Source organism: Nocardioides sp. 503, from assembly GCF_004522095.1.
In the GTDB taxonomy this organism is placed as follows: domain Bacteria; phylum Actinomycetota; class Actinomycetes; order Propionibacteriales; family Nocardioidaceae; genus Nocardioides.
Window position 1 is genome coordinate 1 of the sequence record NZ_SPUI01000011.1, and the last position, 55811, is coordinate 55811.

The 55811-nt window shown below is 73.6% G+C and carries 51 protein-coding genes and 1 pseudogene (1 of these 52 running past the window's edge); 18 read left to right on the forward strand and 34 right to left on the reverse strand.

The annotated features are described in order from the left end of the window. The 6 genes and pseudogenes from E4622_RS21350 to E4622_RS21375 form a co-directional block, all read right to left on the reverse strand. Positions 1 to 257, reverse strand: a pseudogene (locus E4622_RS21350) (alanine dehydrogenase); the annotation flags it as partial. A gap of 57 nt (positions 258 to 314) precedes the next feature. Then, positions 315 to 1265 carry a 3-hydroxyacyl-CoA dehydrogenase gene (locus tag E4622_RS21355; RefSeq protein ID WP_209022038.1) on the reverse strand — a complete coding sequence of 317 codons (951 nt, stop codon included), beginning with the start codon at positions 1263 to 1265 and terminating at the stop codon, positions 315 to 317. Then, positions 1262 to 2794, reverse strand: coding sequence for an aminomethyl-transferring glycine dehydrogenase subunit GcvPB (gene gcvPB, locus E4622_RS21360; RefSeq protein ID WP_134742256.1), 1533 nt, complete (start codon positions 2792 to 2794; stop codon positions 1262 to 1264). The genes E4622_RS21355 and gcvPB overlap by 4 nt, the downstream gene beginning before the upstream one ends. Next, the gene (gcvPA, locus tag E4622_RS21365; protein ID WP_209022039.1) at positions 2791 to 4173 is read right to left on the reverse strand and encodes an aminomethyl-transferring glycine dehydrogenase subunit GcvPA; all 1383 of its coding nucleotides are present in this window, start codon (positions 4171 to 4173) and stop codon (positions 2791 to 2793) included. Before gcvPA ends, gcvPB begins: the two co-directional genes overlap by 4 nt. 25 nt (positions 4174 to 4198) lie before the next feature. Beyond that, positions 4199 to 5296, reverse strand: a complete 1098-nt coding sequence (locus E4622_RS21370) for an NAD(+)/NADH kinase (RefSeq protein ID WP_209022040.1) — start codon at positions 5294 to 5296, stop codon at positions 4199 to 4201. After that, positions 5293 to 6672, reverse strand: coding sequence for an aminotransferase (locus tag E4622_RS21375; protein ID WP_134742257.1), 1380 nt, complete (start codon positions 6670 to 6672; stop codon positions 5293 to 5295). The genes E4622_RS21370 and E4622_RS21375 overlap by 4 nt, the downstream gene beginning before the upstream one ends. 164 nt (positions 6673 to 6836) lie before the next feature. On the opposite strand from E4622_RS21375, the gene E4622_RS21380 reads away from it, so the two are divergent. After that, positions 6837 to 8267 (forward strand): NAD-dependent succinate-semialdehyde dehydrogenase, encoded by a 1431-nt coding sequence (locus E4622_RS21380; RefSeq protein ID WP_348537020.1) that lies wholly within the window; start codon positions 6837 to 6839, stop codon positions 8265 to 8267. A 13-nt stretch (positions 8268 to 8280) separates the two neighbouring features. Here E4622_RS21380 and E4622_RS21385 read toward each other — a convergent pair whose 3' ends face one another. The 8 genes from E4622_RS21385 to E4622_RS21420 all read right to left on the reverse strand — a co-directional run bounded on the left by E4622_RS21385 (position 8281) and on the right by E4622_RS21420 (position 15796). Further along, positions 8281 to 8607, reverse strand: coding sequence for a (2Fe-2S)-binding protein (locus tag E4622_RS21385; protein WP_245156143.1), 327 nt, complete (start codon positions 8605 to 8607; stop codon positions 8281 to 8283). Next, positions 8604 to 9542, reverse strand: coding sequence for a dihydrodipicolinate synthase family protein (locus tag E4622_RS21390; RefSeq protein ID WP_134742259.1), 939 nt, complete (start codon positions 9540 to 9542; stop codon positions 8604 to 8606). The genes E4622_RS21385 and E4622_RS21390 overlap by 4 nt, the downstream gene beginning before the upstream one ends. 76 nt (positions 9543 to 9618) lie before the next feature. Next, the gene (locus E4622_RS21395) at positions 9619 to 10821 is read right to left on the reverse strand and encodes an FAD-dependent oxidoreductase (protein WP_134742260.1); all 1203 of its coding nucleotides are present in this window, start codon (positions 10819 to 10821) and stop codon (positions 9619 to 9621) included. Further along, positions 10818 to 12287 carry an FAD-dependent oxidoreductase gene (locus E4622_RS21400; RefSeq protein ID WP_134742261.1) on the reverse strand — a complete coding sequence of 490 codons (1470 nt, stop codon included), beginning with the start codon at positions 12285 to 12287 and terminating at the stop codon, positions 10818 to 10820. Before E4622_RS21400 ends, E4622_RS21395 begins: the two co-directional genes overlap by 4 nt. A 3-nt stretch (positions 12288 to 12290) precedes the next feature. Continuing rightward, positions 12291 to 13142 (reverse strand): transporter substrate-binding domain-containing protein, encoded by an 852-nt coding sequence (locus E4622_RS21405; protein ID WP_134742262.1) that lies wholly within the window; start codon positions 13140 to 13142, stop codon positions 12291 to 12293. A gap of 99 nt (positions 13143 to 13241) precedes the next feature. Further along, positions 13242 to 13979 (reverse strand): amino acid ABC transporter permease, encoded by a 738-nt coding sequence (locus tag E4622_RS21410; RefSeq protein ID WP_134742263.1) that lies wholly within the window; start codon positions 13977 to 13979, stop codon positions 13242 to 13244. Further along, on the reverse strand, positions 13980 to 14834 hold the full coding sequence (locus E4622_RS21415; RefSeq protein WP_134742264.1) for an amino acid ABC transporter ATP-binding protein: 855 nt from the start codon (positions 14832 to 14834) through the stop codon (positions 13980 to 13982). It abuts the gene before it with no gap. Then, entirely contained in the window at positions 14831 to 15796 is a 966-nt protein-coding gene (locus tag E4622_RS21420; protein WP_134742265.1) for a VOC family protein, read from the reverse strand. Before E4622_RS21420 ends, E4622_RS21415 begins: the two co-directional genes overlap by 4 nt. Before the next feature lie 144 nt (positions 15797 to 15940). Here E4622_RS21420 and E4622_RS21425 point away from each other — a divergent pair, with 144 nt between their 5' ends. From E4622_RS21425 to E4622_RS21445, 5 genes are all read left to right on the forward strand, one after another. After that, complete coding sequence (locus E4622_RS21425) at positions 15941 to 16816, forward strand: TIGR03619 family F420-dependent LLM class oxidoreductase (RefSeq protein ID WP_167736190.1); 876 nt, start codon at positions 15941 to 15943, stop codon at positions 16814 to 16816. Beyond that, positions 16813 to 17568, forward strand: coding sequence for an SDR family oxidoreductase (locus E4622_RS21430; protein ID WP_134742267.1), 756 nt, complete (start codon positions 16813 to 16815; stop codon positions 17566 to 17568). Before E4622_RS21425 ends, E4622_RS21430 begins: the two co-directional genes overlap by 4 nt. Then, positions 17565 to 18329, forward strand: coding sequence for an SDR family oxidoreductase (locus E4622_RS21435; protein WP_134742268.1), 765 nt, complete (start codon positions 17565 to 17567; stop codon positions 18327 to 18329). The genes E4622_RS21430 and E4622_RS21435 overlap by 4 nt, the downstream gene beginning before the upstream one ends. Before the next feature lie 63 nt (positions 18330 to 18392). Further along, the gene (locus E4622_RS21440) at positions 18393 to 19190 is read left to right on the forward strand and encodes an IclR family transcriptional regulator C-terminal domain-containing protein (protein ID WP_134742269.1); all 798 of its coding nucleotides are present in this window, start codon (positions 18393 to 18395) and stop codon (positions 19188 to 19190) included. An 87-nt stretch (positions 19191 to 19277) separates the two neighbouring features. Beyond that, entirely contained in the window at positions 19278 to 20282 is a 1005-nt protein-coding gene (locus E4622_RS21445; protein ID WP_134742270.1) for a DMT family transporter, read from the forward strand. Between the two features lie 115 nt (positions 20283 to 20397). On the opposite strand, the gene E4622_RS23390 is transcribed toward E4622_RS21445, so the two are convergent. Next, positions 20398 to 20643 (reverse strand): addiction module protein, encoded by a 246-nt coding sequence (locus E4622_RS23390; RefSeq protein WP_134742271.1) that lies wholly within the window; start codon positions 20641 to 20643, stop codon positions 20398 to 20400. Between the two features lie 68 nt (positions 20644 to 20711). Continuing rightward, the gene (locus tag E4622_RS21455; protein WP_134742272.1) at positions 20712 to 21629 is read right to left on the reverse strand and encodes a 1,4-dihydroxy-2-naphthoyl-CoA synthase; all 918 of its coding nucleotides are present in this window, start codon (positions 21627 to 21629) and stop codon (positions 20712 to 20714) included. 243 nt (positions 21630 to 21872) lie between these two features. Here E4622_RS21455 and E4622_RS21460 point away from each other — a divergent pair, with 243 nt between their 5' ends. After that, entirely contained in the window at positions 21873 to 22319 is a 447-nt protein-coding gene (locus E4622_RS21460) for a nitroreductase family deazaflavin-dependent oxidoreductase (RefSeq protein WP_134742273.1), read from the forward strand. A gap of 179 nt (positions 22320 to 22498) precedes the next feature. Here the strand turns inward: E4622_RS21460 and E4622_RS21465 are convergent, their stop codons facing one another. Genes E4622_RS21465 through recC form a run of 4 tightly spaced genes read right to left on the reverse strand, consistent with a single transcriptional unit; the run spans position 22499 to position 31588 of the window. Further along, on the reverse strand, positions 22499 to 23110 hold the full coding sequence (locus tag E4622_RS21465) for an ACT domain-containing protein (protein ID WP_134742274.1): 612 nt from the start codon (positions 23108 to 23110) through the stop codon (positions 22499 to 22501). Between the two features lie 44 nt (positions 23111 to 23154). Next, entirely contained in the window at positions 23155 to 24915 is a 1761-nt protein-coding gene (gene recD / locus E4622_RS21470; RefSeq protein ID WP_134742275.1) for an exodeoxyribonuclease V subunit alpha, read from the reverse strand. Beyond that, a complete protein-coding gene (locus E4622_RS21475; protein WP_134742276.1) occupies positions 24912 to 28253 on the reverse strand; it encodes a UvrD-helicase domain-containing protein in 3342 nt (1113 codons plus the stop codon). The genes recD and E4622_RS21475 overlap by 4 nt, the downstream gene beginning before the upstream one ends. Further along, positions 28253 to 31588: an exodeoxyribonuclease V subunit gamma gene (recC, locus tag E4622_RS21480; protein ID WP_134742277.1), complete on the reverse strand. Its 3336-nt coding sequence runs from the start codon at positions 31586 to 31588 to the stop codon at positions 28253 to 28255. Before recC ends, E4622_RS21475 begins: the two co-directional genes overlap by 1 nt. Positions 31589 to 31785: 197 nt before the next feature. Between recC and E4622_RS21485 the strand changes: the two genes are divergently transcribed. Next, complete coding sequence (locus tag E4622_RS21485; RefSeq protein ID WP_134742278.1) at positions 31786 to 34113, forward strand: arylsulfatase; 2328 nt, start codon at positions 31786 to 31788, stop codon at positions 34111 to 34113. Between the two features lie 167 nt (positions 34114 to 34280). After that, positions 34281 to 35039: an SUMF1/EgtB/PvdO family nonheme iron enzyme gene (locus E4622_RS21490; RefSeq protein ID WP_245156152.1), complete on the forward strand. Its 759-nt coding sequence runs from the start codon at positions 34281 to 34283 to the stop codon at positions 35037 to 35039. A 13-nt stretch (positions 35040 to 35052) separates the two neighbouring features. Here the strand turns inward: E4622_RS21490 and E4622_RS21495 are convergent, their stop codons facing one another. The 3 genes from E4622_RS21495 to E4622_RS21505 all read right to left on the reverse strand — a co-directional run bounded on the left by E4622_RS21495 (position 35053) and on the right by E4622_RS21505 (position 38321). Then, positions 35053 to 35553: an Hsp20/alpha crystallin family protein gene (locus tag E4622_RS21495; RefSeq protein ID WP_134742280.1), complete on the reverse strand. Its 501-nt coding sequence runs from the start codon at positions 35551 to 35553 to the stop codon at positions 35053 to 35055. Next, positions 35550 to 37145 (reverse strand): BCCT family transporter, encoded by a 1596-nt coding sequence (locus E4622_RS21500; RefSeq protein ID WP_167736191.1) that lies wholly within the window; start codon positions 37143 to 37145, stop codon positions 35550 to 35552. Before E4622_RS21500 ends, E4622_RS21495 begins: the two co-directional genes overlap by 4 nt. 135 nt (positions 37146 to 37280) lie before the next feature. Continuing rightward, positions 37281 to 38321, reverse strand: a complete 1041-nt coding sequence (locus E4622_RS21505; protein WP_134742282.1) for an NAD(P)-dependent alcohol dehydrogenase — start codon at positions 38319 to 38321, stop codon at positions 37281 to 37283. A 95-nt stretch (positions 38322 to 38416) separates the two neighbouring features. Here E4622_RS21505 and E4622_RS21510 point away from each other — a divergent pair, with 95 nt between their 5' ends. Beyond that, positions 38417 to 39022, forward strand: a complete 606-nt coding sequence (locus E4622_RS21510; protein WP_134742283.1) for a TetR family transcriptional regulator — start codon at positions 38417 to 38419, stop codon at positions 39020 to 39022. A 25-nt stretch (positions 39023 to 39047) separates the two neighbouring features. Here E4622_RS21510 and E4622_RS21515 read toward each other — a convergent pair whose 3' ends face one another. Further along, on the reverse strand, positions 39048 to 39479 hold the full coding sequence (locus E4622_RS21515; RefSeq protein WP_134742284.1) for a PPOX class F420-dependent oxidoreductase: 432 nt from the start codon (positions 39477 to 39479) through the stop codon (positions 39048 to 39050). Between the two features lie 59 nt (positions 39480 to 39538). Here E4622_RS21515 and E4622_RS21520 point away from each other — a divergent pair, with 59 nt between their 5' ends. From E4622_RS21520 to E4622_RS21535, 4 genes are all read left to right on the forward strand, one after another. Continuing rightward, complete coding sequence (locus tag E4622_RS21520; protein WP_134742285.1) at positions 39539 to 40021, forward strand: hypothetical protein; 483 nt, start codon at positions 39539 to 39541, stop codon at positions 40019 to 40021. A gap of 90 nt (positions 40022 to 40111) precedes the next feature. Further along, positions 40112 to 40948 carry a sigma-70 family RNA polymerase sigma factor gene (locus E4622_RS21525; protein WP_134742286.1) on the forward strand — a complete coding sequence of 279 codons (837 nt, stop codon included), beginning with the start codon at positions 40112 to 40114 and terminating at the stop codon, positions 40946 to 40948. Positions 40949 to 41009: 61 nt separating this feature from the next. After that, positions 41010 to 41246, forward strand: a complete 237-nt coding sequence (locus E4622_RS21530; RefSeq protein ID WP_134742287.1) for a DUF1059 domain-containing protein — start codon at positions 41010 to 41012, stop codon at positions 41244 to 41246. Positions 41247 to 41297: 51 nt separating this feature from the next. Continuing rightward, complete coding sequence (locus tag E4622_RS21535) at positions 41298 to 42218, forward strand: NAD(P)-dependent oxidoreductase (RefSeq protein WP_134742288.1); 921 nt, start codon at positions 41298 to 41300, stop codon at positions 42216 to 42218. On the opposite strand, the gene E4622_RS21540 is transcribed toward E4622_RS21535, so the two are convergent. From E4622_RS21540 to E4622_RS21550, 3 genes are read right to left on the reverse strand one after another with little or no spacing between them, the layout of a single operon-like run. Continuing rightward, the gene (locus E4622_RS21540; RefSeq protein ID WP_134742289.1) at positions 42215 to 43186 is read right to left on the reverse strand and encodes a pyridoxal-phosphate dependent enzyme; all 972 of its coding nucleotides are present in this window, start codon (positions 43184 to 43186) and stop codon (positions 42215 to 42217) included. The two genes, E4622_RS21535 and E4622_RS21540, sit on opposite strands and share 4 nt — an antisense overlap. A 25-nt stretch (positions 43187 to 43211) precedes the next feature. Then, positions 43212 to 44033 carry an ABC transporter permease gene (locus E4622_RS21545; protein WP_134742290.1) on the reverse strand — a complete coding sequence of 274 codons (822 nt, stop codon included), beginning with the start codon at positions 44031 to 44033 and terminating at the stop codon, positions 43212 to 43214. After that, the gene (locus tag E4622_RS21550; protein ID WP_134742291.1) at positions 44030 to 44986 is read right to left on the reverse strand and encodes an ATP-binding cassette domain-containing protein; all 957 of its coding nucleotides are present in this window, start codon (positions 44984 to 44986) and stop codon (positions 44030 to 44032) included. Before E4622_RS21550 ends, E4622_RS21545 begins: the two co-directional genes overlap by 4 nt. 206 nt (positions 44987 to 45192) lie before the next feature. Between E4622_RS21550 and E4622_RS21555 the strand changes: the two genes are divergently transcribed. From E4622_RS21555 to E4622_RS21565, 3 genes are read left to right on the forward strand one after another with little or no spacing between them, the layout of a single operon-like run. Further along, complete coding sequence (locus E4622_RS21555; RefSeq protein ID WP_134742292.1) at positions 45193 to 45681, forward strand: cupin domain-containing protein; 489 nt, start codon at positions 45193 to 45195, stop codon at positions 45679 to 45681. Between the two features lie 52 nt (positions 45682 to 45733). After that, on the forward strand, positions 45734 to 46345 hold the full coding sequence (locus E4622_RS21560; protein ID WP_134742293.1) for a sulfite oxidase-like oxidoreductase: 612 nt from the start codon (positions 45734 to 45736) through the stop codon (positions 46343 to 46345). Further along, the gene (locus tag E4622_RS21565) at positions 46342 to 47058 is read left to right on the forward strand and encodes an FAD-binding oxidoreductase (RefSeq protein WP_245156144.1); all 717 of its coding nucleotides are present in this window, start codon (positions 46342 to 46344) and stop codon (positions 47056 to 47058) included. The genes E4622_RS21560 and E4622_RS21565 overlap by 4 nt, the downstream gene beginning before the upstream one ends. Here the strand turns inward: E4622_RS21565 and E4622_RS21570 are convergent. The 5 genes from E4622_RS21570 to E4622_RS21590 all read right to left on the reverse strand — a co-directional run bounded on the left by E4622_RS21570 (position 47048) and on the right by E4622_RS21590 (position 51146). Next, entirely contained in the window at positions 47048 to 48049 is a 1002-nt protein-coding gene (locus tag E4622_RS21570; RefSeq protein WP_134742295.1) for an alpha/beta hydrolase, read from the reverse strand. The genes E4622_RS21565 and E4622_RS21570 overlap by 11 nt on opposite strands. 45 nt (positions 48050 to 48094) lie before the next feature. Continuing rightward, positions 48095 to 48583 carry a PGPGW domain-containing protein gene (locus tag E4622_RS21575; protein ID WP_134742296.1) on the reverse strand — a complete coding sequence of 163 codons (489 nt, stop codon included), beginning with the start codon at positions 48581 to 48583 and terminating at the stop codon, positions 48095 to 48097. 55 nt (positions 48584 to 48638) lie between these two features. After that, positions 48639 to 49148, reverse strand: a complete 510-nt coding sequence (locus E4622_RS21580) for a nuclear transport factor 2 family protein (RefSeq protein WP_209022041.1) — start codon at positions 49146 to 49148, stop codon at positions 48639 to 48641. 32 nt (positions 49149 to 49180) lie between these two features. Beyond that, a complete protein-coding gene (locus E4622_RS21585; RefSeq protein ID WP_134742297.1) occupies positions 49181 to 50218 on the reverse strand; it encodes a TerC family protein in 1038 nt (345 codons plus the stop codon). A 178-nt stretch (positions 50219 to 50396) separates the two neighbouring features. Further along, positions 50397 to 51146 carry a lytic transglycosylase domain-containing protein gene (locus E4622_RS21590; RefSeq protein ID WP_209022042.1) on the reverse strand — a complete coding sequence of 250 codons (750 nt, stop codon included), beginning with the start codon at positions 51144 to 51146 and terminating at the stop codon, positions 50397 to 50399. 74 nt (positions 51147 to 51220) lie between these two features. Between E4622_RS21590 and E4622_RS21595 the strand changes: the two genes are divergently transcribed. Then, on the forward strand, positions 51221 to 52783 hold the full coding sequence (locus E4622_RS21595; RefSeq protein WP_134742299.1) for an adenylate/guanylate cyclase domain-containing protein: 1563 nt from the start codon (positions 51221 to 51223) through the stop codon (positions 52781 to 52783). On the opposite strand, the gene E4622_RS21600 is transcribed toward E4622_RS21595, so the two are convergent. Both E4622_RS21600 and E4622_RS21605 read right to left on the reverse strand, forming a co-directional pair. Further along, positions 52768 to 53751 carry an aldo/keto reductase gene (locus E4622_RS21600; RefSeq protein WP_134742300.1) on the reverse strand — a complete coding sequence of 328 codons (984 nt, stop codon included), beginning with the start codon at positions 53749 to 53751 and terminating at the stop codon, positions 52768 to 52770. The two genes, E4622_RS21595 and E4622_RS21600, sit on opposite strands and share 16 nt — an antisense overlap. 140 nt (positions 53752 to 53891) lie before the next feature. Continuing rightward, positions 53892 to 55811 carry the 3' portion of a response regulator gene (locus E4622_RS21605; protein ID WP_245156153.1) on the reverse strand. It continues 1269 nt past the right edge of the window, so 1920 of the gene's 3189 nt are visible here — the last part of the coding sequence; its start codon lies off the right edge, out of view; the stop codon is at positions 53892 to 53894.

A 55811-nucleotide genomic window follows, 5' to 3' on the forward strand; every position in this document is an offset into this window, starting at 1 on the left:
TGATACTCCTCCGCCACCGGCTCCTTGACCTTCAGCACCAGGTCGATCGACCCGTCGGTGCCCCACGCGGCATCCGCGTCCGCCACGATCACGGCCCCCGCCGCGACGTACTCCTCATCCGTGATCGAGGAACCCACCCCCGCACCGGCCTGGACGAACACCTCGTGACCATGAGCGGTCAGCTCGTGCACCCCCACCGGCGTGATCGCCACCCGGTACTCGTGGTTCTTGACTTCCTTCGGGACGCCGATCTTCATGCGGGAGCTCCTTGGTGCTCGAGGGGTGAGGGAGAGGTACGAAACGCAGACATCGGGTCAGTCGTCGGCCAGGTCGGGGCCGGCGGCGGTGAGGCGCATGAGCGCGCGGTCGCGGCGCAGGACGTGGGCGTCCCAGGCGTCGGGCGGCAGCTGCTCGTGGACGGACGCGGCGACGCGCTCCACCAGCTCGGGCTCCCACTCCTGGACGTCGCCGTGCTCCGCGCCCATGCGCAGGTAGGCCGGTCCCATGAGGCCCGCGTGGCGGACGAGGCCGCCGCGAGTGTTGAGCTCGGCGGTCGCGAAGGGCCCGACGACCGACCACCGCCGACCGAGGCCGTGGCTGACGACGCGGTCGACGTCGGCGGCGGAGGCGACGCCGTCGCGCACGAGGCGGTACGCCTCGCGCAGCAGCGCACCCTGGAGGCGGTTGAAGACGAAGCCCTCGACCTCGTGGTGGACCCGGACGGGCACCATCCCGGCCGACAGCAGCAGGTCGTGGGTGCGGTCGACGGTCTCCGGCGACGTGAAGTCCGCCGGCACCAGCTCGGCCACAGGCACGAGGTAGGGAGGGTTGCCGGGGTGCACCACGAGGCAGCGCGCGCGGCCGGGGAGGTCGGCGGCGAACCGCGACACCGGCATCATCGAGGACGACGAGGCGAGCACCACGTCGGGAGCCGCCAAGGCGTCGAGCTCGGCGAAGAGCCGGCGCTTGACGTCCTCGGACTCGACCACGCACTCCTGCACGTGCACCGCACCGGCCACGGCCTCGGCCAGCGAGTCGCTGGTCGAGACCCGCGCCTGCAGCCCGGCCGGGTCGTCGAGCAGCCCGTGCTCGGCGAGCTCGTCCGCGCGGGCGCGGACCTCGCCGGCGACGGCCTCGCGGCGCGCCGCGTCGACGTCGTACAGGGTCACCGGGCGACCGGCTCGCGCGAAGACGATCGCCCACGCCACCCCGATGCTGCCGGCACCGACGACCGCCACCGGCTCGCGGCCGGTGGCGGCGCTCACGCCAGGCCGTTCTTGCGCCGGTAGGCGCGCCAGGTGGTGGCCCAGCGCTCCGGGTCGTCCAGCGTCGAGCCGTCGAGCTGGCCGACCACCTGCTGGTGCGGGGCGGTGCGCACGAGCTCGGGGTCGGTGCGCCCCTCCTCGAGCACGTGCGCGAGCACGTCGATCCAGTAGTCGATGTCCTCCAGCGACCAGGTCTCGCCGGCCTCGGGCGTGAACGGCTCGGGGACGATCCACGGCTCGTGGCTCAGCCAGAAGGCGTCGATGCCGAAGTCGGTCATCCGGTTCTGGACGTTGACGGCCGAGATGCCGGTCTCGGCGGTGTACTCCTCCAGGCTGAACCGGGTCATCTCCAGCCGGTGCTTCGTGAGCCGCGCGAGGGACTTGGTGACGCCGGGGAGCGCGAGCAGCCGGCGCTCCATGTAGTTGTTGGCCAGCACCGAGAGGTCGGCGGCCTCCTTGATCCCGTCGCCGCCCATGGCCAGGAGCCAGGAGTAGGCCTTGACCACCTGGTTGACGTTGCCGAGGTACTCGCGCACGCGGCCGACGCCGCCGGGGTTCTCGCGTCGCACGAAGCCGTCGGGGGTCGACTCGACCAGCGGCCCCGGCAGGTACGGCGCCAGCGCGTCGGTGCAGCCGTAGGCCCCGACCGCGGGGCCGCCGCCGCCCTTGGGCACCCCGAAGGTCTTGTGCAGCATGAACATGCACGCGTCGAAGCCGAGCTCGGCGGCGCGCAGCCGGCCCATGACGCCGTTGAAGTTGGCGTGGTCGTAGAAGCAGAGGCCACCGACCTCGTGGACCGCGTCGACCCACTCCTTGATGTGGGGGTTGTAGATCCCCATGTCGTCGGGGTTGTTGATCATCAGCGCGGCCGTGCGCTCCGACAGGACCGAGCGCAGCGCCTCGACCGACGGGTACCCGTCGTCCTCGAGCGGCAGCGTGATCACGTTGAAGCCGGCCGCGGCGGCCGTCGCCGGGTTGCAGGGGTGCGCCTGCGACGTCGTGATGATGTCGCGACGGGTGCCCAGCTCGCCGCGGTCCGCGAAGTAGGCGCGGGTCACGGTGGCGTGGGTGTAGGCCGCCGCCGCGCCGCCGCCCGGCTGGAAGACGAAGCGGTCCATGCCGGACAGCCCGCGCAGCATCAGGTCGAAGCGGTGCACGATCTCCAGGAGGCCCTGGATCGAGCTGTCGTCCTGGTCCGGGTGGATCTCGGCGACGCCGTCGCGGGCGGTCAGCTGCTCGTTGACCCGGGGGTTGTACTTCATGGTGCAGGTGCCGAACAGGCTGATCCCGACCATCCCCATCGTCTCCTGCGACAGGTGCAGGTAGTGGCGCAGCACGTCCGGCTCCGCCACCTCCGGCAGCTCCGGTGCCGCGGCACGCAGCACCGCGGCCGGCAGGGCGGCGGAGGGGTCCAGCTCCTCGATCGGGTCGGGCAGGACGTTGCCGCGCCGGCCCGGCGCGGTCATCTCCATGATCAGCGGCTCGTCCCACACGGGCGCGTGGTACCTGCGCAGCTTGCTCCCACTCATGCCAGCACCTCTCGCAGCGCGGTCGTCAGGGTCTCGATGTCGTCGGCGGTGTGGATCTCGGTCACGCAGTAGAGCGCGCTCTCGCCGAGGTCCGGGAAGTCGGCGGAGAGGTCCTTGCCGCCGAACACGTGGCGGGCCCGCAGGCCCTCGTTGATCTCGGCGACGGTGCGGCCGGTGCCGCCGAAGTCGACGACGAACTCCTTGAAGAACCCGTCCGGCCAGCGCACGGAGACCCCCTCGAGCTCGCCGATCCGCCGGGCGGCGTACCGCGCGTTGGCCAGGATGGTGCGGCCGACCTCCGCGAAGCCCTCGGGCCCGAGCAGCGCCATGTAGACGGCGTTGGCGACCGTCCACAGGTAGACCGAGTTGCCGGTCCAGTCGTTGCCCTCCTCGCGCGAGCCGTAGGAGGACTGGTGGAACAGGCTCATGCCGAAGGACCGCTCGCCGTGGACCGTCTCGGCGATGCTGACCTGCAGCGTCGGGTACTCCCGCGCGTAGCGCTCTTCGTCGCGGGTCGCGATGAAGCCGCCGACGCCGCCGCCGGCGTGCAGGTGGACGCCGAGCGGCTGCGTGGAGCCGACGACGATGTCGGCTCCGAGGTCCCCGGGGGCGGCCAGCAGGCCGAGGGAGATCGGGTCCACGCCGAGGACGGTCTCCGTGCCGTTGGCCCGGCAGGCGGCGGCGATGTCGGCCGTGGCCGTCTCCACCACGCCGAGGTGGTTGGGCGTCTCCAGGTAGACCGCCGCGGTGTCCGCACTCAGGCCCAGGGCCGCGACGTCGACCGTCCCGGTCGTGACGTCGAAGTCCACGAGCCGCACCGTGATCGGGTCGTTGCCCTCGGGCAGGCCGCAGTAGGTCCGGATGACCGCGAGCCGCTCCGGCGAGATCGAGGCCGGTACGACGACCTCGGACCGGCCCGTCATCCGGGCCGCCATGCGCAGGGCGTTGCCGGCGGCCGCGCCCCAGCTGTAGACGGGCAGCCCGACGAACTCCATGCCCAGCAGCTCGCCGAGCATGGACGCGTACTCGAACCACGCCTGGTTGCGGCCGAGGTCGGAGGAGGGCGTCCCCCAGACGGGGGTGAGGAACTCGCTGCGGCCGGCGATCTCGTCGACCACGGCGGGCACGTGGTGCTGCCACAGCCCGGCCCCGAGGAAGCTGAGGTTGGCGACGCAGTCGTCGTTGCTGTCGATGAGCGAGCGCACGTGGCGGCGCAGGGTCGCCTCGGACCTGATGCCGTCGGCCAGGCCGTTGGGCGTCCGGGCGAGGTGGTCCTCGGGGATCTGCTCGAAGAGCTCGTCGACGTCCGCCACCCCCACGACGGCCAGCATCCTGGCCTTCGCCTCGTCGGTGGAGTTGGGCATGTAGGGATGGGCCATGATCAGGATCCTCTCGTCGCGTGGCTCATGCCACGACCCTCAGGACGGTGCTGCGGGCGCGGCCGGTCCGCACCCGTCGGTAGCCGACCAGGTGGGCTGCCAGGTCGGCGTCGTCGATGTCGATGTGGAGCACGGGCTCGGCGAGCGCGGCGACCTTCGCCGGTACGGCGAGCACGTCGAGATGCTCGAGGCCGACGGCGCGCAGCACCGCCGGTGACAGCTGCTGGTTGCCCCGGCCGAGCAGGAAGCCCTGGCCGCCCACGACCCCCAGCACCAGACGGGCGCGCGGGTGCTGCGCCAGGAGAACGAGCAGCTCGGCCTCGCTCGCGTCCCTGGCCAGCAGGCACCCGTCGAGCACGGCGTCGACGCCGAGCGCGCTGGCGGGCAGCCCGAGGGCGGCGTTGACGGCCGCGACCGTGGTCCCCGGCCCGAGCAGGTAGAGGCAGCCCGGCCGCGACTCGGCGGCCACCTCGCGACCCAGGGCCGCGGCGTCGTCGGCGCCGCCGGCGCTCGCGCCCTTGGGGTGCTGGACGCCCGCGGGCACCGCGGGCACCCGCACGGTGCCGAAGAGCCGTACGTCGCCGGCCGCGTCGCGGTCGACGACCTCGGCGTTCCGCGTGGGGAACCGGCCGGGCTCGGCGAGGTAGCGCGCGGCGGCGACGGCCGCCCCCTCCGGGGTGGTCCCGAAGACGCCGGAGTGCATCTTGACGCCGGCGGGGACCCCGAGGACCGGGACCTCGCCGGCGGCGTCCGCCACGACCCGGGCGGTGCCGTCACCGCCGACGAAGAGCACCAGACGCACGCCCGCGGCCACCATCGCCGCGACGGCGCTGCGGGTGTCGTCCGCGTCGGAGTCGCCGACCGGGGCCGGCAGCGTGCGGACCTCCCAGCCGACGCCGGCCAGGTGGTCGGCGCCCATCTGGCCGCCGGCCGCGACGACGCTCAGCCGGGGGGCGAGCTCGTGCAGCCGGGCGACCGCGCGCGCCGCCCGGGCCGGGGCCACGGGCACCGCGCCACGCTCCCGGGCCAGCGCCAGGGAGTCGTCGTCGGTGCCGTGCAGGCCGACCGCCCCGCCCATGCCGGCGACGGGGTTGACGACCAGCCCGAGGGCCGCCTGGGTCACGCCAGACCGAGCTCTCGGCAGACATCGTCCAGGGCCTGGCGGCAGCCCGCCACCATCTGGTCGATCTCGTCCTCCGTCACGACGAACGGCGGCGAGAAGGAGATCGTGTCGGAGTTGGGCAGCGCCCGCGTGATGACGCCGAGCTCGCGCGCCCGGCGCACCAGGGCGCCGGCCACCTTGCCGCGCGGCTCGAAGCGGCGCAGCGGCTCGAGCGACTCGGCCAGCTCGACGGCACCGACGAGGCCGTGGCCGCGGATCTCGGCGACGAGCGGGTGGCCCTCGAAGGCCGACCGGAGCCGGGCGCCCAGGTAGTCGCCGCGGGTCTTGGCCTGGCCCATGAGGCCGTCGCGCTGGATGATGTCGAGGTTGGTCATCGCGGCGGTCGCGGCCAGCGGGTGCGCCGAGTAGGTGTAGCCGTGGCTGAACAGGCCGTAGGACTCCGAGCCGGAGGCGATGACGTCCCAGACGGGCGCCGACACGAGCACGGCGGACAGCGGCACGTAGGCCGAGGTGATGCCCTTGGCGACGGTCATCAGGTCCGGCTCGATGCCGAAGGTCGTGGAGCCGAACCACTCGCCCGTGCGCCCGAAGCCGGTCACGACCTCGTCGGCGATCATCAGGACGTCGTACTTGCGCAGGACCGCCTGGATCGCCGGGAAGTACGTCGCCGGCGGCACGATGACGCCGCCCGCGGCCTGCAGCGGCTCGGCGATGAACGCGGCCACGGTCTCGGGGCCCTCCGCGAGGATCAGGTCCTCGAGCTCGGTGGCCAGGCGGCTCACGAACTGCTCCTCGGTCTCGCCCAAGAGGCCCTCGAAGCGCAGGTGCGGCGAGCGGGCGAAGCGCACCATCGGCAGCGGCAGGTCGAAGCCCTTGTGCATGCCCGGCAGGCCGCACAGGCTGCCCGACATGACGGTCACGCCGTGGTAGCCGCGGTCGCGGGAGATGATCTTCTTCTTCTCCGGCCGGCCCAGGACGTTGTTGTAGTACCAGACCAGCTTGACCTGGGTGTCGTTCGCGTCGGAGCCGCTGTTGCCGAAGAAGACCTTGGCCATGTCGCCGGGAGCGTCGGTGACCAGCCGGTGCGCCAGGCGGGCGACCGGCTCGTTCCCCATGGACGCGAACGTGTGGTAGAACGCCAGCTTGCGCGTCTGGGCCGCCATCGCGTCGGCCATCTCGCCGTTGCCGTAGCCGATGTTGACGCACCACAGGCCGGCCATCGCGTCCAGGTAGGTGCGCCCCTGGACGTCCACCAGCGTGGAGCCCTCACCCCGGTCGATCATCAGCGGGCCCGAGAGCTCGTGGTCGCGGGCGTGCGTGAACGGGTGGAAGAAGTACTGGCGGTCGAGGTCTTCGAGGCTGCTCGCGTTGGTCATGTCTGCCTTGCATCTCGGGTGGTCGGGGGCGGGGTCGACTGTAGCATCTGGCGCGCGCAAAGCGTACAGTTGCGCGCAGAACGGCCGCGGCGTCGAACGCGGCCCCCTGAGGAAAGGCTCCTGTGGACACGAACTTCGAGGCGGACCGCCTGCGCGACCCGTCCCTGCTGCGCACCCAGCTCTTCGTCGGCGGCCAGTGGCGCGACGGCGAGGGTGACGCCTTCGACGTGAGCGACCCGGCCACCGGCGCCGTCGTCGCGAGCATGTCCGCGGCCGGCACGGTCGACGTCGAGGAGGCCGTCGCGACGGCCGAGCGCGCCGGCCGGGCCTGGGGCCGCGTCCCCGCGCCGCAGCGCGCGAAGGTCATGCGCCGCTGGTACGAGCTGATCGTCGAGAACGCCGACGACCTCGCGATGCTCCTGACCGCCGAGCAGGGCAAGCCGCTGAGCGAGGCGCGCGGCGAGATCCTCTACGGCGCCGGCTTCGTCGAGTGGTACGCCGAGGAGTGCAAGCGCACCTACGGCGAGGTGATCCCCTCCAACGCCGACGGTCGTCGCCTGCTGACGATCCGCCAGCCGATCGGCGTGACGGCCGCGATCACCCCGTGGAACTTCCCCTCCGCGATGATCCTGCGCAAGGCCGCTCCCGCCCTCGCCGCCGGCTGCTCGATGATCATCAAGCCCGCCGCCGAGACCCCCCTGTCGGCCACGGCGCTGGCCGAGCTCGCCGACCGTGCCGGGGTGCCCGCCGGCGTGCTGAGCGTCGTGCCCGGGCCGGCCCAGGTGGTCGGCGCGGTCCTCACCGAGAGCCCGGTGGTCCGCGCGCTGAGCTTCACCGGCTCGACGCAGGTGGGCAAGCTGCTCATGTCGCAGAGCGCCGGCACCGTCAAGAAGCTGGCGCTCGAGCTCGGCGGCAACGCGCCGCTGATCGTGTTCGACGACGCCGACCTGGACGCGGCGGTGGCGGGCGCCATGGCCTCGAAGTTCCGCAACGCCGGCCAGACCTGCGTCTGCGCCAACCGCATCCTGGTCCAGTCGGGCATCCACGACGCCTTCGTCGAGCGGCTGCGCGTGGCGGTGGCCGACCTGCGGGTGGGCAACGGCTTCGAGGACGGCTCCGAGCAGGGCCCGCTGATCTCCACCGCGGCCGTCGAGAAGGTCCAGCGACACATCGCCGACGCCGTCGCGGGCGGGGCCGAGGTCGTGCAGGGCGGCGACGTCCACGAGCTGGGCGGCACCTTCTTCCAGCCGACGCTCCTGACGGGGGTGCGCGGCGACATGCTCGTGGCCCGCGAGGAGACGTTCGGCCCGCTCGCCGCGGTGATCTCCTTCGAGACCGAGGACGAGGCCGTGGCGATGGCCAACGACACCGAGTTCGGGCTGGCGGCCTACTTCTTCACCCGCGACCTGGGTCGCACCTGGCGCGTCGGCGAGGCGCTGGAGTTCGGCGTGGTCGGCATCAACACCGGCCTGATCTCCTACGAGGGCGCGCCGTTCGGCGGGGTCAAGGAGTCGGGCCTGGGCCGCGAGGGCTCGCTGCACGGCATCGACGAGTTCACCGAGATCAAGTACCTCTGCATGGACGGGCTCGGCTGAGACGCCGCCCCCGTCAGGACCCGCCACGACCGGCGGGTCCGACCTGGGTCCCGACGGCCATGCCGTCGCGGACCCAGGTCATGCAGGCGCGGGTGTTGGGCACCCCGTCGACCACGACGAGGCACTCGAAGCACACGCCCATGCCGCAGAAGAGCCCGCGGGGCTCGCCCGAGGCCGTCTGCCGCAGCGTCAGGTCGTCGCTCTCGGCGATCATGGCCGCCGCGACGCTCTCGCCGACGTAGCAGTCGAGCGGCCGCTCGTCGACGGTGATCCGCACCCGCTCGCCCCGCGTGACGCCGGGCTGCGGGTCGATCCGGGCGTTGGCGCGGCGGCGGCTCACGCGGGCTGCTCCGCGAGGAGGCCCGCCCGCACGAGGGCGGCGCGCATCTGCGCCAGGGACTCGGGGTCGGTGACGGGCAGGCGCGGCTTGCGCACGTGCCCACCGGGCTGGCCGAGCATCGCCATCAGCGCCTTGAGCTGGCTCTGGTAGCCGCCGAAGTGGCCGGCCCAGCCGCCGGGCAGCCACAGCTCGGGGAAGAGCCGGTCCGAGCGGGCGGCGTGCTCCGCGGCCTTGTCGAGGTCGCCGGCCCAGACGTCCTCGTAGAACTGCGGGTCGGGACGCCCGAACAGCGAGCCGCCGCCGACCGTGCCGTCGCCGCCGTGGGTGCGCAGCTCCTCGAGGCCGCGCTCACCGAGGTAGCCGCCGAACACGCGGACCCGGTCGCGGACCCGCCGGGAGGTGGCGAAGAACTGGTCGGCGTCGGGCGTGCTGTCCTTGATCGCGACGATGTGGTCGATGTCGGCGAGCCGGTCGGCCAGGTCGGTGTCGATGTCGATGCCGCTGCCGTAGGGCCAGTTGTAGACGACCAGCGGGCCGTCGACGAGCGCGTCGAGGTCCTCGTAGAACGCGACGACCTCGGGGGCGAAGAGCTTGACGTACGGCGGCGGCGAGGCCAGGACACCGTCGGCGCCCGCGGCGAGCGCGTGGTGCGCGAGGTCGGCGGTCTGGGCGGCGGTGTAGTCGGTGCAGCCGACCAGCACCGTCAGCCGGCCGGCCGCCTGGGCGACCGCGGCCTCGGCGACGGCGCGCCGCTCGTCGGTGGTCTGGGAGAACCACTCGCCGCAGGTCCCGTTGACCACGATGCCGTGCATGCCCTCGGCCACGTAGTGGTCGACGAGCCGGGCGAGGGTGTCCAGGTCGAGCGCGCCGTCCTCGGTGAACGGGGTCACGAAGGCCGGGAAGTAGCCCTTCCAGTCGACGTCGTCGCGGTTCATGTCTCGCGTTCTCCTTGTGGTCGGTGCGTGGTCGGTGCGATGTCGGTGGTGGAGCGTCGGGCCCGGGGGCGCGGCGTCAGGTGTGCAGGCGGTCGAGCGCGTAGCGCTCGGGGAACGGGTCGTGCGTGCCGGGGGCGACCATCTGCTCGGCGAGCTGACGGGCGAACATCGGGCTGAACGTGAAGCCGGTGGAGGCGACGCAGGCGTGGAAGCCCGGGACCCGCAGGGACTCCCCCACGATCGGCGACATGTCGTCGGTGAAGACGATGACGCCCGACCAGGTGCGGACCACCCGGGCGTCGGCCAGCTGCGGCACCACGTCGAGGGCGACGTTGACGTTGCCGGCGGCGCTCTGCCAGCGCGTCGGGTAGCGCGTCGGCGGAGGCACCGCCGGGGACGGCCAGCCGCCGCCGATGATGAAGGTGCCCTGCTCGCTCTGCTTGAGCGTCAGCCGGCGGCCGATGTGCTGGACCATGGAGGGCAGCAGCGGCGCCCGGCGCTCGGTGACGTTGACGTGCAGCCCCTCGTAGCGCACCGGCAGCCGCAGGCCCACCATCGCGGCGAGCTCGCCGGACCAGGCGCCGGCGCAGTCGACGACGCGGGCGGCGCGGATCTCGCCCTCGCTGGTGTCGACCGTGAACCGGTGGGCGCGGTCGGGGTGCTGCTCGATGCCGCGCACCGCCACGTGGGTGCGGATCTGGGCGCCGTGCTCGGCCGCGCGGGCGGCGTACAGCGGGGTGACGGCGAGCGGGTTCGCGTGGCCCTCGGTGGGGCAGTAGGTCGCGGCCAGCACCCGCTCGGCGAAGTACGGCGCACGGTCGCGCAGCTCGGCGCCGGAGACCACCTCGGTCTCGATGCCGGCGAGCCGCTCGAGCTCGTGCTTCTCGTGCAGCAGCCGGACCTGCTCCGGGGTCTCCGCGACCATCCAGCCACCGGTCTGGTGCAGGTGGATGTCGCCGCCGAGCTCGGCGTCGAGCTCCTGCCACAGGGCGTAGGCCTCCAGGCTGAGCCGGGCGTCGGCGAGGAGCCGGTCCCGGTCGGCGCCGGTGCCCTGGCCGGTCAGCTGGTGGATCGCGAGCTGCAGGTGGAAGCTGCCGGCGTTGGTGCCCGACGCCTCCCGGTTGAGCTCGCCGCGCTCCAGCATCACGACCTCGACACCCTCGCGCGCGAGGTAGTAGGCCATGGCGGCGCCGGCGATCCCGCCGCCCACGACGACCACGTCGGTCTCGGTGGGCAGCGGCCCGCGGATGGCCGCCAGCGGCGGCACCCCGGCGCTCACGGGCGCTCCTCGTCGGCGACGACGAAGAGGCCGGGGTCGGCGACCCGGGCGTCGGCCATCGCGGTGATCGGCACGGGACGGACCGGCATCCGCGGGGTCCCGAGGTCGATGGAGGAGAGCGGGCGGTCGTGGGTGCGGGCCAGGAGGGCCGCGATGTGGCGCTGGCAGTTGCGGCCCTGGCAGGGCCCCATGCCGGCGCGCGTCAGCGCCTTGACGACGTTGACGTCGTCGGTGGACTCGGCGGCGGTCGCGATCTCGCCCTGGGTGACGCCCTCGCAGCGGCAGACCGTGGTCCGGTCCTCGGCGAGGTCGTAGATCCCGGGCCCGACGCGGAACATCCGCTCGGTGGCCCGCGCCAGGGAGCGCCGGCGGCGCAGGCGGCGGCGGGGCGTCGCGGCCAGCTCGTCGCTGGCGGCGCGGTCCAGGAAGCCGCCGTCCTCCGCCGCGCCGAGCGCGGCGAGGACGCCCTCGTCGATGGCGACGTAGGAGCCCTCGACCCCGGTGCCGTCGCCGGCGGCGTAGACGCCGTCGACGGAGGTCCGGCCCCAGTCGTCCTTGAGCACGACCCGGCCGCCGAGGTCCTCGTCGAAGCCGGTGGTGCACCCGACCAGGCGCAGCAGCTCCAGCGACGGGACGAACCCGTAGCCGATGCACAGCACGTCGGCCTCGATGGTCTGCTCCGACCCGGGGACGACGCGCCACTCGCGGTCGACGGCGGCGTGGACGACCCGCTCGACCCGGCCGTCGCCCTCGGCGCGGACGACGATGCGTCCGTAGCGCAGCGGCACCCGGTGGCGCAGGAGCCCGCCGCGGTAGCGCGCGGCGTCGCGCAGGAGCGAGGTGTTGCCCCGCAGGGCGGCGGCGACCTTCAGCGCGTCCACCGGACGCGGCGCGGGCCCGGCCTCGAGGACCGTGACCACCGTGGCACCGTAGTGGGCCAGCTGGGACGGGAACGCCAGCGCCACCGGGCCCGAGCCGGCGAAGACCATGCGGCGCCCGGGGAGCACCGCCTGGCTCTTGGCCATGGACTGCATGCCACCGGCGGTGACGACCCCGGGCAGCGTCCACCCGGGGAAGGCGACCGGCCGGTCGTGAGCGCCGGGCGCCAGGAGGAGGCGGCGGGTCCGCAGGGTGGTGGCCGGGCCGCCGTCCTCGACCAGGACGACGGCGAAGCCGCCGTCCTCCTGCTCCACCGCGACGACCGCGGTCCGCAGCGCGATGGCGGCGCCGGCCGCGAGCGTCGCGTCGATCAGCTCCCGCCCGTGGCGGGTGCTGGGGTCGGCCGCAGCCGGGTCCGTGACCGTGAAGCCCGGACCCGGCTGCTTGTAGATCTGACCGCCGAGGCTCGGTCGCTCGTCGACGAGCAGCACCTGCATCCCCGCGTCGGCTGCGGTCCGCGCCGCGGACATGCCAGCGGGTCCCCCGCCGACGATCAGGAGGTCGAGGTGCTGCTCGCCGTCAGGCACAGGTCAGCACCCACCCGGCATGTCGGGGAAGTCCTCGACGCCGAAGTTCTTCGAGTACAGCTCGGCGAGGGTGCCGTCGGTCTGGGCGCCGCACAGGAACTCGTCGAGGGCGTCGACGAGGGTGCTGTTGCCCTTCTGGGCGGCCCAGCTGCCGTAGCCGATCGCCAGCGGCTCGGGCAGCTCGGCGGCCTTGAGCTGGCCCTCGTTGCTGGCCACGAACTGCGCCAGGATGTAGTCCTCCAGGACGGCGCCCTGGGCGCGGCCGGTCGCCACCTCGAGCAGCGCGGAGTTCTGCTGGCCGAAGCCCTTGATCTTGGCCTCCGGGAACGTGTCCTTGGCCAGCTGCTCGCCCGAGGAGCCCTGGAGCGCGGTGATGACGTTGCCCGAGGCGTTGTAGTTGTCGATGGTGAACGGGCCCTCGTCGTCCTCCGGCACGGCCAGCACGCTCACGTAGGGAACGTACTCGCGGCTGAAGTCGACGACCTGCTTGCGCTCGTCGGTGGCGGTCAGGCCGACCGAGACCAGGTCGAACTTCTTCGACTGCAGGCCGGGGATCAGGCCGTCGAAGTCGAGGTTGACGATGTCGAGCTTGACGCCCATGTCGTCGGCCAGCGCGTTGAGTAGGTCGACGTCGTAGCCGGCCGGGTCGCCGTTGTCGTCGAGGTACATCTCGGGCTTGAACTGGAGGTTCATGCCGACGGTGAGCGTGCCGGACTTCATGAGGCCGTCGTCGGACCCGCCCGAGCCCCCGTCGTCACTGTCGCCGCCACAGGCGGCCAGGGACAGGGCCAGGACCAGGGACGATCCGACGACGGCGGTGCGTCGCCAGAGGGAACTGCGGTTCTTTCCAAGCACAGCGGAGTCCTTCCACTACAGGGGTTGAGGTCGAGCAGGGTTGCGGAGCTGGCCGGGGAACCGAGAGAACCCGGACGTGTGGTGTGGTGGGGTGGGTGGCTAGGTGAGCTCGGCGACCAGGGCCTGGATGCGCCGTTGCTTGCGGCCCCGGACCAGCTGGGACACCCGGCCGCGCGGGGGGCTCGACAGCGAGGCCTCCGCGAGTCGGAAGAAGATGTCGATGACGAAGGCGGCGAGGACGTAGATGGCCGCGGCCGCGGTGTAGAGGACGAACGGCTGGAACGTCTGGGCGTTGATGTTCTGCGTCACCCGGACGACCTCGAGCAGCCCGATGACGGTGAACGTCGAGGTGTCCTTGATCATCCCGATGAACATGCTGCCGACGTTGGGCAGCGCGATCTTGAACGCCTGCGGGGCGACCACGGAGAAGAAGATCCGCCCGTTGGGCATGCCCAGGGCCAGCCCGGCCTCGCGGTGGCCGGGGGGGACGGCCTGCAGGGCGGAGCGGAAGATCTCGGCCATGAACGCGCTGTAGAGGAGCGACAGGGCGATGACGCCGGCCTGGAAGACCGAGAAGTTCACGCCGAGCAGCAGCGAGACGCCGAAGTAGATCCAGATGACGGTGACCAGCGCCGGCATCCCGCGGAACACGTTGATGTAGACGACGGCCAGCCAGGACAGCGGCGCCCTGCCCATCCGCAGCATCGCCAGGCCCAGCCCGGCGGCCGTGGCGATCACCAGGGCGACCCCGGAGACCTCCAGGGCCGTCAGCAGCCCGCGGAGCAGGTCACCGCGGTAGTCCCAGATGAGACCCCAGTCGTAGCTCGAGATGTCCATTCAGCGCACCGCCCGGATGAAGTCTTGGGTGCGGGGGTTCGTGGGGTTGTCGAAGAGCTCGCTCGAGCCCGTCTCCACGATCGCACCTTGGTCCATGAACACGTTCAGGTCGCCGATCTCGCGAGCGAACCCGAGCTCGTGGGTGACGACGACCATGGTCATCCCGGCATCGGCGAGCTCGTGCATCACGCGGAGCACCTCGCCGACCAGCTCGGGGTCGAGGGCCGAGGTCGGCTCGTCGAAGAGCATGACCTTGGGGTCCTGGCTCAGCGCCCGCGCGATGGCGACGCGCTGCTGCTGGCCGCCGGAGAGCTGGCCGGGGTAGTGGGCCGCGCGCTCGAGGAGGCCGACCTGGCGCAGGGACTCGGCGGCCTTGCGCATGGCGTCCTCCGAGCTCATCCCCTTGACCGAGCGCAGCGGCAGGGAGACGTTGTCGAGCGCCGTCAGGTGCGGGAACAGGTTGAACTGCTGGAAGACCATGCCGACCTTGCGGCGCAGCGCCATCGGCTTGCCCCGCTTGACGCGGGGCTCGCCCGCGACGCCGGGGCCGTACTCCACCCCGTCCACGCAGACCGAGCCGGAGTTGGGCTCCTCGAGCAGGTTGATGCTGCGCAGCACCGTGGACTTGCCCGAGCCCGAGGGGCCGAAGAGGACGACGTGCTCGCCGGCGTGCACGTCGAGGTCGATGCCGTGCAGCACCTCCAAGGAGCCGAAGGACTTGCGGAGCTGGCGGATGCGGACCACCGGCGGCGTCGGGTCGCCGGTCGTGGCCAGCACCGGCGCGGGGTCCGTCGCCACCGGGGCGGAGGGGTGCACCACCGGGGTCGGGGGGCCTGAGGGTTCGAGAGTGTTCATGCGCGCACCTCCGTGACGCAGACGTACAGGTCGTCGGGGTCCTTGAAGTACGCGTAGCGCCAGGTGCCGCCCTCGCCCACGTCGAGGGACACGGGCTCCCCGACCAGCTCGATGCCGAGCTCGTCGAGGTGGGCGATGGCGCTCTCGATGCAGCGCGCACCGATGGCGAACTCGAAGGTGCCGAGGTGGCCCCACTCGCCCCGCATGTCGGGGGATGCGGGGTAGTGCTGCACCGGCTCGAGGGCGCCGCCGATGGGGCTGGTCAGCAGCATCATCCGCTGCCGCGGCGGGGTCCGGTCGCCGAACCAGGGGTGCATGGGCTCGAAGTAGCCGTCGGACTCGAAGAGCTGCCCGGTGAAGCCGAGGCTCTGGTAGAACTCGCGCGTCCGCTCGATGTCGGTGCAGCCGAACGCGACGTGGTTGACGCCGTGGGGGCCCTCCTCCAGCGGCCATCCGGCCGCGAGGGTCGACCACTCGATGAGCTCGATCTTCGCGCCGTCCGGGTCGGCGACGTACGACAGGCCGCAGTGGGTCTGGTACGGCTCGAGGTCGGCCTCGTTGGGCTCCATCAGCGCGGTGTGGCCGCGGGCGACCAGGTCGGCGTAGAGCTCGGCCTGGCCGTTGACGTGGACGCAGACCTCGCAGATGCCCGGCTCGCCCCAGGCCTGCCCCTCGGGCATCGGGGGCGGCGTGCGGTCGAGGATCTGGACCAGCTTGATGCCGGCACGACCCAGCACCGTCGGCGCGCCGGCGCGGAGGTAGAGCACCCGGGCCTGCGTCTCGGCGTGCCCGGACACCCCCGCCAGCCCCGGCAGCGGCCCGATGTAGTCGAAGGACTCGTCGGTGAAGCCCAGCTCGGCGTAGAAGGCGCGAGCGGCGTCGACGTCGGAGACCCCGATGCCGATGTGGTCGAGCCCGCTCAGGGTGCCGAACCTGCGTCGTACCGGCGTGGTTCTCGCCATCCGCGTCAGTTCCTCTCGGGGTTGAGCCGTTTGGTTCGGGAGATGTTCGCATATGGCTATTGGTGTGCGCAATACGTACAACAAAGTCGCTTTGCGATCAGTTGCGCGCTTGACGCACAGATGAGTCGTCCCCAGACTGAGGGCGTGTCGATCGCTATCGGGGCCAAGCTGCCTCACACCGGAACCGTGGACCCCACCTCGATCCCCGCGCGTGCGCGGGCCATGGAGGTGGCCGGCTTCGACTCGCTCTGGGTCAGCGACCACGTCGTCATGCCGCTGACGATCGGCTCCTACTACCCCTTCGCGAGCGACGGCAAGGCGCCGTGGACCGGGGACATCCCCTACATCGAGACCGTGGTGACGCTCGCGGCGGCCGCCGCGGCCACGGAGCACGTCGGCCTCGGGAGCGCCGTGCTGGTGCTGCCGCAGCGCAACCCGGTCCTGCTCGCCAAGCAGGTCGCCAGCCTGGACGCGCTGAGCAACGGACGGATCAGCCTGGGCATCGGCGCCGGCTGGCTCCAGGAGGAGTTCGCGGCGCTGGACTCGCCCTTCGAGGAGCGCGGCCGCCGGATGGAGGAGTGGATCGCGCTGCTGCGCGACCTGTGGACCGGCACCCCGCCCGCCCGCGACGGGATCTACCCGCTGGCCGACGGCCTCGTCCAGCTGCCGGTGCCTCCGCACCCGGTGCCGCTGCTCGTGGGCGGTCACACCAAGGCGGCCTTCCGCCGCGCCGGCTCGCTGGGCGACGGCTGGCTGGCCCAGCAGGCGGTCCCCGCCGTCGACGTCGACCACCTCGCGACCGAGGTCGAGGCCGTGCGGGCCAACGCCGTCAAGGTCCAGCGGGACCCGGCGGACCTGCGCTTCGTGCTCCGGCTCGTCGAGTCCACGGGCGCCGAGGCGGCGGTCGCGGCCCTGCTCCCCGACCTGGAGGCCATCGGCTTCTCGGAGGTCATCATCGACACCGCCCTCGACGCCGACCCCGCCCCGGTCCTCGATACGCTCCGCTCGGCCACCCGATGACGGTGCCGGCGCTGCTCACCGGCCGCCGGGTCCTGGTGACCGGCGGTGGCCGCGGCATCGGCGCCTCCACCGTGGACGCCTTCGCCGCGATGGGCGCGACCGGCGTCGCCGTCGACCTGCCCGGGACCACCTGGTCGCTGCCCGACGGCTGGGTCGGCGCCGAGGCCGACGTGACCGACGAGGAGCAGGTGGCGGCCGCGGTCGCCCGCGCCGCCGAGCACCTCGGTGAGATCGACGCGGTCGTCGCGGCCGCCGGCATCGTGCCGTCCTGGCAGGCGCCCGAGGAGCTCGACCTCGACGACCTCGACCGGGTCCTCGCGGTCAACGTCCGCGGCGTCGCCGCCACGCTCAAGCACGTGAGCCCCCGCCTGGGCGCGGGCGCCTCGGTCGTCGTGGTCGGCTCGCTCAACTCCTGGCGCGGTGACTCCCACATCTGGTCCTACGTCGCCAGCAAGCACGCCGTCCTCGGTCTCGTCCGCTCCGCCGCCGCGGCGCTCGGGCCGCGCGGGGTGCGCGTCAACTGCGTGGCGCCGGGCCCGGTCGCGACCGACGCCCTGCTCGGGCGGATGGCGTCCCGCACCGACCTGACGTCCCACACCACCGACCAGGCGCTCGCGGCCGCGGCCGGCCAGACCGCACTGGGCAGGATCGCGACCACGGCCGACGTCGTGCACGCGCTCGCGTTCCTGACCAGCGACCTCGCGGCCGGGATCACCGGCCAGATCCTGCCCGTCGACGGAGGCCTCCTGTGACCACACTCCCCCTCACCGACCGCACGGTCCTGCTCACCGGCGCCTCCGGCGGCATCGGCTCCGCGACCGCGCGGACGCTGCTGGCCGACGGGGCCGACGTGATCGGCCAGTACCGCCAGGAGCGCGAGGCGGCCGAGGCCGCGGTCGCCGGCCCCGACGCGGCGCGCGCCCGCCTCGTGCAGGGCGACCTGTCGACGCCGGCAGCCGCCCGCGACCTGTGGCGCGCCGCCGAGGCCGTCGCGCCCGTCGACGTACTCGTGCTGAACGCCGCGACCATGGCCTCGACGCCCCTCCACGGCACCGACGAGGAGTGGGACGCGGGCTGGGAGCGGCTGCTCGCCGTCAACGTCGTCGGCGCGGGCGCCCTGCTGCGCGAGGCCGTACGGACGTTCGCCTCCCGCGGCGGCGGGACCGCCGTCGTCGTGTCGAGCTGGGCCGCCGAGCAGGGCTCGCGGATCCTCGACGCCAGTGGCTACGCCGCCTCCAAGGCGGCCATCCGCAACCTCGCCCAGACGCTGGCCCGCCACCACGCCGCGGACGGCGTGCGCGTCTACATCGTCGCGCCGGGCGTGGTCGACGCGGGGATGGGCGTGGCCGGACAGCAACCCGAGCAGCAGCAGGCCGTCGCCGACGGCCTGGCCATGGGGCGACTCGTCTCGGCCACCGAGGTGGCTTCGCTGATCGCGTTCCTGGCGACCGATGCATGCCCTAGTCTCAGCGGTTCCACGCTGGACGTGAACGGAGCGTCCTATGTCCGGTAGCGACGAGGGGAGACGCAGGTGGTGGGTCGCGAGCCGACCGATGTGGACATGGACGTGGACGGCATGAGCGACGACGACGGCTCCTCCAGCAAGCACCGTGACTTCGTCCAGTCGCTCGAGCGGGGCCTGGCCATCATCCGGGTCTTCAACGCCGACCGCCCGCGCCTGACCGTCTCGGAGATCGCGCACGTGGCCGGGCTGACCCGCGCCGCCGTGCGGCGCTTCCTGTTCACGCTGACCGAGCTGGGCTACGTCCAGCCGCACCGTGACGGCTACGAGCTCACGCCGCGGGTCCTCGAGCTCGGCTACTCCTACCTCTCCTCGCTCACCTTCCCCGACGCGGCCCTCCCCCACCTGGAGAAGCTCGTCGCGGAGACCGGCGAGGCCAGCGAGGGCGCCATCCTGGACCGCGGCGACGTCGTCTACGTCGTGCGCGTGCCGGGCACCGCGCTCATGACGATCTCGGTCAGCGTGGGCGCCCGCCGCCCGGCGTACGCGACGGCGCTGGGTCGCGCCATGCTCGCGAACCTGCCGCCCGCCAAGCTCGACGCCTACCTCGAGACCGTCGAGCTGACGCCGATGCTGCCCAACACCATCACCGAGCCGCAGGCGCTGCGTGAGGAGCTCGCCCGTGTGCGCGAGCAGGGCTACGCGCTGGTCAACCAGGAGCTCGAGATCGGGCTGATCGCGCTCGCGGTCCCGATCCGGGACCGCCGCGGCCACACGCGCGCGGCCATCAACCTCTCCACGCACATCGGCCGCAAGTCCGTCCAGGACCTCCGCGACCTCGCCCCCAAGGCCCAGCAGGCGGCCGCCGACATCGAGCTCGGCCTGCGGCACTCCGTCAGCTGGTCCGACTAGCCACTACCCGTCCCGGTCGCCCTTTCCCTGTGGAACGGGCGTCCCGTGCGCGCGCCCGCCCTCGACGCGAGGCGCAGATAGGTCGAGATGAGTGGTGCCCTGCCCGCCGCCGGGAGCCGACGCGCCCCGGTCGCGGTCGCCTTCGCGGTCCTCGCCCTCGCCTGGGGGCTGACCCCGATCACGATCAAGGCGGGACTGCTGGAGGACTGGCAACCCCTGTGGTTCTGCGGGCTCCGGCTCCTGACGGCTGCGCTCGTGCTGTGTCCGCTGCTGCTCACACGCTGGGCCGGCGAGCCCCTCGGCCTGCCGGGATGGAGGGTGGTGTGGCCGATCGGGGTCTTCGGCATGGCGGTCAACTTCGGGATCACGGTCTGGGGCCAGCAGTACATCGGGGCCGCGCTCGCCAGCCTGATCGTCGGCACCCAGCCGATCACGACGACGCTGATCGTGCACCTGATCCGTCGTGACGCCCCGACCCGCCGGTTCGTGCTCAGCCTCCTGCTCGGCGCGGCCGGCATGGTCGTGGTCTTCCGTGGCGCCGGCGTCCCGGGGTCGATGGCGCTGGCCGGCGCGCTCGCCGTCTTCGCCGGCGTCAGCGTCTACGGCGGCGTCTACGTCTTCATCAACGCCCGGGTCGGGCGGCTGAACCTGATCCGCGTGGTCGCCGGCCAGAACCTCGTCGGCGGCGTCCTGGTCTCCCTCGCCGCCCTGGCCATCGAGGGTGCGCCCGCGGTGCCGTCCGCACCGGCGGCGTGGCTGCCCTTCGGCTACCTGGTGCTCATCAGCTCGATCGTCGCCCTGCTGCTCGCCAACTGGCTGATCGCCCGCATGGGCGCCGCACGCTTCAGCGTCCTGTCGTTCGTCACGCCGCTGGTCGGTGTGGTCGCGAGCGTCCTGCTGCTCGGGGAGAGCATCGACGCCGGCACCCTGCTCGGGGGCGGCCTGATCGGGGTCGCACTGCTCTTCGCCCTCGGACCCGGCGCACCCCGGGGCGCTGCCACCTCGGTCGCCCCCGAGTGCCTCGCCTGCGAGTCCGAGCCCGGTCCGGAGGACGCGGCGACGGCGACTGCGCGCACCGCCGGAGGTCGGTAGGAGTCGACGAACGCTGAGACGAAGCGGCGCGCGACGTCGGGGTCAGCGTTCCCCGCGATCCAGTCATCGAGCTCGTGGAGCTGGCCGGCTCGCGGAGTGAGGTTGAGGCGGCCCATCACGAACTGGCGGCCCACGTGGCTTCGAGGCGGGCGCGGACTTCTTCAGCCGGGATGGCTGCCGACGGATCGGCCCGGAGAGCGTCATACGCCGCAGTCGCTTCGGTGCGAAGCCAGGACTCTGCCGCAGCATCGGACGCCTCGTCGGGATCCACCGACTCGAGCAACCGAGGCGCCAGGCGCCGACGCGCCTCAGCGGGCAGGGACACCCCCCAGTCGAAGGCCTCCGACTCGCTCACGGACATGTGACGACTCCACGCCCGGCCGGCGACGTGCGCTCTCAGCACAGGCCCTGGGAGCAGGCGAGGGCGGATCAGTAGTACCAGGGGAACGGCGACCAGTCGGGCTCGCGCTTCTCGAGGAACTGGTCGCGGCCCTCGGCGGCCTCGTCGGTCATGTAGGCCAGGCGGGTGGTCTCGCCGGCGAACATCTGCTGGCCGACCAGGCCGTCGTCGATGAGGTTGAAGGAGTACTTCAGCATCCGCTGCGCCGTCGGGGACTTGCCGTTGACCAGGCGGCCCCACTCCAGCGCGGTCGCCTCCAGCTCGGCGTGGGGCACGGCCCGGTTGACGGCACCCATGCGGACCGCCTCCTCGGCGTCGTACTCCTGGCCGAGGAAGAAGATCTCGCGGGCGATCTTCTGGCCGACCTGCCGGGCGAGGTAGGCCGATCCGAACCCGCCGTCGAAGGAGCCGACGTCGGCGTCGGTCTGCTTGAAGCGCGCCTCCTCCTTGCTCGCGATCGTCAGGTCGCACACGACGTGCAGGCTGTGGCCGCCGCCGGCGGTCCAGCCGGGGACGACGGCGATGACGATCTTGGGCATGAAGCGGATCAGGCGCTGCACCTCGAGGATGTGCAGCCGGCCGAGCTTGGCCCGGTCGACGGTCTCGGCGGTGTCGCCCTCCGCGTACTGGTAGCCGGCGCGGCCTCGGATGCGCTGGTCGCCGCCGGTGCAGAACGCCCACTTGCCGTGGCGCTCGCCCGGGCCGTTGCCGGTGAGCAGCACGCAGCCCACGTCGCTGCTGGTGCGCGCGTGCTCCAGGACCCACAGCAGCTCGTCGACCGTGTGCGGACGGAACGCGTTGAGCACGTCGGGCCGGTCGAAGGCCACGCGGACCGTGCCGTGCGCCTTGGCGCGGTGGTAGGTCAGGTCGGTGAGGTCCTCGAAGCCCGGCACCGGGTCCCAGGCCTCGGGGTCGAAGGTCTCCGACACACCGGCGATGGCACTCATGCGGCGACTGTAGTGACCGCGATCCGGGGGTGGACCGATCGGGTCGTGTGCCGCAGGCAGCGCCCCGGCGCGGTGCGCGGCACACGACCCACGCGGTCCGGCTCGGGCGCGGGACGGGGCCCCGGGTCGTGTGCCGGGGGCAGCGTCCTGGCGCGGTCTCCGGCACACGACCCGGCTGCGACCACCTCGGCGGACCGCACCCGGCGCTGGAATACCGGGCGGCGGCGTGGTCTTGTGGGTGGCATGACACTTGAAGGCGAGTACGAGCCGAGCCCCAGCGACTGGGTCCGCGAGCAGGTCGAGCGGTACGAGGCGACCGGCGGACGTGAGGCCAACACCCTCCAGGGCAAGCCGGAGTGGCCGATCGTGGTCATCACGTCGAAGGGGGCGAAGTCCGGCAAGCTGCGCAAGAACCCCGTGATGCGGGTCGAGGAGGACGGCGTCTACGCCGCGGTCGCGTCCAAGGGTGGGGACCCCGAGCACCCCACCTGGTACCACAACTTCATGGCCCATCCGGAGGTCGACCTCCAGGACGGCCCCGAACCCCACACCTACGTCGTCCGCGTCGCCGAGGGCGCCGAGCGCGCCGAGTGGTGGGAGCGCTGCGTGGCCCAGTACGCGCCGTACGCGGAGTACCAGGAGAAGACCGACCGCGAGATCCCCGTCTTCCTCCTCGAGCGCAAGGACTGAGCGCGGCACCGTCGGGGTAGTCCCTAACAAATTCGTGGGTGAGAGCCCTCTCAAACCACCGAGATGTTAGGGACTATCCCGACAGCAGCCACCACCCGCCGGGGTAGTCCCTGACGTTTGTGTCGGTGAAACGGCGTTCTGACAGCACGAACGTCAGGGACTACCCCCGCCGCAGCACCTCAGCCGACGCGGGCGATGGACTGGGCGAGGCCGGTGAGGTGGCCGAGGCGGGCGATCTCGGAGTCGAGGTACTCGGGGCCGCCGTGGCGGCCGATGACGAGCATCTCGTTGCCGTCGAGGCGGGCGGCGGCGTAGAGGGTGACGTCCTCGGCGAGGGACTCCAGGCGGCCGGGGCGCTCGAGCTCGACGAACTCCAGCGCGTCGGGGGCCGCTCCGGTCGCGTAGAGGATGCCCTTGGCACGGTGCAGGCGGATGGCCCAGTCGGAGCGGAAGGTCATCGGCAGCAGGTCGACGAGCCGGTTGACGGCCTCGCCGGGGTGGGCCGTGAGGTCCTCGACGGCCTCGAGGTCGAGGAACAGGTTGCCGCCGGCGGCGTAGCGGCTGATCCACACGACCTTGACGCCCTCGAGGTCGTTGCACGCCGACACGATGGAGTCGGGCATCGTCGCGCCGGTCATCTCCAGGAGCACGTCGTCGACGGCCGTGCCGTCGTGGCGCTTCTCGACGATCTCGATGGCCTCGATGTCGCCGCCGGCCTCACCGACGGCGCTCGCCAGACGGCCCAACGACCCCGGGACGTCGGGCAGCTCCACGCGCAGCAGGTAGGGCACGCGACGACCCTAACCCGCCGGTGTTGCGCTTCCGTTTCGGCTTCTCAGCCCTCGGCGCGCGTCGCGAGGAGCCGTTGGCGCAGGCCCGTGGCCCGCTGGGCCTGGGTCTCGACCGCGGCGCGTACGGCGGCCTCCGAGCCCACCACGCGCACGTGGCGCTGGGCGCGGGTGACGGCGGTGTAGAAGAGCTCGCGCGTCAGCAGCCGCGACCCGGCCTCGGGCAGCAGCACGGTGACCCGGTCGGCCTGGCTGCCCTGGCTCTTGTGGATCGTCATCGCGTGCATGGTCTCGATCGCGTCGAGCCGGCCCGGGGCGAAGCCCTTGAGCCCGCCGGCGCCGGCGACGTAGGCACGCAGCCGCCCCTCCTCGAGCACCGCGACGCCGGTCTCGCCGTTGTAGATCTCCAGCGTGTGGTCGTTGGTCGTGACCAGGATCGGGCGGCCGGCGTACCACTCGGTGTAGATGCCCTGCCCCAGCTCCTCACCGAGCCAGCGCTCGATCTGGGCGTTCCACCGGCGCACGCCGAACGGTCCCTCGCGGTGCGCGCAGAGCAGGCGGTGCCGGTCGAGCGCCTCGACGGCGCCGGTCGCGTCGCCGGCGACCGCGGCCTCGTGGATCTCGAGCGCGGCGCGGACCGCGTCGTCTCGCAGCGCCGACTCGGCGTCGTCGGTCTCGACGAACTCCACGTGCTCGGAGCGGGCGCGCAGCGCGGCGAGCACGCCGTCGGCGTCACCGGCGCGCAGCGCCTCGGCCAGGGTCTGGATGTCGGCGACGGAGCGGTGGTTGACGACCAAGGAAGCGACCGGCGAGGCCGGGTCGCCGTCGTAGCCGGCGACCAGGTCGGAGAGCACGGCGCCTGCGCCGACCGAGGTGAGCTGGCGCGGATCGCCGAGCAGGACCAGGCGGCTGCGGAGGCGTACGGCGTCGAGCAGCCGCGCCATCATCGTGAGCTCGACCATCGAGGACTCGTCGACCACGACGACGTCGTACTTGAGGCGGTTGCTGCGGTCGTGGCGGAAGCGGGTGCGGTTGTCGGGCCGCCAGCCCAGCAGCCGGTGCAGGGTCATCGCGTCGGTGCGCTCGACCCACTCGCGGTCGGCGGGCTCCAGCCCGGCCACCGCCTCGGTGACGGCGTCCTGCAGCCGCGCGGCGGCCTTGCCGGTCGGGGCGGCGAGCGCGATCGAGAGCCGCTCGCCGCGGGTGCGCGCCTGGTCGGCCAGGAGCGCCAGGATGCGGGCGACGGTCGAGGTCTTGCCGGTGCCGGGGCCGCCGGTGAGAACGGTGGTCCACTGCCGCACGGCGCGGACGGCGGCGGTGCGCTGCTCGGCGCTGAACCGGTCGCCGGCGAGCCGCTCCAGGGCCGCGGCCAGCGCCGCCTCGTCGACCGGCGGCGGGTCCTGCGCGGCGCGTGTCACCAGGTCGTCGCAGACCTGGCTCTCGAGGCGGTGGTAGCGGTCGAGGTAGAGCAGGCCGTGCTCCAGGCGCAGCACGCCCTGGGCCACCAGGGGCGACGCGCGCACGGCGGCCGCCCACTCACCGGCGTCGGGCCACGGCAGCGCGGGGTCGAGCAGCGGCACGGAGGCGAGGTCGAGGCACACCGAGCCGCGGCGTACGGCGCGCACGGTCAGCGCCGCGGCCAGCAGCACCCGCTCGTCGGCCTCCTCGCCGAGGGCGCCGAGCCGCGTGGCGACGTGGAGGTCGGCCGCCTCGACGACGCCGGCGCGGTTGAGGTCGCCGAGCAGGCCCGTCGCGCCGTCGACCAGGCGCCGGTCGCGCTCGCTCGTGGGCTCGAACAGCTCGGTCACGGGCGCACCCCCGCGACGACGCCGTCCAGCAGGTCGGACAGCTCCTCGACCAGCGCGACCGGGGGCCTCCAGGAGAAGATCCCGCACGGCTCGCCGTCGACCAGCGGGGTCTCGGGCCCGCACATGCCGCGCAGGTAGAGGTAGAGGACGCCGCCGAGGTGCTGCTCGGGGTCGTAGCCGGGTTGGCGCCAGCGCAGGAAGCGGTGCAGGACGGCCGCGTAGAGGAGCGCCTGGAGGGGGTAGTCGGAGTGGCCCATGGCGCCGTCGAGCGCCTCGGGGCGGTAGGCGTGGGCCGTGAGCGGCTCGTCGCGGGGGCCGAGCCAGTTGGTCTTGTAGTCGACGATCAGGTAGCGCGGGCCGGGCAGCCGCAGCACGACGTCGACCGAGCCGGTGAGGTAGCCCAGCAGCGACTGGTCGCCGAGAGCGGGGCTCGCCAGCGCCTCGGCGTAGCCGCGCACCGGGTCGCCCTCGGGCAGGTGGCGCAGCAGGAGCGGCGCGAGGTCGCCCAGCCGGACGCGGGGGTCGCCGGGGCGCGGGTGGGCGAGGTCGCCGCCGGCCAGGGGCAGCTCGAAGTCGAGCTCGCGCAGCCGGTCCCGCAAGCCGATCTGGCGCAGCGTCGTCCCGTCCGCGAGCGACCCGAGCGGCGAGTCGCACACCGCCACCAGCGCGTCGGCGAGCTCCTCGCGGTCGAGCTCGACCGGCCACCACACCAGCTGCTCGTCGAGGTGGCCGAGGATCTCGGCGCGCAGGTCGGGGGCGTCGGGGTCGGTGTGCTCGAGCACGGCGTGCACGAGCGAGCCGAACGTCGCGCCCACGGGCAGGTCGGCCATCGGGGACGGCACGGACGCCTCGGCGGGCACGGAGGCCACCGGGTCGCCCGCCATCGCCTCGTCGTCCTTGGCCTCGACCTCGGGCTCGCTGGCGACCAGCCCCGTCGGCGCCGCCGCGAGCTCGACCGCCGACAGCGAGGAGTACGACGTGCGGCGCCAGGTGACGTCGACGTCGCGGGTGAAGTCGCGGGCGGCCAGCGGCGGGGTCGCCTCACGAGGCGGCTCGGCGCCGGGCTCGGCGGGCACGGCCGGCTCCGGGGTCGGCCCGCCGGCGGCGTGCCAGCGGGCGAAGAACTCCGCCGCCTCGTCGTCGGTGCGGTTGGCGAACTCGTCGGGCACGGCGGCCAGGCCGGGCCGGCGGCCCTGGATCATCCGCTGCAGCGGCGAGGCCGGGGTGTTGCGCGTCGGCGCCCACCAGCACACGACCTGCGACTGCGCGCGGGTGATCGCGACGTAGAGCAGGCGCAGCCACTCGCCGGCCTCCTCGTCGCGCCAGCGACGCACGGCCTCGCCCCACGTCGAGCCGGTCTCGCCGCCGACCGCGACGCAGCGCTGGTGCTCGGCATCGTGGAAGAGCGGGGTCGTGGGCTTGGGGAGGTTGCGGTCGGCGAGGGCGGGGAGGTAGACGACGGGGTACTCGAGGCCCTTGCTGGCGTGGATGGTGACGAGCTGGACGGCCTTGGCGTCGGAGTCGAGCCGGCGGGTGCGCTCGGCCCCGCGACCGCCACGACCGTCGGCCACCTGCAGGCGCAGCCACGCCAGCAGCGCGACCAGCCCGAGACGCTCGGTGAGCGCGACCTCGTGGAGAGCCTCGCCGATGTGGCGCAGGTCGGTGAGCAGCCGCTCGCCACCGACCTGCGCGAGCACCCGCTCGGGCAGCCCGGCGGTGGTCGCGGCCTCCAGCACGGCCGCGACCCCGCGGCGCGCCAGCACGTCGGCGTAGGAGCGCAGCAGGTCGGCGACCTCGTCGGTCAGGGCGTCGCCGCCCTCGTCGATCCCGCGCGCGGTGTGGCCGACGAAGCAGGTGAGGGCGGCGGTGCGCACGCGCGGGCTGCGGTGGGGCATCTCCATGCCCTCGAGCAGCTCGAGCCACTCGACCGCGGCCGGGGTGGCGAAGACGCTGCCGCCGCCGGCGATGACGGCGGGCACGCCCACCTCCTGCAGGGCGCGGCGGCAGGCGTCGAGGTCGAAGTGGCGGTAGCTGATGACCGCCACGTCGCGCGGCTCGATCGTCCGGCCGTCGAACGTCGCACCCGAGGCCAGCAGCGCCCGGATGTCGTGGGCGAGGTCCTCGGCGATCTGAGGCCGCACCTGGGCGACGGTGAGCGGGTTGGACCCGCGCCGCCCCAGCTGGTCGCGTCGCACCACGCGCAGCCGGAACGGCGCGGCGCTCGGCGCGCCGGCCAGGCGGGAGCCGGCGTGGTGGGCGGTGACGTCGTGGACGACGATCTGCGGGTCGCCCAGCTCGGCGCCGGCCAGGACGGTCTGGAAGGAGTCGAGCAGCGCAGCGTCGCTGCGCCAGTTGACGGCGAGGGTCTTGCGGGTGGTGGCGCTGCTCGCCGCGTCGAGGTACGTCGTCACGTCGCCCCCGCGGAAGGCGTAGATCGCCTGCTTGGGGTCGCCGATCAGCACCATCGTCGCGTGGCCGGTGAAGGCGCGGTCGAGGACCTTCCACTGCACGGGGTCGGTGTCCTGGAACTCGTCGACCAGCACGATCTGCCAGCGCTGGCGCATGCGCGCGCGGGCCGGCGCCTCGGGGTGCTCGAGCGCGTCGGCGAGCTGGCTGAGCAGGTCGTCGTAGGACAGGACGCCGAGCCGGCGCTTGCGGCGCTCCATCTCGTCGCGCACGGCCTGCGCGAAGCGCACCCGCCGGCCCGCGGGCGTGGCCGGGTCGTCGTCGGGCGGGTGCAGGCGGGCCTGGGGGTCGCCGACCGCCGTGCGGGCGATGGACAGGGCCTCGTCGCGCGAGAAGACCGGGTCGTCGCCGGCGTAGGCGAAGGCGCGGAGGTAGAGGTCGTCGACCACCTCGCCCAGCAGGTCGTCGAGGTCCTCGACCAGCCGCGCCTGGGAGTCGGTGTCGCCCGCCACGCCGAGCGAGTCGAGCACCAGGCTGCAGAACTGGTGGGTCGTCGCGATCGTCGCCGCGTCGAACGTCGCCAGCGCGTGGGTGACCCGCCGGTGGCGGCGCACCCGCTCGTCGGCGTCGCAGTCGAGCAGCAGGTCGACCAGGTCGGACTGCTCGACCGGCAGCACCTGCTCGGCCGCGAGCGCCCGCTCGGCCTCGACCAGCTGGGCGCGCACCCGCTCGCGCAGCTCCTGGCTGGCCGCGCGCCCGAACGTCACCACCAGCATCTGGTCGAGCGTCGCCTCGCCCTCGGCGACGTAGCGGGTCACCAGGGCCCCGATGGTCCACGTCTTGCCGGTGCCGGCGCTGGCCTCGAGCAGGGTGGTGCCCGTCGGCAGCGGGTCGCGGATGTCGAAGGGCTGGTCGGTCGCGGTGGGGCTCATCAGAGGGGTCCCACCCGCTCGTGCTCGAGGACCGGCTCCCAGATCGCCGCGGCGTACGTCGCCAGGCCGGCGTCGACGAGCAGCTGGAGCGGCGCGCGCTCGCCGTAGACCTGCACGTGGGAGACGTCGGCGTCCTCGCCGGTGATGCCCCAGCTGTTGTTGGGGTCGGTGACCCACTCGCGGGCGGCCGCCGTGGCCGGCGGGCGGTCGCTGCCGCGCAGCTCGAGGGCGTGCGCCTCGGCCCAGGCGTGGGCCGTGGCCAGCGGTGCGGGCAGGGGCCGGCGCAGGCCGAGGTCGCGGAGCTCGACGAGCCGACGCAGGTGGTCGACGGCGCGGTGGTCGAGCGGCCCGGACAGCGCCCGCTTGGGGCCGGCCTTGTCGCGCCCGACGGCGTGGGAGGTCCAGTGGGCGTCGGGGTGGCCGGCGCTCAGCGCGAGCAGGTCGACCCACGCCATCAGCCGCTGCTTGGCCTTGAGGCGGGAGTAGCCGAGGGAGACCAGCTTGTTGCCGTAGACGCCGGGGACGGTGCCGGTGAGGCGGCGTCCGCCGCCCAGGTCGACGTCGACGTCGACGGAGCGCACCTCGCCCGCGCGCAGGTCCTCGGTGCGGGCGAGCAGCCGCTGCGACTCCTCGACGACGTCGGTGAGCGAGCGGGTGCCGAGGGCGCCGGGCGGGAGCGTGCCGCGCAGCTGCTCGGCGAGCATCACCGCCATCGGGTCGGCGCCGGCCATCACCTCGCGCAGGAGCCGGTCGCCGACGCCCCACTTCTCCAGGGCGTCGAGGTCGATCGGGATCGCGTCGCCCACCTCGTCGGCGTCCAGCGGCGCGGACACGACCAGTCGCTGGCGCAGGAACGTGCGGACGGGGTGGGTGAGGAAGGCCTTGAGGTCCAGGAGCGTGACGTCGCCGGGGCCGCGGTCGGGGAGGTCGCCGTCGAGGAAAGGCGGCACGGGGCGGCGAGGGCCGGTCGCCGCGCGGGCGCCCGACAGCGCGGCGCGGTCGAAGCTGAACGGCCGCTCGCCCGCGATGCCGTCGGGCGCGAAGTTGCGGACGTCGTGGGGCTGGAGCGGGTGGCGCACGCAGACGGCGTCGCGCACCGGCGCCGAGGAGGTGCGGTCGGCGGCGTCGAGGATCTCGCCGAGGGGTACGGCGGGCGGGCGCGAGGCCCCGGAGTGCTCGTTGGCGCCGGTGTAGGTGATGACCAGGGTCTCCCCGGCGGCCAGGACGGCGTCGAGCAGCAGCTGGCGGTCCTCGCTGCGGGGGTCGCGCTCGCCGGTGAGCGGGCGCCGCGCGAGCGCGTCGTCGCCGTCGAGGGCGCCGACGCGCGGGAAGTCGCCGTCGTCGAGGCCGACCAGGCAGACGACGCGGTGGGGCACCGAGCGCATCGGGACCATGGTGCAGACGGTGAGCGTGCCGGTGCGGAAGTTGGCCCGCGTGGGCCGTCCGCCCAGCCGGGCCTGGAGCATCGCGCGGACGTCGGCGAGCCGCAGCTCCACGCCGCTGTCGCGCGCGCCGCCGGTGGCGTCGGTGGCGCGGGCCAGCTCCCGCTCGAGCTGGGGCAGCTGCCAGGCGTCGTCGGTCGAGACGTCGGCGACGCCGCGCACGCCGTCGCGCAGCGCCGCCATCCAGTCGGCGACGGTGACCGCGCGGGCCATCGACTGCAGGCAGGTGTCGAGGCGGTGCACCAGCTCGGCGAGCCGGCCCGCGAGCTCGATGTCGTCGCTGCCGACGTCGTCGAGCGGCAGGCCGCGACCGAGATGGTGGTGGTCGTCGCCGCTCATCGCGACGCCCAGGAGGATCCGGTCGAGGCCGGCGCGCCAGGTGTTGTGCTCGAAGCGCTGCATGTCGAACGACGCCCGCTGCTCGGCGTCCAGGCCCCAGCGGATCCCGGCCTCCGCGACCCAGGTGGTCACCCGGGCGAGGTCGTCGTCGGTGAGCCCGAACCGCAGCCGCACCGGCTCGGTGGCCGCGAGGTCGAGCACCTCGCTGGCGGTCACGCGCCCGCCGGCGAGCTCGACCAGGCTCGCCGCGACGGCGAGCAGCGGGTTGGTGCTGCTGAGGGCGCGGTCGGCCAGCCGGACCCGCAGGCGGTGGGCCGGGTGGCCGTCGCGGTCGCTGCCGTCCACCACGTCGGCGAGGCCGAAGCCGGCCGAGATCAGCGGCGCGAAGGTCTCGATGTCGGGGCACATGACGACGATGTCGCGGGGCTCGAGGGTCGGGTCGTCCTGCAGGAGGCCGACCAGCGCCTCGCGCAGCGCGTCGACCTGCCGGGCGGCGCCGTGACAGGCGTGGACCTGCAGGCTGCGGTCGTCGGCGCGGTGGACCCGGCTCGCGCGCAGCTCGGGGCCGGGGGCGCGGTTGCCGCGCAGGTCGCTCTGCAGCCAGCCCAGGAGGGTGTCGCGCTCGGGCACCCGGTCGCGGGGGGTGGCGGGCGCGTCGAGGCCGTCGAGGGCGCGGCGCAGCTCGCGGGTGTCGCGGCCCAAGGAGGCGAGCAGCGGGTGGCCGACGAGGTCGGCGGACTCGTCGTCCTCGCGGGCGACGACGCCGCCGACGCCGGTGAGCGCGTCCCACAGCGCCGGCGACGGCTGGGGCAGCCAGAGGTGGACGTCGCGGCGCTCGCCGAGGGCGCGCAGCAGCGACACCTCGGTCACCGGCAGCCGCGTGTGGCCGAACAGGCTGAGCCGCTCGGGCAGGTCGAGCCCGTCTCCCCCGGCCGCGAGCGCCTCCAGGGTGCGGGCGTGGCGGACGTCGGGCGGCTCGGTGTCGACCCGCTGCAGCAGCCGGCGCCAGAGCATCGGCTGCCACGCGAGGTCGTCGTCGAGGGCGGCGCCGGCACCGTCGGTGTCGCGCCCCTCGCGCCAGTCGGTGACGAGGCTCGGCCGCTGGACGGCGTACGACGCGAAGAGGCCGGCCAGGCGCCGGGCGACGGAGTAGCGGCGGTTGCGGCGCAGCAGGCCCTCGTCGCCGTCGAGGCCGTGGCCCAGGTGGGCGGCGAGCGTGGCGCACCAGGGCTCGTCGCGGCTGTCGTCGATGGTGGCCAGCAGCGGCCAGACCAACCGGTCGGGGTCCCACACGTCGTCGCGCTCACGGTCGAGCAGGAGGCTGACCCGCGAGCGCGGGTTGAGGAACCGCACCCCCGCGCACACCCCGTCGCCGCCTCGCGCGCCCGCGCCCAGCCGGTGGGAGAGGCGCTGGGTCAGCCACCGCTCCACCCCCTTGGCCGGCACGACCACGACCTCCTGCGCGAAGGGGTCGGCCAGCGGCACGGCCAGCAGCTCGCCGAGCGCGTCGGCGAGCTGGTCGGTGCGCGGGGCGCGGTGGAGGTGCAGCGTCATCTCCGCCGACCCTAGTGGCGGGCGGCGACAGGGGTCGGGGCCGGGCAGTTTCCCCAAGGTATGCAGATGAAGCGTCACTTCCCGGGGGTTGCACACCGAGGGAAGTGACGTCCCACCTTCATACCTTGAGGAAACGCCGCCAGCCCCCACCGGCCACGTCGATTGCACACACCCGCCCCGGTTGGTCAGGGTGGAGGGTGACCACGACCGACGCCCCCCGTCCCGGCGACCGGGACCGCAGGCGGCTCCCCCTCGACGTCGACACCTCCGCGCGGCCGATCGGGCCGGTGCAGCCGGCCAGCGGCGCCCCGAACGTCGTCATCGTGCTCATCGACGACATGGGCTACGGCGCGTCCACGGCGTACGGCGGTCCGTGCGAGATGCCGACGGCCGACCGCCTGGCCGGCGAGGGGCTGCGCTACAGCCGCTTCCACGTGACCTCGCTGTGCTCGCCGACCCGGCAGGCACTGCTGACCGGGCGCAACCACCACTCGGTCGGCATGGGCGTGACGTCGGAGATGTCGACGCCGGAGCCCGGCTACCACGGCTACCGGCCGGCCAGCGCGGCCACCATCGCCCAGATCCTGGGCGGCAACGGCTACTGCACGGGCGCGTTCGGCAAGTGGCACCAGACCCCGCCGGTCGAGGTGAGCCCGTCGGGGCCGTTCACGCGGTGGCCGATGGGCGAGGGCTTCGACTTCTTCTACGGCTTCATGGGGGCCGAGATGAACCACTGGTACCCCCAGCTCTACGCCGGCCGGCACCCCGTCGAGCCCGACCGGCTCCCCGAGGACGGCTACCACCTCTCGGAGGACCTCGTCGACCACGCGATCGACTGGGTCGAGAACCAGCAGGCGATCACCCCCGACCGCCCGTTCTTCACCTACCTCGCGCTCGGCGCCACGCACGCGCCGTTCCACGTGGCCCCCGAGTGGCGCGACAAGTACGCCGGTCGCTTCGACGCCGGCTGGGACGCCCAGCGCGAGCAGACCCTGGCCCGCCAGAAGGAGCTCGGCATCGTGCCCGAGTCCGCCGAGCTGGCGCCGTGGGCCGAGGGGGTGCCGCACTGGGACGAGCTCGACGAGACCGAGAAGCGGGTCGCGGCCCGGTTCATGGAGACCTACGCCGGCTTCGCCGAGCACGCCGACGTGCAGGTCGGACGGTTCGTCGACGCGCTCGACGACATGGGCGTCCTCGACGACACGCTGTTCTTCTACCTCCTCGGCGACAACGGCGCCTCCGGCGAGGGCGGGCCCCGGGGCACGTTCCGCGAGCACCTGGTCGGCCACGGCATCCAGGACGACACCGCCGACATGGCCGCGCGGCTCGACGAGCTCGGCTCCGCGTCGACGTACCCGATCTACCCGGCCGGCTGGGCGCTGGCGATGAACACGCCGTACCCCTGGACCAAGCAGGTCGCCTCGCACCTCGGCGGCATCCGCGACGGCATGATCGTGCGCTGGGGCGACGAGATCGCCGGCCGCGGCGAGGTCCGCCACCAGTGGCACCACGTCATCGACGTGCTGCCGACGATCCTGGAGGCGGCCGGCCTGCCCGCGCCGACCCACTTCAACGGCACCGAGCAGCAGCCGATCGAGGGCACGAGCCTGCGCTACACCTTCGACGAGGTCGACGCGCCCGACCGCCCCCGCACCCAGTACTTCGAGATGGTCGGCAACCGCGGGATCTACGAGGACGGCTGGGCCGCCGTCACCCGCCACGGCGTCCCCTGGGAGATGGTCGGCTCCGGCGAGCGGTCCTTCGACGACGACGTGTGGGAGCTCTACCACCTCGACACCGACTTCAGCCAGGCGCACGACGTGGCCGCCGAGCACCCCGACAAGCTGCGCGAGCTGCAGGAGGTCTTCCTCCGCGAGGCCGAGCGCCACCACGTGCTGCCGCTCGACGCGCGGGTCACCGAGCGCGAGAACCCCGAGGTCGCGGGCCGCCTCGACCTGCACGCCGGCCGCTCCTCGCTGTCCTTCGGCCCGCGCGTGCGCCGGCTCTCGGAGGAGGCCGCGCCCAACGTCAAGAACCGCACCCACGTGATCACCGCCGACCTCGAGGTCCACACGGGCACCGACGGCGTGGTGGTCGCGCAGGGCGGCCGCTTCGGCGGCTGGTCGCTCTACGTCGTCGACGGCGTGCCCCACTACGCCTACAACTTCGCCGGCCGCGACCTCACCACCGTGCGCGGGACCGCGCCGATGGTGCCGGGGCGCCACGACCTCGTCGTGCGCTTCGCCTACGACGGCGGCCCTCCCGGCAGCGGCGCCGAGGTCACCCTGGAGGTCGACGGCGTGGCCGTGGGCACGGGCCGCGTCCCGGTCACCACGGGCTACTACTTCTCCTTCGACGAGACCTTCAACGTCGGCGTCGACCGCGGGACCCCCGTCACCGACGACTACCGGGCGGTGCACAACCGGTTCGAGGGGCTGATCCACCGGGTCCGCTTCGACCTGTCCGGCGTCACCGACCCCGGCAGCGACGAGGGGCGCGCCCGCGCCGTCATGGTCCACCAGTGAGCGGCTGCTGCGCGCCGTCGCGGGGTGAGGGGGACTCCTCTGCCTCAGGGGGTTTCGAGACAGGACTTCGTCCTTCCTCAACCCCCGGGGACCTCTCGGGGGTTGAGGAGGTTGCGCGGCAACCGTCTCGAAACCCGGGCCTCATCACGCTCCCCGGCGGACCCGCGCTGGTCGGCAGCGACGACCCCGACCACCCCGAGGAGTGGCCGGTGCGCGAGGTGACGCTCGGGCCCTACCGGGTCGCGCGGTGCGCGGTGACGACGGCCGAGTTCGGGGAGTTCGTCGCCGCGACAGGCCACCGCACCGACGCCGAGCGCTTCGGCTGGTCGTTCGTCTTCGGCGCCTTCCTGCCCGACGACTTCCCGCCCACCCGCGGCGTGGCGGCCGCGCCCTGGTGGCGGCAGGTCCCCGGCGCCGACTGGGCCCACCCCGAGGGGCCGCATAGCGACCTGCGCGAGCGCGGCGACCATCCCGTGGTCCACGTCTCCCGCACCGACGCGGAGGCGTACGCCGCCTGGCGGGGCGCCCGGCTGCCGACCGAGGCCGAGTGGGAGCACGCGGCCCGGGGCGGCCTGGCGGGGCAGCCGTTCCCGTGGGGCTCCGAGCTGGAGCCCGGGGGCGAGCACCGGATGAACGTCTGGCAGGGCACCTTCCCCCAGCACGACACCGGCGCCGACGGCTGGCGCGGCACCTGCCCGGTCGACGCGTTCGCCCCCAACGCCCACGGCCTGCACAACACGACCGGCAACGTCTGGGAGTGGTGCGCGGGACAGTGGTCGCCGGCCGACGCGAGCGCGGTCAGCCGGGGCGGCTCCTACCTGTGCCACGCGTCGTACTGCCGGCGCTACCGCGTCTCGGCGCGACAGCCCCAGTCACCGGACTCGAGCACGGGCAACCTCGGCTTCCGGCTGGCCGCGGACGCCTGAGCCCGACGGCCGGTCAGTCGTCGCCCCGGACCCCGCGCGACGTCGCCCCCGTGGACCGGTCGGCGAGCTCGATGCGGGTGCCCTCCGTGCGGTCGACCGCGCCGGTGACCGTGATCACGACGAGCCCGTCGTCGAACACGGCGTTGATCTGGTCGGCCCCGGTGCCCTCGGGCAGCGTCACCGCCCGCCGGAAGGCGCCGTAGTAGCGCTCGCGGACGAGGAACTCCGCCGCCTCGTCGTCCGGCCCGGACGGCCGGGTCCCCGACACGGTGAGCACGCCGTGGCTGAGGCTCACGTCGACGTCGGACGGGTCCACCCCGGCGAGCTCTACCCGGATCACCAGGTCGTCGCCGTGGGACAGGATGTCGGTCGACGGCACCCAGGCCGAGGCGTGCGTGCGCTCGGACGCCTCGGCGCCGTGCTCGCCCCGGCCGTGCAGGCCGACGGCGCGCATGCGCGCCAGCTCGCTGAAGAAGTCGGTGACGCCGTCGAAGGGGTTGCGCTGGTCGCTCATCGGGTCTCCTCCGTCTCGACGCCTCGGGTGCGCGACGTCGCCGCGATGGCGTCGCGGTCGTCGTCACGGCGCCCGTCTCGGGGCCCGTCGCGAGGCTCCCGCGTCTCCTCGCGCAACGCCTTCACCCAGCAGTAGGCCACGCCCACGAGGACGATCGTGAACGGCACCGAACCCAGCACCGCCGCCTGCTGCAGGGCGGGGAGACCGCCGACCAGCAGCATCGCGCAGGCGATGCCGCCCATCAGGACCCCGAGCACGACGACGACGAGCTTGGGCGGGGTGAGCGAGCCGCGGGTGGCCAGGGTCGCCATCACGACCGCGGCCGCGTCGGCGCCGCTGATGAAGAACAGCGCGATCAGCAGGATGCACAGCGCGGAGCTGAGCATCGGCAGCGGAAGGACGTCGAGCGCGGTGAAGAGCGACAGCTCCGGGGTGTCCAAGCCGCTCAGGAAGTCGGCCTTGCCGCCGCGCTGGAGCTCGATGCCGGTCCCACCGACGATCGCGAACCAGAAGAAGCCGAAGCCCGTGGGCGCCGCGACGACACCGACGATGAACTCCCGGATGGTCCGGCCACGGGAGATGCGCGCGACGAACATGCCCACGAACGGCGCCCAGGAGACCCACCAGGACCAGTAGAAGATCGTCCAGGTGGACATCCACTCCTCGTCACCGACGCCGGTCTGCAGCGACATCGGGAGCACCTGGATGACGTAGTTGCCGATCGACTCGATGCCGTTGGAGATCACCAGGACCGTGGAGCCGCCCACGACGAGGAAGAAGACGAAGAGCCCGATCGTCGCGAACGAGCCCAGGTTGGCCAGGTAGTTGATCCCCTTCTCGACGCCCGACGTGGCCGAGAGGAGGAAGAGCGCGGTGACGACGACGATGATCAGCACCGCGACGCCGTCCTCCTTCGGTACGTCGAAGAGGTAGTTCAGGCCGCTGTTGAGCTGCAGGCCGTTGAGGCCGAGCGCGGTGGCGGTGCCGAAGAGGGTCGCGACGATCGCCAGCGCGTCGATGAGCCGGCCGATCGGCCGGGTGGACGCGTCGGGCCCGAGGATCGGGGAGAAGGTCGAGCTGACCAGGATCGGCTGGTTCTTGCGGTAGCCGAAGTAGGCCATGGCGCCGCCCATGACGGCGTACATCGCCCAGCCGTTGAAGCCCCAGTGGAAGTAGGTGTAGCGCAGCGCGGTGAGCGCCGCCTCCTCGCTCTGCGGCTCGGCCAGCCCGTGGGGCGGGGTGTTCCAGTGGGCGATCGGCTCGGAGATGCCGTAGAAGAGCAGCCCGGCGCCCAGGCCCGCGGCGAACATCATCGAGACCCACGAGAACGTCTTGAAGTCGGGTCGCGAGTCGTCCGGCCCCAGCCGGATGCGGCCCCACGGCGAGACCGCCAGCACCACGCAGAGGACCAGGACACCGGTGGCGACCAGGATGAACGCCCAGCCGAAGTTGCCGACGACCCAGCCGAGCGTGGTGTCCATGACCGACTTCAGGCCCGTCGGACTGGCCAGTCCCCAACCCACGAAGACCGCGATCAGGACCGCCGACCCCCAGAACACCGCAGGGTCGACGTCCTTCAGGTACCGCTTCATCCGTGCTCCCAGAGCGTCACGTCCCGGGGCCGGTCGGACCCGAGTGGCGACCACCCTGGTCGGGCCGCCCATGGGTGTCAATGCGACACCGCGGTCATGACCGGTAGGCGTTGCCTATCGCTCGCGCACGCGCGGTCAGCCGATGTCGGCGAGGTCGAGCACGAACCGGTAGCGCACGTCGTTGCGCTCCAGCCGGTCGAGCGCGGTCGCGACCTGGCGCGACGGCAGCACCTCCACGTCGGCGGTGATCCCGTGCTCGCCGCAGAAGTCGAGCAGCTCCTGGGTGGCCGGTCGCCCCCCGCTGCCGCTCGAGCTCAGGCGCTTGCGACCGATGAGCAGCGCGAGCGTCTCGACCGTGACGGGGCCCAGGTGGCCCACCGAGCAGAGGGTGCCGTCCATGGCCACCGCTGCGAGGTAGGGCCCGAGGTCGTGCGCCGCCGAGACCGTGTCGATGACGAGCTCCAGCGAGCCCGCGACCCGGGCCATGTCCTGCTCGTCGGTCGAGACGACGACGTCGTCGGCGCCGAGCGCGCGGGCGTCGTCGGCCTTGCGGGGCGAGGTCGTGAAGACGGTGACCTTCGCGCCGAGGGCGTGAGCGAGCTTGACCGCGAGGTGGCCCAGGCCGCCGAGCCCGACCACGCCGACCGTCGTGCCCTCGCCGACGCCCCAGCGCCGCAGCGGCTCCCAGACGGTGATGCCGGCGCACATCAGCGGCGCCACGGCGGCGGGGTCGAGGCCCGCCGGGCGGCGGTAGACGAACCGCTCGCGCACGACGTACTCGGCGGAGTAGCCGCCGCTCGTCACGGTGCCGTCGATGGTGTCGCGGCCGCCGTAGGTGAGCGTGGGGTACTCGACGCAGAAGTTCTCCTGCCCGAGCTCGCACATCGGGCAGACCCCACAGGAGTCGACGATGTTGCCCACGGCGACCGGGTCGCCGACCGCGTACGTCGTCACCTCGCTGCCGACCGCCGCGACCTCGCCCACGAACTCGTGGCCCGGGACGACGGGGAAGGCGCCGGCGTCCTGGGCGTGCAGCGCGTGCAGGTCGGTGTGGCAGACGCCGCAGTGGGTGACCCGCACCGCCACGTCGTCGGGTCGCAGGTCGCGCCGCTGGATGGCGACGAGCGCGAGCGGCGCCCCCGGAGCGGCTGACTGGTAGGCCTGGGTCTCGCGCATGGTGTCCCCTTGAACAAACAGACTGGTTGGTTGGTTCCTCTACTCAAGCACGCCGACTGGCGGATTCCAAACCGACCGGTTGGTAACCTGAGCCCATGACCCCGTCCGATCCCATCGCCGCGGCGACGCCCAAGGGCGAGGCCACGCGCCGGCGGATCATGGAGGCGGCGATGACGGAGTTCGCCCAGCACGGCATCGCCGGGGCGCGCGTCGACCGGATCGCCGCGGCCGCGAGCTCCAACAAGGCGCAGCTCTACGCCTACTTCGGCAGCAAGGACCGGCTCTTCGACACCGTCTTCCGCGCCTCGCTCGAGCGCATCGTCGAGGTCGTCCCGATCTCCGCCGAGGACCTCGCCGACTGGGCCGTGCGCCTCTACGACGAGTACCTCGCCCACCCCGAGCTGATCCGGCTCGCCACGTGGTCCCGCCTCGAGCGGCGCCCCACCGGGCACCTGACCGAGGACCGCCTGGACGAGGCGAAGCTGGCGGCGATCGCCTCGGCCCAGGAGTCGGGCGGGATCCGCGCGCTCCCCGGGGCGGAGCCGTTCGACGTCATGGCGATGGTGATCTCCATGTCGATGGCCTGGTCGCCGGTCAGCAACGTCTACGCCGCCACGGCCGCCGAGCCGGCCCGCGTCCACCGGCAGCGGCGCGAGCTGCTGCGCGAGTCCGTCCGGCGCGTGTTCTCGACCGACGACTGAGCCGGCTGAGCCGGCTGAGCTGGGCTCAGCCCATCGAGTGGAGGCGCTCGGGGGTGATCGTGAGGACGAGGCGCTGCTGGTCGCGTCCGCCGTACCAGGGGTAGGGAGCGCCGGTGTAGCGCTGGGCGAGCAGCTCGATGTGCTCGGCCCCGCCGTCGGTCGTCGCGCGGGTGACCACGCCCCGGACCTCGTGGTAGCGACTCGGGTTGGCCGGGTCGGACACGGCCAGCGAGACCCGCGGGTCGCGGGCGACGTTGCGCGCCTTCTGGTGGGTCGTGACCGTGTTGACCAGGACGTGCGCACCCTCGGCGTCCACGTCGACCCAGGTCTGGGTGAGCTGCGGCGACCCGTCAGGCATCGTCGTGGCGAGGTAGCAGGTGGCGCCCGAGCGCAGCAGGCCCACCAGCTCGTCGGGCAGCGGAACGGCGGACGGAGACGTCGGCGAGGGGGAGCTCATGGACCCATGCTGTCCGACGGGTGGGGAGACTGTCGGCGCCCGGCCCTACCGTCCCGGGCATGACCACCTCCCAGCACGACTTCGACTTCATCCTCGGGCGCTGGACCGTCACGAACCGCAAGCTCGCCGACGTCACGGACCCCGACTGCGACCGGTGGGTGGAGTTCGAGGCGACCAGCCACGCCGCTCCGGTGCTGGGCGGGGTCGGCCACCTCGACCAGATGAGCGTGCCCGCTCCGGCCGACGGGGCCCCGCCGTTCGAGGCGCTGACCCTGCGCCTGTTCGACCCTCAGGAGCACCTCTGGCGGATCTGGTGGAGCTCCTCGCGGGTCCCGGGCGTGCTGGACACCCCGATGGTCGGCGGGTTCGACGGCCCTGACGGCGTCTTCGAGGCCGACGACACGGTCGCCGGCCGGCCCACCCGGCTGCGCTTCGACTGGTCGGCCGCCGACCCCGAGCACCCGCGCTGGCAGCAGCACTTCTCCTACGACGGCGGTGCCACCTGGGCGCTCAACTGGGAGATGCTCTTCACCCGCGCATGATCCTCGGTCACACTCGGCCCGCCCCGTGCGTCAAGGCAGTGACAGGCCGGCGACGGCCAGCAACAGGGCAGTGAGGGAAGGGTGGACACCGTGGACCGGACCGAGGAGTTCGAGGCGGAGCGGCCGCGCCTGGTGGGGATCGCGAGCCGGGTGCTCGGCGACCCCAGCGAGGCGCAGGACGTCGTGCAGCAGGCGTGGCTGCGCCTGCACGGCACGGACACCGAGATCGACAACCTGCCGGCCTGGCTCACGACCGTGACCACGCGGCTGTGCCTGGACCGGCTGCGCTCCCGCACCCCCGTGCCCGTCGACGACCTCGACCCCGGGGAGACCGTCGGCGACCCGGCCGACGAGGTGGCGCTGGCCGACACCGTGGGGCTGGCCCTCAACGTCGTGCTCGAGCGGCTCTCCCCGCGGGAGCGGGTCGCCTTCGTGCTGCACGACAGCTTCGGCTTCGAGTTCCCGACGATCGCCTCCGTCCTCGACACCACACCGGCGGCCGCCCGCAAGCTGGCGTCGCGGGCCCGCGCCAAGGTCGCCCAGCCGGCCGCCGACGACCGGCTCGCCGACTGGGAGGTCGTCGACGCCTTCATGGCCGCCGCCAAGAACGGCGAGTTCGACCGGCTGCTGCGGATGCTGGCGCCCGACGCCACCGTGTCCGCCGACGACGCGGCCGTCCTCGCCGGCACCCCCGAGCGCATCGAGGGCCGCGACGAGGTGGCGACGTTCTTCAACGGCAGCGCCCAGGCCGCGCTGCCGGTCTTCGTCGGCGAGCGCCCCGGCACCGCGTGGTTCCACCTCGGCGAGGCCAAGGTGGTCTTCGACTTCACCGTCGCCGACGGCCTCGTGCGCGCCATCACCTTCCGCGCCGCGCCCGACGTGCTCGCGCGCGTCGTGCGTCGCGACGGCGGCCGGAGCCGGGGCTGAGCCGTCACACCGGCGACGTCCCGCGCGTCGGCAACCTGCAACCCCATCGAAGGAGAGCCCCATGAAGACCATGACCTGCCGCGACCTCGGCGGCCCGTGCGACCTCGCCCACCACGGCGAGAGCGCCGACGACGTCATCAACGCCCAGGACCGGCACCTCAAGGAGGCCGAGAAGGCCGGCGACGCCTCGCACCAGGAGGCCCGCGACGCCATGAAGAGCCGGTGGCGCCACCCCAAGCGGTCGCTCGGCTGGTACCGCGACACCAAGCAGGCCTTCGCCGACCGCCCCGAGGACTGAGCCCCGTCGCCCCCGGACGGCGCCTTGAGCGGGCGTGCCAGGGTGGAGCGCATGACGCAGCGTCCTGAGTCCCCCTCCCCCGTCGTCGTCGTCACCGGGGCCAACGGCCTGGTCGGCGCGCGCACCTGCGCGGCCCTGGTCGAGCGCGGCGCGACCGTCCGCGCCGTCGTACGGCGGTCCGGTGCGGCGCCCGCGCTGGCCGGCGTCGAGGAGTGGGTGGGCGAGCTCGACGACCCGGCCTTCGCGGCCACGGTCGTCGGCGGGGCCGACGCGGTCGTCACCACCGTGCACCCGATGGGCAGCGACCACGAGACCCAGCACCGCGTCGGCGTGGAGGGCACCGCGGCGATCGCCCGGACCGCGGCCGACGCCGGCGTGGCCCGGCTGGTCCACGTGTCCACGGGCGCGGTCTACGACCGGGCTCCGGGCGACCGCGACGTCGACGAGTCCTCGCCGCTCGCGCCCGACGACGCCGGGGACTACCCGGTCACCAAGCGCGACGCCGACCTCGCGCTGGGCGGGGTGGAGGGGCTGACCCGGGTGCTGCTGCGCCCGCCGGCCATCCTCGGCGCCGGCGAGACGTCCGTGTGGAACTCCCTGCGTCCGGCCGCGATGCGCGAGCAGGAGCAGGCGCGTCACGCCGTGCCGCACCAGACGTTCCCGTGGGTGCACGTCGACGACCTCGCCGCCTTCGCCGCCGACGTGGCCACCGGCGCGGTCGCGACGAGCGACGACCCGGCGACGGGGCCGGTCGAGGGCGGCTGCACCCCCGTCAACGTCGCGGGCGGGTCGGCCACCCAGCGCGACTACCTCGAGACTGTGACGCGCGCCGTGGGCGTCGAGCCGGTGTGGGACGACCACGACGCCTGGACGGGACGCTACGTCGCCGACCGCGCCCGCGCCTGGGGCTGGACCCCGCAGGTCGACCTGGCTCAGGCGCTGGCCGAGATCGAGGACGGACTGCGCGGCTAGCGCTCCTGTCGGCCGGCCCGCGCGGCCTCGGCGAGCCGGTCGACCGCCTCGGCGTGACCGAACAGCCCCGGCAACCCACCGGTGTGCACGAGGACGGTGCGCTCCCCCGGCACGACCTCGCCGTCGCGCACGGCGGCGGCGAGCCCGGCCAGGGCGCGGCCGGTGTAGGTCGGCTCCAGCACCAGGCCGGTCGTGCGTGCGGCCAGGAGGACGGCGTCCCAGGCGGGCTCGGCCAGCCGGTCGTAGGCGGCACCCACCTGGTCGGTGCGGATGCGCAGCGCCGGGTCGGGCCCGGCAGACCCGTCGAGCAGGTGGGCGACGGCGGCGTGGGCGTCGGGGACCGCTCCGCAGTGGACGCCCAGGACCTTGTCGGGCCCGAGGGCCCGGACCAGTCCGGCCATCGTGCCGCCCGAGCCGAGCGCCACGGCCACGTGCCGCAGGTCGGGCACCTGGGCAGCGAGCTCGCGTCCCGCGGCGGTGTAGCCCTGGACGCTCACGGTCGTGGAGCCGCCGAACGGGACGACGTAGGGCCGGGCGCCGTCGGCGGCGGCCTCGGTGGCGACGCGCTCGGCGGCCGCCTGGAGCCCGGGTGCGTCGACATCACCGGCCCAGACGACCTCGGCGCCGAACAGCGCGTCGAGCAGCAGGTTGCCCCGGGGCTCGGCAGGCGGCTCGCCGCCGAGGACCAGCACGACGCGCAGCCCGAGCCGGGCGCCGGCGGCCGCGGTGAGCCGGGCGTGGTTGCTCTGTGCCGCCCCGGTGGTGACGAGGGTGTCGCTCCCGGCCGCGACGGCCTCGGCGCAGGTCCACTCGAGCTTGCGCACCTTGTTGCCGCCGCCGCCCGGCCCGACCAGGTCGTCGCGCTTGACCAGGAGGTCGCCCGGCTCGAGCCCCAGCGCGGTGGCGAGACGAGGGGCGGGCTCGACGGGCGTGCGCCACGAGCCGAGGTCGAGCGGGGTCACGGACATCCCCGAGTCGTACCACGCGCCTCTTTCAGGCGTCGCGGCGGCGCAGCAGGACGTGGGCGAGGGCCAGCAGCGCGCCGGTCTCGAGGGCGAAGACCCCGAAGCCGGTCCAGGGGTCCAGGAGCGTCGGGTTGAAGGGCACGACCATCGAGACCGCCGAGCCGGCGTTGCCGGGCATCAGCTTGACCAGCCACTCGCCGAAGGTGCCGGGCACCAGGTTGGCCATGTTGCCCAGGATCAGCATCAGTGCCAGGACGACCGAGATCGTGGCGGCGGTGTGACGCAGCAGGAAGCCGACGGCGACGCTGAACAGGCCGATGCCCGCGACGAACAGGCCGCCGCCGAGGACGGCGCGCAGCATGTCGCCCTCCAGCGCGATGCCGATGCCCTCGCGGTCGAGGAACCAGTTGCCGCCGGCCCACCCGGCCAGCGCCGTGAGGGTGCCGACCACGAACAGGACGACGGTGACGACCAGCGACTTGGCGGCCAGCACCTTGCCACGAGCCGGGACCGCGGCGAGGCTGCTGCGGATCATGCCGGTGGAGTACTCGGTCGTGACCGCGAGCGCCCCCAGGATCACGGCCGTGATCTGGGCGAACATCATCCCCCAGGTGATGAACGAGCCCGGGGACTCGTCGGCGTCGCCGCTGGCGAGCCACTCGGCGTTGCCCCAGCAGATCAGGACGGTCAGTCCGGCGCCGAGGACGAAGGTCGCGGCGAGGGTCCACCAGGTCGAGCGGACGGTGCTGAGCTTGAGCCACTCGCTGCGCAGCACCGCGCCGAAGCCGGGCCCGGACGGCGACGGCTGCGGCGTCGTGGCGGAGGGGCGCTCCACGGTCGTGGCGGTCATCGGCCTGCTCCTTCGAGGGCGGCGGTGCTGGCGTGGAACTCCACGCTGTCGGCGGTGAGCGCCATGAAGGCGTCCTCGAGCGAGGAGCGCACCAGCGTCAGCTCGTGCAGCACGAGCCCCTGCGCGGCCACGGCCTCGCCGATGGCGGGCGCGTCGAGCCCGGTCACGCGCAGCTCGGAGCCCCGGCCCGTGCCGGAGGCGACCATCTCGACCTCGGCGTCGCGCGCCTGGAGCAGCCGCCCGACCTCGGTGAGGGCGGGCGCCTTGACCCGGACGTACGACGCGGCGTGGTCGCTCATGAACTCCGCCATCGAGCAGTCGGCCAGGATCCGGCCGCGACCGATGACGACCAGGTGGTCGGCCATCAGCGACATCTCGGACATCAGGTGGCTGGAGATGAAGACCGTGCGGCCCTCGTCGGCGAGCTGCCGGGCGAAGGTGCGCACCCAGCGGATCCCCTCGGGGTCCAGGCCGTTGACCGGCTCGTCGAGCACGACGACCGGCGGGTCCCCGAGCATCGCCGCGGCGATCCCGAGGCGCTGGCCCATGCCGAGCGAGAACTTACCGGCCCGCTGGCCGGCGACGCTCTCGAGCCCCACGAGCTCGAGCACCTCGCCGACGCGGGTCGTCGGGATGCCGTTGGACGCCGCCATCCACCTCAGGTGGTCCCGTGCGGACCTCCCGGGGTGGATGGCGTGCGCGTCGAGGAGGGCGCCGATCTCGCGCAGCGGCGCCCGGGCGGCGGCGTAGCGGTGCCCGTTGACGCTGACCGTGCCGGACGTCGGCGCGTCGAGGCCCAGGATCATCCGCATCGTCGTGGACTTGCCGGCGCCGTTGGGGCCGAGGAAGCCGGTGACCCGGCCGGGCTCGACGACGAAGTCGATGCCGTCGACGGCGACCCGGTCGCCGTCCTTGTCGGGGAAGCGCTTGGTCAGCGCGTGGGCGCGGATCATCGCAGCGCCCGTCGGGTGGTGTCGGTGGTCATGGGTCCAGCGTGCTCGCCGGCGCGCGTCGCCACATCAGGGACGACCCCTGGCTCGACCCCGGTCCTGGGGTCGGGGTCGCCGGGGTCGGCCGACAGGAGAACCGGTCGAGTCCGGCGTCGGGCAGTCCGGCCGAAGCCGCACTGACACCGCCCTACGGCGCTAGGTTGCGAGGCATGCCCCTCGCCAAGACCCTGCTCGTGCCCGTCGCCGCCGTCGCGCTGCTCGCCTCCGGGGTGGGGGTCGGGTGGAGCGCCGCGGCCGACGACCCCGAGCCGGTCGTGGTGGTGCGCGAGCTGCTCGCCCAGGACGTCGCCCCGCGCGGCGCCCCGGACCGCACGCTGGGGCTCAACCGCGTGACGGTCATGCCGGGTGCGGAGCTCGTCAGCCACCACCACCCCGGCACCCAGATCGCCTACGTCGAGTCCGGCGTCCTGACCTACACCGTCGAGACGTCCTCCACCGCGGTGCGCACCGGCCCGTCGGACAAGCCGCGCGTCGTACGCCGCATCAAGGCCGGCCAGACCGCGCGCCTGCGCCCGGGCCAGTGGATCGTCGAGCAGCCCCCGATGACCCACCACGCCGCCAACCGCGGCACGACGCCGGTCGTGCTCTACATCTCGACCCTCTTCCGCACCGGCGCCCCCGCCGCCATCCCGGACTGACCGTCCGGAGCCACCCGCCCCGGCCCGCGCGGGTCCGTGGCAGGCTTGGCCCGTGCCAGTGACACGGGGCTTCGGGAGCGGCAGCAGGCGGGGACGGCCGGAGCGGCTGCCCCCCGGTCAGTACGACACCGGCCGCGACTGGCCGGTCCTCACCGCCGAGGCGCAGCCGCGGCTCGCGCCGGAGGACTGGACGATCACCGTCGACGGCGCGGTGGAGCGCCCGCAGACGTGGACCTGGCGCGAGGCGCACGCGCTGCCGGGCTCGACGTACTTCGGCGACATCCACTGCGTCACGACCTGGTCGATGCTCGACACGACCTTCACCGGCGTCAGCGTGGACACGCTGCTCGACCTCGCGGGCCCGCAGCCCGAGGCCGCCTACGTCATGGCGCACTCCTCGACCGGCTACACCACCAACCTGCCGCTCGCCGACGTCACCGACGGCAAGGCCTGGCTCGTCTGGGAGTACGACGGTCGCCCGCTGGCCGCGGAGCACGGGGGGCCGGTGCGGCTGCTCGTGCCGCACCTGTACTTCTGGAAGTCCGCCAAATGGGTCGACCGCCTGGAGCTGATGACCCGCGACCGACCGGGGTTCTGGGAGCAGAACGGCTACCACGACCGCGGCGACCCGTGGCTGGAGCAGCGCTACCAGGGCGACCCGTGACCGCACCGGCGGAGGCGGCCCCCGCGCCCGTCGGCCACTGGACCACCGGCACCGTCGTCGAGCTGGAGCGGCTGGGCGAGCGCCTGGTGCGGCTGCGCCTCGACGTCGCCGACCGGGTCGACCACCTGCCCGGCCAGCACTACGTGCTGCGGCTGCGCGCACCCGACGGCTACACCGCCCAGCGTTCCTACTCGGTCGCCTCCTCGCCCGACGACCCGCTGCTGGAGCTGATGGTCGAGTGCCTGCCCGGCGGCGAGGTCTCGGGCCACCTGCACGACGTCGCCGAGGTGGGCGACGTCTTCGAGCTGCGCGGCCCGATCGGCGGCTGGTTCACGTGGTCCGGCGAGGCGACGGCGCTCTGCGTGGTGGGCGGCACGGGCGTGGTGCCGGTCGTCGCGATGCTGCGCCACGCACGCGTCCACGGGCTGGCCGACCGGCTGCGCGTGGTGGCCGTCGGCCGGAGCCTGGCCGAGCTGCCCTACGCCGCCGAGCTCCTCGACGGGGGCGCCTTCGTGGCGCTCACCCGCGAGAACCTCGGCGACCGCGTCGCCGCCCCGCCCTACCCCGAGGAGATCTCCGCCCTGGCCGAGGGCGTCGAGCGAGCCTACGTGTGCGGGTCGGTCGGCTTCGCGTCGTACGCCACCCGCCTGCTGGGGGAGATCGGCGTCCGGGCCGACACGATCCGCATCGAGCAGTTCGGCGCTACCGGCTGACCTCCGCGCGACCGAGCGCCTCGCGCTGGGAGGCGACGATCGCGGCCATGGCCGGCTTCGCGCCCCTGCTGAAGTGGGGGAAGCTCAGGAAGCCGTGGGGCATGACGTGGAAGTCCTCCACGCGGGCGTGCACGCCGGCGCCCACCAGCGCCTCGGCGTAGCGCACCCCGGCGTCGTGCAGGGGGTCGAGCCCCGCGACCACGACGACGGCCGGCGGCAGCCCGGAGAGGTCCTCGGCGTGCAGGGGCGAGAGCCGCCAGTCGGACGGGTCGTCGGCCTCGGTGAGGTAGAAGCCGCGGAAGATCTCCATGTCGGCGTTGCTGAGGATGATCCCGCGGGTGTTGCCGAGGTACGACTCGTGCTCGCGCAGTCCCTCGGTGAGGTCGGTCGCGGGGTAGATGAGCGCCTGGTGCAGCACGCGCGGGCCCCCCTCGTCGCGCGCCATGATCGCGACGACGGCCGCGAGGTTGCCGCCGGCGCTGTCGCCCATCAGGCCGAGCCGCTCGGAGTCGCCGCCGATCTCGTCGGCGTGGCCGGCGGTCCAGACGAGCGCCTCGTAGCAGTCCTCGACGGCGGCCGGGAAGCGGTGGGTGGGCGCGAGCCGGTAGTCGACGGAGACCACGACGGCGTCGAGGTCGGCCGCGACGTTCGAGCAGATCCAGTCGCCCTGGCGCGAGCTGCCCAGGGCGAACCCGCCGCCGTGGAAGTTGACGACCACCGGTCGCGGCCCGGCGGGTGCGTCCGGGGTGTAGATGCGCAGCGGCACCTCGCCGTGGGTCGCCGGGAAGGAGCTGGTCGAGATCGTGACGCCGGCGCGCGGACGACCGACGAGGAGCCCGGCGACGAACGCGCCGAGGCCGGCGTCGGGGATCACCGAGGTCTGCGCGCGCTCCAGGGCGCGCTCGTCCATGTGCTCGACGGAGAAGCCCTTGTTGGCCTTCAGCAGGCGGTCGATCGCGCGCACGCCCGGGGGCAGCTTGAGCTCGGTCATGACACCGATTGTGTCAGCGTCCCGGTGAGCCACCCCTGGGGCGGGTCAGTCGTCGCTCCAACTGGCGTCGGCGTCGGCCTGCTCGAGGTCGGCCTCGAGCTTGGCGACGGCGTCGGGGTCGCCGTGGAAGCGGCGGTAGCTGTAGACGATCAGCGCCAGTGCGATGAACGCGGACGCGATCTGGGTGACGGCCGTGGCGATGCCGCCCGGCAGCCACCAGCCGTCGCTGAGCGGCCACCAGTCGGGCGCGGGAGGCTGCCAGATCCACAGGGCGCCGGCGGCGAGGAGCACCAGCACGCCGAAGACCGAGACGACCAGCCGCGGGATGGTCTCGACGCTCTCGGCCGCGCCCTTGAGCGCGCGGAACTTGATCGGCGCGAGGCGCCGCTCGGCCCATTCGTACTGCTGGGACAGGATCGCCAGCCCGCCGAACACCATGAGCAGACCGGGCCCGGGGAGGATCAGCGCCGCGATGCCGGCGACGACCAGCAGCCACCCGACCGCCTCGACCCCGACCCGCTTCGCCGCATTCATGCCTCGAGCATCCCAGACCCGGCCAACCTCCGCCCTGGACCGCCCCGCCGGGCGCTCAGCCGCCGTACTGGGCGACGTAGGCGCGGCCCTCGTCGGAGAGGTTGCCGTGCGCCTCGGCGACACGGGCCCAGCGCACCGACATGCGCAGGAAGCGCAGCGGGTTGTAGACGTCCTCCTCGCGGCTCCACAGCCCGTCGCCGGCGTAGGTCATGATCGTGAGGTTGGAGGCCTCGTGCACCGAGCCGTCGCCGGGGTCGGGCATCACGTTGCGCACCTCGCAGACCAGCCGCGAGGCCGGCGCGTCGACCACCTGCCAGGCCAGCGGGAAGCCGGTCATCACCCCGCCCGGGAACGACGTCATCGTCGCCACCGACCACTCCCGGATCGCGTCGCGCCCGCGGAAGGTGCCGAAGGCGTGCTCGACGTACTCGGCGTCCTCGGTGAAGTTCAAGGCGAAGTCGTCCCAGTCGCCGGTGCGCGCGTGCTCCTGCACGCGGGCGTGCATGGCGGCGTACGCCTCGGTGATCTCGTCGGCGGTGAAGCTGCCCGTGCGGTCGGTGGTCACGCGCTCATCCAACCAAGGAACGAGAACAGGTTCTAGTGCTGGTCCGCCGGCTCCGCGGCCGGCGCCGGCTCCTCGGGCGTGCCGGTCGATCCGTCCCGGGAGGCCGCCAGCGAGGTGAGGGTGGTGACCACGAGGATCGCCAGGATCACGCCGAGGGAGGCGAGCGTCGGGATCTCCGGCACCGAGTGCCAGGTCAGGTGCGCCCAGTGGAGCGCGAGCTTGACGCCGATGAAGCCCAGGATGGCGGCCAGCCCGTAGCCCAGGTGCACGAGGCGGGCCAGCGCGCCCTTCAGGACGAAGTAGAGCGCGCGCAGGCCCAGGAGCGCGAACGCGTTGGTGGCGAAGACCAGGTAGGGGTCACCGGTGATGCCGTAGACGGCCGGCACCGAGTCGATCGCGAAGACCAGGTCGGTCGCCAGGACCGCGACCACGACCAGGGCCAGGGGGGTGAGGGCGCGGCGGCCGTCGCGCAGCACGGTCATGCGGGCACCGTCGTAGTCGTCGGTGACCGGCATCAACCGGCGGGCCACGCGCACGACCCGCAGCTGCGAGACGTCGACCTCGTGGTCCTGACCCCTCAGGGCGTCGCGGAGCAGCTTGACTCCCGTGGCCAGCAGCACCAGGCCGAAGACCAGGAACACCCAGTCGAAGGCGCTCAGCGCTGCGGCGCCCAGCGCGATGAACGCGCCGCGCATCACGAGCGCGCCGATGATGCCGTAGAGCAGCACCCGCTGCTGCAGCGCGGCCGGTACGGCGAACGCCGCGAGCAGCAGCATGAAGACGAACAGGTTGTCCACGCTGAGCGCCTTCTCGACGACGTAGCCGGTGTAGTACTCGACGCCGCGCTGGCTGCCGTGCTGGGACCAGACGTAGCCACCGAACGCCAGCGGCAGCGCGACGTAGAAGGCCGACCAGGCGAGGGCCTCCCGCATGGAGACCTCGTGGGGCCGGCGGGTGACGACGAAGTCGACGACGAGCAGGAGCGCCACCGCGGCGATGGTCACGGTCCACAGACCGGGGGTGCCGATGGTGTCCAGCGCCAGCGGCGCGGGCAGGGTGGTCGAGAGCATGGGTCTCCTCAAGTGGTGATCACTTGAGGTCTTCCTCACCGGCCGCGTGCGGCCGGCGACCGCCCGAGACGGCTGTGGAGCCGTCGTACTGACCGGGCGGTGCTGGGCGAGGTACTCCCCTCGCGGCCAGGGTACGGGCGCGGCCCAAGTGGCCCGAGGTCGCCGGGACGGGGACGGATCAGCTCGTGCGGGAGGCGTACGACGTGGCGGCGGCGTAGACGGCGTCCACGTAGGCCTGGGCGTGGTTGTAGGAGAAGATCCCGCCGGCCCAGCCGGTGCCGGTCGTGAGGTCGCGGCCGTCGTGGCACAGGTAGCGGGCGGTGGCGAGGGCGGCGTCGTCGATGTCGTTGGGGTCCGAGCGGCCGTCGCCGTCGCCGTCGGAGGCCCAGGTCTCCCAGGTGGAGGGGATGAACTGCAGCTGCCCGACGGCGTGGTCCCACTGCGGGTCGCCGTGCCAGCGGGTGGACTCCGCGGTCGCCCGGATGGCGGCGACCTTGCCGACCCCGTCGAGCGCCGGGCCCAGGATGCGCCGCGACGACGTGCCGTCCTCGCGCAGTGTGCGTCCGCCGATCGTCCCGTGCTGCGACTCGACCCAGCCGATGCCGGCCAGGGTCGTCCAGCCGAGGCCGCAGTCGGGATCGGCCTGCACGGTGGCGCGGGCGTAGGCCAGCACCGCCCGCTCGGGGATGCCGGCCCGGGCGGCGGTCGCGCTGACCCACGCGGCGTCGATGTTGGGCAGGGTGCTCGCGGGGGCCGCGGCGGCGGTCGCCGGCGCGGCGGCGGGCACGGCGCCCGGGCCCAGGTCGGCGGTCAGGTCGAGCGGCTCGCGGCCGGCGTAGAGCGACTGCTGGAGCACGAACGCGACCCCGCCGATGCCGGCCAGCGCCGCCAGGAGGAGCAGGGCGCTGCGCAGGGGGGAGCCGGTCATGACGCGTCCCAGTATGCGATGCCGGTCCCAGCAGCGCGGCATCGTCGCGGTCGGCCGGCACTAGGCTCGCGCCCATGGGGGACCGCCGTACCGACGTGCGCCGCCGCAACCCCTTCGGCTCGCGCCTGCTCGGCGCAGCGGACCAGTCGGCCCGTGCGCTGCGGATCCGGGTGCAGGTCCTGCTGACCGCGCTCCTGGTCACCACCAACGTCGTCGGGGCGGTGCTGGTCTTCGTCATCTCCTACTTCGTCGTGCCGGCACCGCGCCCCTCCCCCGCCACGGTGCTGTCGCTGGCGATCGCCGTGCCCGTCTACGTCGCCGCCGCGGTCGTGGTGGGCGCCGCGGTCGGCACGGCCACGACCCTGCGGGCGCTGCGGTGGGCCACGACCGGCACTGCGCCCGACGACGACGACCGTCGTACGGCGCTGCGGGTGCCGCTGCGCCTCACCCTGATGCAGGCCGGGATGTGGCTGGTCGCCACCGCGCTGTTCACGCTGCTCGCGGTGGTCCTGCAGCCCAGCCGCGCGCTGAGCACCGGCCTGACGGTGGGCATCGCCGGACTCGTGTCGTGCGGGGTCGCGCACCTGCTGACGGAGTTCACGCTGCGTCCGCTGGCCGCCCGGGCGCTCGCCGGCGAGTCGGTCAGCCGCCGCCCGCGCGGCGCCGGGGTGGGTGGGCGGATGGTGCTGTTCTGGTGGCTCGGGACCGGGGCGCCGGTCGTGGGCCTGCTGGTCGCGGCGATCGTGGCGCTGACCGACGACGGCACCTCGCTGGTGCGCCTGGCGGTGACCGCGCTGGTGCTGGCGGGAGTCATCCTGGTGTTCGGCTTCCTGCTGACGGTGCTCAACGCACGCTCGGTCGTCGCGCCCATCCTGTCCGTGCACGACGCGCTCCTCGACGTCGAGCGCGGCGACCTCGACCGGGAGGTCCCGGTCTACGACGGCACCGAGCTCGGCCTGCTGCAGTCGGGGTTCAACCAGATGGTGAGCGGCCTGCGGGAGCGCGAGCACCTGCGCGACCTGTTCGGGCGCCACGTGGGGCGCGACGTCGCACGGGCCGCGGCCGACGGCGAGGTCGAGCTGGGTGGCGAGACCCGCGTGGTGTCCGTGGTCTTCGTCGACCTGGTCGGCTCCACGACGTACGCCGAGGCGCACTCGGCCACCGAGGTCGTGCAGGTCCTCAACCGCTTCTTCGCCGTCGTGGTCGACGAGGTCGACCGGCACGGCGGGCTGGTCAACAAGTTCATCGGGGACGCGGTGCTCGCGATCTTCGGGGCGCCGGTCGAGCTGGACGACCACGCCGGCGCGGCGCTGGCCGCCGCCCGCACCATGGCCGCGCGCCTGACCGCGGAGGTGCCCGAGATCGGCGCCGGCATCGGGGTGGCCACCGGCGAGGTGGTGGCCGGCAACGTCGGCCACCAGGAGCGCTTCGAGTACACCGTCATCGGCGACGCGGTGAACTCCGCGGCCCGCATCACCGACCTCGCCAAGGACGTCGACGGCCGGCTGCTCGCCGCGTGGCACACGGTGGAGTCGGCCGGCGACGACGCGTCGTCGGGCTGGCGGCGCCACGCCAGCGTCACGCTGCGCGGGCGCGGCGGGGAGACCGAGCTGGCGGTGCCCTACCAGCGCTCGTGAACGGCCGCGCGGAAGCGCTGGTCGTAGATGCGGTGCACGCCCTCCTCGACCTCCTCGCCGAGCGGACCGGCCTGGCCGGCGGCGGCGTTGGAGCGCGACTGGTCGACGTTGCGTGCACCCGGGATGACCGTGGAGACGCCGGGCTGCTGCCAGACCCACGCGATGGCGGCCTGGGCCGGCGTCAGGCCCTCGGGCACCAGCGCCGCGAACTCCTGGGCCGCGGCCACGCCGGTCTCGAAGTCGACGCCCGAGAACGTCTCGCCGATGTCGAAGGCGCTGCCGTCGCGGTTGTAGGTGCGGTGGTCGTCGTCGGCGAACGTCGTCGTGGCGTCGTAGCGGCCCGAGAGGAGGCCCGAGGCCAGCGGCACCCGCGCGATGATGCCGACGCCGGCGGCCTCCGCGGCGGGCAGCACCTCGTCGAGGGGCTTGAGCCGGAAGGCGTTGAGGATGATCTGCACCGAGGCGACGCCGGGGCGCGCGATCGCGCTGAGCGCCTGCGCGGCGGTCTCGACGCTCACGCCGTACGCCGCCAGGGAGCCGCCGGCCACCAGCGCGTCGAGCGCGTCGTAGGTCGCGTCGTCGTCGATCACCGCCGACGGCGGGCAGTGCAGCTGCACGAGGTCGAGGGTGTCGACGCCGAGGTTGCGGCGCGACCGGTCGACCCAGGCGCGGAAGTTGTCGGGCGTGTAGTTCTCGGGGAGCTGCTCGGCGCGGCGCCCCATCTTGGTGGCGACCGTGAAGCCGGCGTCGGCGTGGTCGGCCAGGAAGCGTCCGACGATCTGCTCGCTGCGGCCGTCGCCGTAGACGTCGGCGGTGTCGTAGAACGTCACGCCCTCCTCGGCGGCGGTCTCCAGCACCGCGCGGGCGTCGCTCTCCGAGACGTCGCCCCAGTCGGCGCCGAGCTGCCAGGTGCCGAGGCCGACGACGGAGACGAGGCGGCCGGTGCGTCCGAGGGTGCGCTGTTCCATGCCTCCGACCCTAGGGGGCGGGTGGTGGCTGGCCGGCGGGTGGTGACCGCGAATGCGTGTAACACGTCGTTATGACCTCTTCCACGTCGAAATATCAACGTGGAAGAGGTCATATCGACGTGTTACATGAGGTCGGCGCGTCAGCCGAGGCCGCGGCGCGCGAAGTCGGCGAGCTCGTCGGCGGCGCGGTCGAGGGCGACGGTGAGGTCGGCCAGGTGGGCCGCGGTGGGCAGACCACCGGCGAGGCCGCGGCGCTCGAGGCCCTCGCAGAGCTCGGCCAGGGCGAGCAGCCCCAGGGTGGCGGAGCTGCCCCGAAGGGCGTGGGCCTGGCGGGCGGCCTCCGCGGCGTCACCGTCGGCGGTGGCCTGGCGCAGCCGCTCGGCGGTGGCGGTCGCGGTGGGGACGAAGCGCTCGATCATCCGCGAGACCAGCTCGCGCGGGATGCCGTCGCGGTCGATGAGCTCGCGCAGGCGGCGGGCGGCCGAGGAGTCCGGGGGCTCCACGGGCTCCGGGTCGGGGGCGACCGGCTCGGGGCGCTCGGGGACCCAGCGCGCCAGCGTCGCCTCCAGCAGGTCGACGTCGACGGGCTTGGAGAGGAAGTCGTCCATCCCGGCGGCCAGGCAGCGCTCGCGCTCGTCGGCGATCGCGGCGGCCGTCATCGCGACCACCGGGGTGCGCACGCCGGTGCCGCGCTGCATCGCGCGGATGGCGCGGGTGGCGTCGAAGCCGTCCATCACCGGCATCTGGCAGTCCATGAGGATCACGTCGAACCCGTGGGGCGCGTCGGCGAGCGCCGCGACGCCGGCCGCGCCGTTGTCGGCCAGCACCACGTCGTAGCCCAGCCGGCGCAGCACCCCCTCGGCGACGAGCTGGTTGACGTTGTTGTCCTCCACGACCAGCACCCGCCCGCGCCCGGAGACGCCCGCGGCCGGGGACGCCGGGTCCACGACGCCCGCGCCGGCCGGGTCCATCCGACCGCCGAGGATGGCCAGCACGTCGAGCAGCCGCGCCGGCAGCACCGGCTTGCTCACGAACAGGTCGACGCCCACGTCGCCCAGCCACTCCGCCGTCGGCTCCTCGGCGGCCGACAGCAGCACCAGTCGGGTCTGGTCGTGGCGCTCCTCGGCCCGCAGGATCCGGGCGAGCTGCTCGCCGTCGACGCCGGGCATGTGGTGGTCCAGCAGCACCACGTCGTACGGCGTGCCGGTGCGGACCGACGCGTCGAGCTGCACCAGCGCCTCGTAGGCGGACTCCGCGACCGTGGTGTCGACCCGCCAGACGCCCAGCTGCTCGGCCAGGCTCGTGCGGTTGGTCCCGTTGTCGTCGACCACGAGCACGCGCAGGCCCTCGACGGACTCCTCGCGGGACGCGTCGCGGCGCGGGCCGGGCCCCTCGGGGGGCTCGAAGGCGGCCGTGAACCAGAAGGTGCTGCCGACCCCGACTTCGCTGTCCACCCCGATCTCGCCGCCCATGGCGGTGACGATCCGCTTGCTGATCGCGAGCCCGAGGCCGGTGCCGCCGTACTCGCGGGTCGTCGAGCTGTCAGCCTGGCTGAACGCGTCGAACAGCCGGCCCCGCGCCTCCTCCTGGACGCCCACGCCGGTGTCGGTGACCTCGACGCGCAGCTCGGGGCCGTGCTCGCCGAGGCGACCGGTCGTGCGCACCACCACCTCGCCCTCGGAGGTGAACTTCACCGCGTTGGCTGCGAGGTTGGTGACGACCTGGCCCAGCCGGACCGGGTCGCCGCGCACCAGCCGCGGCAGGTCGGGGGCGCCGGTCACGACCAGCTCGAGGCCCTTCTCGCGGGCCTTCTCGGCGACCAGGCCGACGCTCTGCTCCAGCACGTCGCGGGGGTCGAAGTCGACCTCCTCGAGCTCGAGGTGGCCGGCCTCGATCTTGGAGAGGTCGAGGATGTCGTTGACCAGGGCCAGCAGCGTGCGGCCGGCCTGGTCCACGCCGGCGGCCAGGCGCTGCTGGTGGGCGGTCAGCTCGGTGCGCCGCAGCAGCTCGCTGAGGCCGATGACGCCGTTGAGCGGGGTGCGGATCTCGTGGCTCATCGT

Excerpts from the sequence above, each read along its gene's own strand:
- E4622_RS23390 (WP_134742271.1), bottom strand. The coding sequence starts at position 20,643 with ATGTCCGTGAGCGAGTCGGAGGCCTTCGACTGGGGGGTGTCCCTGCCC.
- E4622_RS21495 (WP_134742280.1), bottom strand. The coding sequence starts at position 35,553 with ATGAGCGACCAGCGCAACCCCTTCGACGGCGTCACCGACTTCTTCAGC.
- E4622_RS21540 (WP_134742289.1), bottom strand. The coding sequence starts at position 43,186 with ATGTCCGTGACCCCGCTCGACCTCGGCTCGTGGCGCACGCCCGTCGAG.
- E4622_RS21430 (WP_134742267.1), top strand. The coding sequence starts at position 16,813 with ATGACGGTGCCGGCGCTGCTCACCGGCCGCCGGGTCCTGGTGACCGGC.
- E4622_RS21390 (WP_134742259.1), bottom strand. The coding sequence starts at position 9,542 with ATGAACCGCGACGACGTCGACTGGAAGGGCTACTTCCCGGCCTTCGTG.
- E4622_RS21570 (WP_134742295.1), bottom strand. The coding sequence starts at position 48,049 with ATGACCGAGCTCAAGCTGCCCCCGGGCGTGCGCGCGATCGACCGCCTG.
- E4622_RS21500 (WP_167736191.1), bottom strand. The coding sequence starts at position 37,145 with ATGAAGCGGTACCTGAAGGACGTCGACCCTGCGGTGTTCTGGGGGTCG.
- E4622_RS21520 (WP_134742285.1), top strand. The coding sequence starts at position 39,539 with ATGACCACCTCCCAGCACGACTTCGACTTCATCCTCGGGCGCTGGACC.
- E4622_RS21535 (WP_134742288.1), top strand. The coding sequence starts at position 41,298 with ATGACGCAGCGTCCTGAGTCCCCCTCCCCCGTCGTCGTCGTCACCGGG.
- E4622_RS21515 (WP_134742284.1), bottom strand. The coding sequence starts at position 39,479 with ATGAGCTCCCCCTCGCCGACGTCTCCGTCCGCCGTTCCGCTGCCCGAC.
- E4622_RS21590 (WP_209022042.1), bottom strand. The coding sequence starts at position 51,146 with ATGACCGGCTCCCCCCTGCGCAGCGCCCTGCTCCTCCTGGCGGCGCTG.
- E4622_RS21555 (WP_134742292.1), top strand. The coding sequence starts at position 45,193 with ATGCCCCTCGCCAAGACCCTGCTCGTGCCCGTCGCCGCCGTCGCGCTG.
- E4622_RS21460 (WP_134742273.1), top strand. The coding sequence starts at position 21,873 with ATGACACTTGAAGGCGAGTACGAGCCGAGCCCCAGCGACTGGGTCCGC.
- E4622_RS21455 (WP_134742272.1), bottom strand. The coding sequence starts at position 21,629 with ATGAGTGCCATCGCCGGTGTGTCGGAGACCTTCGACCCCGAGGCCTGG.
- E4622_RS21375 (WP_134742257.1), bottom strand. The coding sequence starts at position 6,672 with ATGACCAACGCGAGCAGCCTCGAAGACCTCGACCGCCAGTACTTCTTC.
- E4622_RS21600 (WP_134742300.1), bottom strand. The coding sequence starts at position 53,751 with ATGGAACAGCGCACCCTCGGACGCACCGGCCGCCTCGTCTCCGTCGTC.
- E4622_RS21475 (WP_134742276.1), bottom strand. The coding sequence starts at position 28,253 with ATGAGCCCCACCGCGACCGACCAGCCCTTCGACATCCGCGACCCGCTG.
- E4622_RS21530 (WP_134742287.1), top strand. The coding sequence starts at position 41,010 with ATGAAGACCATGACCTGCCGCGACCTCGGCGGCCCGTGCGACCTCGCC.
- E4622_RS21575 (WP_134742296.1), bottom strand. The coding sequence starts at position 48,583 with ATGAATGCGGCGAAGCGGGTCGGGGTCGAGGCGGTCGGGTGGCTGCTG.
- E4622_RS21440 (WP_134742269.1), top strand. The coding sequence starts at position 18,393 with ATGAGCGACGACGACGGCTCCTCCAGCAAGCACCGTGACTTCGTCCAG.
- E4622_RS21510 (WP_134742283.1), top strand. The coding sequence starts at position 38,417 with ATGACCCCGTCCGATCCCATCGCCGCGGCGACGCCCAAGGGCGAGGCC.
- gcvPA (WP_209022039.1), bottom strand. The coding sequence starts at position 4,173 with ATGGCCCATCCCTACATGCCCAACTCCACCGACGAGGCGAAGGCCAGG.
- E4622_RS21595 (WP_134742299.1), top strand. The coding sequence starts at position 51,221 with ATGGGGGACCGCCGTACCGACGTGCGCCGCCGCAACCCCTTCGGCTCG.
- E4622_RS21585 (WP_134742297.1), bottom strand. The coding sequence starts at position 50,218 with ATGCTCTCGACCACCCTGCCCGCGCCGCTGGCGCTGGACACCATCGGC.
- E4622_RS21420 (WP_134742265.1), bottom strand. The coding sequence starts at position 15,796 with ATGGCGAGAACCACGCCGGTACGACGCAGGTTCGGCACCCTGAGCGGG.
- E4622_RS21415 (WP_134742264.1), bottom strand. The coding sequence starts at position 14,834 with ATGAACACTCTCGAACCCTCAGGCCCCCCGACCCCGGTGGTGCACCCC.
- E4622_RS21550 (WP_134742291.1), bottom strand. The coding sequence starts at position 44,986 with ATGATCCGCGCCCACGCGCTGACCAAGCGCTTCCCCGACAAGGACGGC.
- gcvPB (WP_134742256.1), bottom strand. The coding sequence starts at position 2,794 with ATGAGTGGGAGCAAGCTGCGCAGGTACCACGCGCCCGTGTGGGACGAG.
- E4622_RS21410 (WP_134742263.1), bottom strand. The coding sequence starts at position 13,979 with ATGGACATCTCGAGCTACGACTGGGGTCTCATCTGGGACTACCGCGGT.
- E4622_RS21545 (WP_134742290.1), bottom strand. The coding sequence starts at position 44,033 with ATGACCGCCACGACCGTGGAGCGCCCCTCCGCCACGACGCCGCAGCCG.
- recC (WP_134742277.1), bottom strand. The coding sequence starts at position 31,588 with ATGACGCTGCACCTCCACCGCGCCCCGCGCACCGACCAGCTCGCCGAC.
- E4622_RS21505 (WP_134742282.1), bottom strand. The coding sequence starts at position 38,321 with ATGCGCGAGACCCAGGCCTACCAGTCAGCCGCTCCGGGGGCGCCGCTC.
- E4622_RS21445 (WP_134742270.1), top strand. The coding sequence starts at position 19,278 with ATGAGTGGTGCCCTGCCCGCCGCCGGGAGCCGACGCGCCCCGGTCGCG.